The 57,671-nt window shown below is 64.9% G+C and carries 49 protein-coding genes, 2 tRNA genes and 2 pseudogenes (2 of these 53 only partly in view); 40 read left to right on the top strand and 13 right to left on the bottom strand.

Translation table 11 applies throughout. The annotated features are described in order from the left end of the window. On the top strand, nt 1–747 hold the 3' portion of the coding sequence (locus ACNEOT_RS21215) for an Fpg/Nei family DNA glycosylase (RefSeq protein ID WP_415976588.1). Its footprint begins 48 nt before the window's first position; 747 of the gene's 795 nt are visible here — the last part of the coding sequence; its start codon lies beyond the left edge, outside the window; the stop codon is at nt 745–747. Here ACNEOT_RS21215 and ACNEOT_RS21210 read toward each other — a convergent pair. Together ACNEOT_RS21210 and ACNEOT_RS21205 are read right to left on the bottom strand one after the other, a co-directional pair. Continuing rightward, nucleotides 744–1,522: pseudogene (locus ACNEOT_RS21210) on the bottom strand (DUF1542 domain-containing protein). The gene ACNEOT_RS21215 and the pseudogene ACNEOT_RS21210 sit on opposite strands and share 4 nt — an antisense overlap. Nucleotides 1,523–1,632: 110 nt before the next feature. Continuing rightward, nucleotides 1,633–1,706 (bottom strand) — tRNA-Gly (locus tag ACNEOT_RS21205). A gap of 214 nt (nt 1,707–1,920) precedes the next feature. Between ACNEOT_RS21205 and ACNEOT_RS21200 the strand changes: the two genes are divergently transcribed. From ACNEOT_RS21200 to clpX, 5 genes are all read left to right on the top strand, one after another. Continuing rightward, nucleotides 1,921–1,994, top strand: a tRNA-Pro gene (locus ACNEOT_RS21200). A gap of 104 nt (nt 1,995–2,098) precedes the next feature. Continuing rightward, entirely contained in the window at nt 2,099–3,478 is a 1,380-nt protein-coding gene (tig, locus tag ACNEOT_RS21195; RefSeq protein WP_415976587.1) for a trigger factor, read from the top strand. A gap of 83 nt (nt 3,479–3,561) precedes the next feature. Further along, entirely contained in the window at nt 3,562–4,212 is a 651-nt protein-coding gene (locus tag ACNEOT_RS21190; RefSeq protein WP_415976586.1) for an ATP-dependent Clp protease proteolytic subunit, read from the top strand. Nucleotides 4,213–4,259: 47 nt separating this feature from the next. Continuing rightward, nucleotides 4,260–4,901: an ATP-dependent Clp protease proteolytic subunit gene (locus ACNEOT_RS21185; RefSeq protein WP_008715342.1), complete on the top strand. Its 642-nt coding sequence runs from the start codon at nt 4,260–4,262 to the stop codon at nt 4,899–4,901. Nucleotides 4,902–5,196: 295 nt separating this feature from the next. After that, nucleotides 5,197–6,477 carry an ATP-dependent Clp protease ATP-binding subunit ClpX gene (gene clpX / locus ACNEOT_RS21180; protein WP_415976585.1) on the top strand — a complete coding sequence of 427 codons (1,281 nt, stop codon included), beginning with the start codon at nt 5,197–5,199 and terminating at the stop codon, nt 6,475–6,477. An 80-nt stretch (nt 6,478–6,557) separates the two neighbouring features. On the opposite strand, the gene fdhD is transcribed toward clpX, so the two are convergent. Both fdhD and malQ read right to left on the bottom strand, forming a co-directional pair. Beyond that, a complete protein-coding gene (gene fdhD, locus ACNEOT_RS21175; RefSeq protein WP_415976584.1) occupies nt 6,558–7,403 on the bottom strand; it encodes a formate dehydrogenase accessory sulfurtransferase FdhD in 846 nt (281 codons plus the stop codon). A gap of 34 nt (nt 7,404–7,437) precedes the next feature. After that, a complete protein-coding gene (gene malQ, locus ACNEOT_RS21170; RefSeq protein WP_415976583.1) occupies nt 7,438–9,609 on the bottom strand; it encodes a 4-alpha-glucanotransferase in 2,172 nt (723 codons plus the stop codon). An 84-nt stretch (nt 9,610–9,693) separates the two neighbouring features. Between malQ and ACNEOT_RS21165 the strand changes: the two genes are divergently transcribed. From ACNEOT_RS21165 to proB, 13 genes are all read left to right on the top strand, one after another. Next, nucleotides 9,694–10,773 carry an FUSC family protein gene (locus tag ACNEOT_RS21165; protein ID WP_415976582.1) on the top strand — a complete coding sequence of 360 codons (1,080 nt, stop codon included), beginning with the start codon at nt 9,694–9,696 and terminating at the stop codon, nt 10,771–10,773. Nucleotides 10,774–10,873: 100 nt separating this feature from the next. Next, nucleotides 10,874–11,305 carry an ATP-binding protein gene (locus ACNEOT_RS21160; protein WP_415976581.1) on the top strand — a complete coding sequence of 144 codons (432 nt, stop codon included), beginning with the start codon at nt 10,874–10,876 and terminating at the stop codon, nt 11,303–11,305. Beyond that, nucleotides 11,305–12,090 carry a SigB/SigF/SigG family RNA polymerase sigma factor gene (locus tag ACNEOT_RS21155; protein WP_415976580.1) on the top strand — a complete coding sequence of 262 codons (786 nt, stop codon included), beginning with the start codon at nt 11,305–11,307 and terminating at the stop codon, nt 12,088–12,090. The genes ACNEOT_RS21160 and ACNEOT_RS21155 overlap by 1 nt, the downstream gene beginning before the upstream one ends. Before the next feature lie 189 nt (nt 12,091–12,279). After that, nucleotides 12,280–14,268 (top strand): alpha/beta fold hydrolase, encoded by a 1,989-nt coding sequence (locus tag ACNEOT_RS21150; RefSeq protein WP_415976579.1) that lies wholly within the window; start codon nt 12,280–12,282, stop codon nt 14,266–14,268. A gap of 9 nt (nt 14,269–14,277) precedes the next feature. After that, nucleotides 14,278–16,947, top strand: coding sequence for a valine--tRNA ligase (locus tag ACNEOT_RS21145; protein ID WP_415976578.1), 2,670 nt, complete (start codon nt 14,278–14,280; stop codon nt 16,945–16,947). Further along, the gene (gene folC, locus ACNEOT_RS21140) at nt 16,948–18,378 is read left to right on the top strand and encodes a bifunctional tetrahydrofolate synthase/dihydrofolate synthase (protein WP_415976577.1); all 1,431 of its coding nucleotides are present in this window, start codon (nt 16,948–16,950) and stop codon (nt 18,376–18,378) included. Next, nucleotides 18,375–18,764, top strand: coding sequence for a DUF4233 domain-containing protein (locus tag ACNEOT_RS21135; protein WP_415976576.1), 390 nt, complete (start codon nt 18,375–18,377; stop codon nt 18,762–18,764). The genes folC and ACNEOT_RS21135 overlap by 4 nt, the downstream gene beginning before the upstream one ends. A gap of 69 nt (nt 18,765–18,833) precedes the next feature. Continuing rightward, on the top strand, nt 18,834–19,247 hold the full coding sequence (gene ndk, locus ACNEOT_RS21130; RefSeq protein WP_032394582.1) for a nucleoside-diphosphate kinase: 414 nt from the start codon (nt 18,834–18,836) through the stop codon (nt 19,245–19,247). A gap of 502 nt (nt 19,248–19,749) precedes the next feature. Beyond that, nucleotides 19,750–23,223 (top strand): translation initiation factor IF-2 N-terminal domain-containing protein, encoded by a 3,474-nt coding sequence (locus ACNEOT_RS21125; protein ID WP_415976575.1) that lies wholly within the window; start codon nt 19,750–19,752, stop codon nt 23,221–23,223. A 234-nt stretch (nt 23,224–23,457) separates the two neighbouring features. After that, the gene (gene rplU / locus ACNEOT_RS21120) at nt 23,458–23,769 is read left to right on the top strand and encodes a 50S ribosomal protein L21 (RefSeq protein WP_032394581.1); all 312 of its coding nucleotides are present in this window, start codon (nt 23,458–23,460) and stop codon (nt 23,767–23,769) included. A 59-nt stretch (nt 23,770–23,828) separates the two neighbouring features. Then, nucleotides 23,829–24,092: a 50S ribosomal protein L27 gene (gene rpmA / locus ACNEOT_RS21115; RefSeq protein WP_032379202.1), complete on the top strand. Its 264-nt coding sequence runs from the start codon at nt 23,829–23,831 to the stop codon at nt 24,090–24,092. 172 nt (nt 24,093–24,264) lie between these two features. Further along, the gene (obgE, locus tag ACNEOT_RS21110) at nt 24,265–25,716 is read left to right on the top strand and encodes a GTPase ObgE (protein WP_415976574.1); all 1,452 of its coding nucleotides are present in this window, start codon (nt 24,265–24,267) and stop codon (nt 25,714–25,716) included. A gap of 2 nt (nt 25,717–25,718) precedes the next feature. After that, entirely contained in the window at nt 25,719–26,858 is a 1,140-nt protein-coding gene (proB, locus tag ACNEOT_RS21105) for a glutamate 5-kinase (protein ID WP_415976573.1), read from the top strand. Here proB and ACNEOT_RS21100 read toward each other — a convergent pair. From ACNEOT_RS21100 to ACNEOT_RS21080, 5 genes and pseudogenes are all read right to left on the bottom strand, one after another. Continuing rightward, nucleotides 26,831–27,658 (bottom strand): Sir2 family NAD-dependent protein deacetylase, encoded by an 828-nt coding sequence (locus tag ACNEOT_RS21100; RefSeq protein ID WP_415976726.1) that lies wholly within the window; start codon nt 27,656–27,658, stop codon nt 26,831–26,833. The two genes, proB and ACNEOT_RS21100, sit on opposite strands and share 28 nt — an antisense overlap. A 142-nt stretch (nt 27,659–27,800) precedes the next feature. Further along, nucleotides 27,801–28,199 (bottom strand): ectoine synthase, encoded by a 399-nt coding sequence (locus ACNEOT_RS21095; RefSeq protein WP_415976572.1) that lies wholly within the window; start codon nt 28,197–28,199, stop codon nt 27,801–27,803. 40 nt (nt 28,200–28,239) lie between these two features. After that, nucleotides 28,240–29,517, bottom strand: a complete 1,278-nt coding sequence (ectB, locus tag ACNEOT_RS21090; RefSeq protein WP_415976725.1) for a diaminobutyrate--2-oxoglutarate transaminase — start codon at nt 29,515–29,517, stop codon at nt 28,240–28,242. Nucleotides 29,518–29,565: 48 nt separating this feature from the next. Beyond that, nucleotides 29,566–30,066 (bottom strand): annotated as a pseudogene (ectA, locus tag ACNEOT_RS21085) (diaminobutyrate acetyltransferase); the annotation flags it as partial. A gap of 176 nt (nt 30,067–30,242) precedes the next feature. Next, the gene (locus ACNEOT_RS21080; RefSeq protein ID WP_415976571.1) at nt 30,243–32,360 is read right to left on the bottom strand and encodes a RecQ family ATP-dependent DNA helicase; all 2,118 of its coding nucleotides are present in this window, start codon (nt 32,358–32,360) and stop codon (nt 30,243–30,245) included. 45 nt (nt 32,361–32,405) lie between these two features. On the opposite strand from ACNEOT_RS21080, the gene ACNEOT_RS21075 reads away from it, so the two are divergent. Beyond that, nucleotides 32,406–32,831: a fluoride efflux transporter FluC gene (locus tag ACNEOT_RS21075; protein WP_415976570.1), complete on the top strand. Its 426-nt coding sequence runs from the start codon at nt 32,406–32,408 to the stop codon at nt 32,829–32,831. After that, the gene (gene crcB / locus ACNEOT_RS21070) at nt 32,828–33,202 is read left to right on the top strand and encodes a fluoride efflux transporter CrcB (RefSeq protein ID WP_415976569.1); all 375 of its coding nucleotides are present in this window, start codon (nt 32,828–32,830) and stop codon (nt 33,200–33,202) included. The genes ACNEOT_RS21075 and crcB overlap by 4 nt, the downstream gene beginning before the upstream one ends. 17 nt (nt 33,203–33,219) lie before the next feature. On the opposite strand, the gene ACNEOT_RS21065 is transcribed toward crcB, so the two are convergent. From ACNEOT_RS21065 to ACNEOT_RS21055, 3 genes are read right to left on the bottom strand one after another with little or no spacing between them, the layout of a single operon-like run. Beyond that, nucleotides 33,220–33,624 (bottom strand): VOC family protein, encoded by a 405-nt coding sequence (locus tag ACNEOT_RS21065; protein ID WP_415976568.1) that lies wholly within the window; start codon nt 33,622–33,624, stop codon nt 33,220–33,222. A 9-nt stretch (nt 33,625–33,633) separates the two neighbouring features. Continuing rightward, on the bottom strand, nt 33,634–34,086 hold the full coding sequence (locus ACNEOT_RS21060; protein WP_415976567.1) for a helix-turn-helix transcriptional regulator: 453 nt from the start codon (nt 34,084–34,086) through the stop codon (nt 33,634–33,636). Further along, the gene (locus tag ACNEOT_RS21055; protein WP_415976724.1) at nt 34,083–34,910 is read right to left on the bottom strand and encodes a ribokinase; all 828 of its coding nucleotides are present in this window, start codon (nt 34,908–34,910) and stop codon (nt 34,083–34,085) included. The genes ACNEOT_RS21060 and ACNEOT_RS21055 overlap by 4 nt, the downstream gene beginning before the upstream one ends. A gap of 138 nt (nt 34,911–35,048) precedes the next feature. On the opposite strand from ACNEOT_RS21055, the gene ACNEOT_RS21050 reads away from it, so the two are divergent. The 9 genes from ACNEOT_RS21050 to ACNEOT_RS21010 all read left to right on the top strand — a co-directional run bounded on the left by ACNEOT_RS21050 (nt 35,049) and on the right by ACNEOT_RS21010 (nt 47,880). Continuing rightward, nucleotides 35,049–36,314 (top strand): aspartate aminotransferase family protein, encoded by a 1,266-nt coding sequence (locus ACNEOT_RS21050; protein WP_415976566.1) that lies wholly within the window; start codon nt 35,049–35,051, stop codon nt 36,312–36,314. Then, the gene (locus ACNEOT_RS21045) at nt 36,311–39,223 is read left to right on the top strand and encodes an FAD-binding and (Fe-S)-binding domain-containing protein (protein WP_415976565.1); all 2,913 of its coding nucleotides are present in this window, start codon (nt 36,311–36,313) and stop codon (nt 39,221–39,223) included. Before ACNEOT_RS21050 ends, ACNEOT_RS21045 begins: the two co-directional genes overlap by 4 nt. Then, entirely contained in the window at nt 39,220–40,695 is a 1,476-nt protein-coding gene (locus tag ACNEOT_RS21040) for an NAD-dependent succinate-semialdehyde dehydrogenase (protein WP_415976564.1), read from the top strand. The genes ACNEOT_RS21045 and ACNEOT_RS21040 overlap by 4 nt, the downstream gene beginning before the upstream one ends. Before the next feature lie 15 nt (nt 40,696–40,710). Next, nucleotides 40,711–41,424, top strand: a complete 714-nt coding sequence (locus ACNEOT_RS21035) for a GntR family transcriptional regulator (RefSeq protein WP_415976563.1) — start codon at nt 40,711–40,713, stop codon at nt 41,422–41,424. A gap of 223 nt (nt 41,425–41,647) precedes the next feature. After that, nucleotides 41,648–42,826 (top strand): M24 family metallopeptidase, encoded by a 1,179-nt coding sequence (locus tag ACNEOT_RS21030; protein WP_415976723.1) that lies wholly within the window; start codon nt 41,648–41,650, stop codon nt 42,824–42,826. A 155-nt stretch (nt 42,827–42,981) separates the two neighbouring features. After that, nucleotides 42,982–44,184, top strand: a complete 1,203-nt coding sequence (locus ACNEOT_RS21025; RefSeq protein ID WP_415976722.1) for a PLP-dependent aminotransferase family protein — start codon at nt 42,982–42,984, stop codon at nt 44,182–44,184. Continuing rightward, complete coding sequence (locus ACNEOT_RS21020; protein ID WP_415976562.1) at nt 44,181–45,377, top strand: M20 family metallopeptidase; 1,197 nt, start codon at nt 44,181–44,183, stop codon at nt 45,375–45,377. The genes ACNEOT_RS21025 and ACNEOT_RS21020 overlap by 4 nt, the downstream gene beginning before the upstream one ends. Before the next feature lie 175 nt (nt 45,378–45,552). Beyond that, on the top strand, nt 45,553–46,923 hold the full coding sequence (locus tag ACNEOT_RS21015; protein WP_415976721.1) for an MFS transporter: 1,371 nt from the start codon (nt 45,553–45,555) through the stop codon (nt 46,921–46,923). Next, nucleotides 46,924–47,880: a D-2-hydroxyacid dehydrogenase gene (locus ACNEOT_RS21010; RefSeq protein ID WP_415976561.1), complete on the top strand. Its 957-nt coding sequence runs from the start codon at nt 46,924–46,926 to the stop codon at nt 47,878–47,880. It begins immediately after the preceding gene. A 4-nt stretch (nt 47,881–47,884) separates the two neighbouring features. Here the strand turns inward: ACNEOT_RS21010 and ACNEOT_RS21005 are convergent, their stop codons facing one another. Next, the gene (locus ACNEOT_RS21005; protein ID WP_415976560.1) at nt 47,885–49,003 is read right to left on the bottom strand and encodes an NADH:flavin oxidoreductase/NADH oxidase; all 1,119 of its coding nucleotides are present in this window, start codon (nt 49,001–49,003) and stop codon (nt 47,885–47,887) included. A 115-nt stretch (nt 49,004–49,118) separates the two neighbouring features. On the opposite strand from ACNEOT_RS21005, the gene ACNEOT_RS21000 reads away from it, so the two are divergent. From ACNEOT_RS21000 to ACNEOT_RS20955, 10 genes are all read left to right on the top strand, one after another. Beyond that, the gene (locus tag ACNEOT_RS21000) at nt 49,119–50,396 is read left to right on the top strand and encodes a glutamate-5-semialdehyde dehydrogenase (RefSeq protein ID WP_415976559.1); all 1,278 of its coding nucleotides are present in this window, start codon (nt 49,119–49,121) and stop codon (nt 50,394–50,396) included. A 46-nt stretch (nt 50,397–50,442) separates the two neighbouring features. Beyond that, complete coding sequence (locus ACNEOT_RS20995; RefSeq protein WP_037193103.1) at nt 50,443–51,324, top strand: AAA family ATPase; 882 nt, start codon at nt 50,443–50,445, stop codon at nt 51,322–51,324. A gap of 1 nt (nt 51,325) precedes the next feature. Then, complete coding sequence (locus tag ACNEOT_RS20990) at nt 51,326–52,741, top strand: vWA domain-containing protein (RefSeq protein ID WP_415976558.1); 1,416 nt, start codon at nt 51,326–51,328, stop codon at nt 52,739–52,741. 107 nt (nt 52,742–52,848) lie between these two features. Further along, complete coding sequence (gene nadD / locus ACNEOT_RS20985; protein ID WP_415976720.1) at nt 52,849–53,562, top strand: nicotinate-nucleotide adenylyltransferase; 714 nt, start codon at nt 52,849–52,851, stop codon at nt 53,560–53,562. Then, on the top strand, nt 53,559–53,948 hold the full coding sequence (rsfS, locus tag ACNEOT_RS20980; protein WP_415976557.1) for a ribosome silencing factor: 390 nt from the start codon (nt 53,559–53,561) through the stop codon (nt 53,946–53,948). The genes nadD and rsfS overlap by 4 nt, the downstream gene beginning before the upstream one ends. Continuing rightward, nucleotides 53,945–54,598, top strand: coding sequence for a histidine phosphatase family protein (locus ACNEOT_RS20975; protein WP_415976556.1), 654 nt, complete (start codon nt 53,945–53,947; stop codon nt 54,596–54,598). Before rsfS ends, ACNEOT_RS20975 begins: the two co-directional genes overlap by 4 nt. Then, nucleotides 54,585–55,337, top strand: a complete 753-nt coding sequence (gene octT, locus ACNEOT_RS20970) for a diglucosylglycerate octanoyltransferase (RefSeq protein WP_415976555.1) — start codon at nt 54,585–54,587, stop codon at nt 55,335–55,337. Before ACNEOT_RS20975 ends, octT begins: the two co-directional genes overlap by 14 nt. Further along, entirely contained in the window at nt 55,334–56,182 is an 849-nt protein-coding gene (locus ACNEOT_RS20965; protein ID WP_415976554.1) for a DegV family protein, read from the top strand. Before octT ends, ACNEOT_RS20965 begins: the two co-directional genes overlap by 4 nt. Nucleotides 56,183–56,291: 109 nt before the next feature. Then, entirely contained in the window at nt 56,292–57,170 is an 879-nt protein-coding gene (locus ACNEOT_RS20960; protein WP_415976553.1) for a ComEA family DNA-binding protein, read from the top strand. After that, nucleotides 57,167–57,671 carry the start of a ComEC/Rec2 family competence protein gene (locus ACNEOT_RS20955; protein WP_415976552.1) on the top strand. 1,088 nt of this gene lie beyond the right edge of the window, so the window shows 505 of its 1,593 coding nt (coding positions 1–505); the start codon lies at nt 57,167–57,169; its stop codon lies off the right edge, out of view. Before ACNEOT_RS20960 ends, ACNEOT_RS20955 begins: the two co-directional genes overlap by 4 nt.

Genomic DNA, 57,671 nt, shown 5'->3' with positions numbered 1-57,671 from the left:
AGGTTCGGCGGGGCACCGGTCGAGGCGAGCAGCCCGCAGGGGCGGTTCACCTCCGGTGCCGCGCTGATCGACGGCCTCGTCCTGGAGAAGGCCGAGGCCTGGGGCAAGCATCTGCTGCACCGGTACGAGACCGACCTGATAGTGCACATCCACCTCGGTCTCTACGGAAAGTTCACCGAACAGTCTGTGCCGCTGAACGACCCGGTGGGTGCCGTGCGGTTGAGGCTGGTGGGGGAGAAGTACGGAACCGACCTGCGTGGCCCCACGGCGTGCGAGATCTACACCGAGGAGCAGGTGGACGCCCTGGTGGCGCGTCTCGGTCCGGACCCGCTACGCAAGGACGCCGACCCGGACGGGGCCTGGGCGCGAATCTCCAAGTCGCGCACGGCAATAGGCACCCTCCTGATGGATCAGAAGGTGCTCGCCGGTGTCGGAAACGTCTACCGAGCCGAGATTCTGTTTCGCCACGAGATCAACCCGATGCGACCGGGCAAAGACCTCGACCGATCCGAATGGGACGCACTCTGGTTCGACCTCGTCGAACTGATGAAAATCGGTGTTCGACGCGGCCGCATCATCACCATCCGGCCCGAGGACGACCACGGCGACACCTACGGTGCCCGGCGACCGCGTTCGTACGTCTACCGCAGGCAGGGCTATCCCTGCCGGGTGTGCGGGGCCGAAGTCCTGCATTCGGTGATGCAGGCGCGAAACCTGTTCTGGTGCCCGGTCTGTCAGGCGACCTAGAAGTCGAGTCCACCCATGTCCATGTCACCCATGCCGCCGTCGTCGATGCCGCCGTCGAAGGCACCGTATTCGATGTCGCCGCCACTGGAATCATCGCCGCTGTAGTCGTCTTCGGAGCCGACGTCGCCTGAGCCTTCTGCTCCCGTGTCGCCGCCCGCTGCGGTCTCTTCCGGAACTCCGGCCATGCCGGAGAACATCGCGGAGAACAGGAACATCGACCCCATTCCCCACGCCCCTGCGAGGAGGGCTGGACGCCACCACGGCTCGGAGTACCAACCCGCAGGTACCGGCCGGCCACCCGGCCACCGGGGTAGTAGTTCGGAGTGCGGTCGGACGGATCCGGTGACGCCTTGATCTCACGTCCCTCGAAGTCGACCTTGCGTTCCTCGGTGACGCGTCCCGCCTGGTGCTGGCCGTCGATGCCCGCGATCTCCGGCCCCGGGTCCATGCCCATGGCTACGCGAGCAGCGCGGATGTAATAGAGCCCTTCGAGCGCTGTCTGTTTGGCCAGCCGCGCCTGTTCCGGCGTGGTGGCCTGGTCGATCTGCGAGCCGGCGGCGATGTTGCGCTCGGATGCGTCGGCCAGGGCCTGCTTGGAGGCGGTGTCGGTACCGATCAGGTTGTAGACCTGACCGCCGAGGCGTTCGATCGACTGGCGAGCGTCTGCCTTGGCGTCCGCGAGGGCTGTGGCGGCCGCGGCGGCGGAGTTCTTCCTACTGCGCAACACCAGCAGAGCCACTGCCGCGACAACGATGACGATCAGAACGATTTCCATTCCGCAGCCTTCCATCGACCGTGCATCCTGCACGTCACTGGGCGAACAGGGCATGTTCCAGGGTACGCGGACACGAAAAAGCCCCGCACGTGAAGTGCGGGGCTTTTCGGTGGAGCCGATGACGAGAATCGAACTCGCGTAGCCTGTTTGGAAGACAGGGGCTCTACCATTGAGCTACATCGGCATGCAAACAACAGTCGTGGGATCGCCAGTTCCGTCGCCTGCGTTTCAAGACTGTACCCAACGCCGCCGCCGGATTCCAAACCGGCCTTTCGTGCCTGCTTTTCGTGAGCGATCGACACCCCACCGACAACCTCGTGGGTGGGGTATCGACAACCTCATAGGTGGGGCGCCCATGGGGGGCTACTATCGGTTGCTGTTCAATGGTGTCCGTACGACGGGGTGTGGCGCAGCTTGGTAGCGCATCCGCTTTGGGAGCGGAGGGTCGCAGGTTCAATTCCTGTCACCCCGACAAATGAGAGCCGCAGGCATGGCTCACCGTGCTCGTGGTCAGCGAGAGATGACAGCAAGCCAGAACCACCAGCAAGCAAGAACGACCTCTAAGGAGCATGTCCCGTGAAGAGCACCGTCGAGCAGCTGAGCCCGACGCGAGTCCGTATCAACGTTGAGGTGCCCTTCGAGGAGCTCAAGCCTGATTTCGACCGCGCGTACAAGGCTTTGGCTCAGCAGATCCGCCTCCCCGGATTCCGTCCCGGCAAGGCTCCGGCCAAGCTGCTCGAGGCGCGAGTCGGCCGGGGTGCCGTACTCGAGCAGGTCGTCAACGACGCTCTTCCGTCCCGCTACTCCGAGGCCGTGACCAACGAGAAGGTCAAGGTCATCGGCCAGCCCGAGATCGAGATCACCAAGATCGAAGACGGCACGGAACTCACGTTCACCGCCGAGGTCGACGTCCGTCCCGAGATCGACCTGCCCGACTACTCGACCATCAGTGTCGTCGTCGATCCGCTGGAGATCTCCGAAGAAGCAGTCGACGAGCAGCTGCAGTCGCTACGTCAGCGTTTCGGCACCCTGACCGGTGTCGATCGTCCGGTTCAGTCGGGCGACTTCGTCTCCATCGACCTCTCGGCCACCGTCGACGGCGAGAACGTGGAAGAAGCCACCGCGAGCGGGCTGTCCCACGAGGTCGGTTCCGGCCAGCTCATCGAGGGCCTGGACGACGCGATCATCGGCGTATCGGCGGACGAGTCGAAGGAGTTCACCTCGACGCTGGTCGCCGGCGAGCACGCAGGCAAGGAAGCCGTCGTCACCGTCAAGGTCGTCTCCGTCAAGGAGCGCGAGCTGCCCGAGGCCGACGACGAGTTCGCTCAGCTGGCCAGCGAGTTCGACACGTTCGACGAGCTGCTCGCCGACCTGAAGACGCGCGTCGAGCGAGTCGCGAAGGTCGAGCAGGCCGGTCAGATTCGCGACAAGGTGCTCGAGACGCTGCTCGAGACAATCGAGATCCCGGCCCCCGAGGCCGTCGTCAAGGCCGAGGTCGATTCCCAGGTGCACGAGGCCATCCACGGTCTCGATCACAACGAGGAAGCCCTCGCCGAGCTGCTCGAATCGCAGGGTTCGAGCCGCGAGGAGTTCGACAAGGACGTCAAGGAAGGTGCCGAGAAGTCGGTACGCACCCAGCTCCTTCTCGATGCGATCGCCGAGGCCGAGAACACTCAGGTCGGCCAGGAAGAGCTCACCGAACGGATCATCTTCCAGGCGCAGCGCTACGGCATGCCGCCCGAGCAGTTCATCCAGCAGGTGCAGCAGGCCAACCAGCTCGGTGCAGTGTTCGCCGATGTCAAGCGCGGTAAGGCGCTGGCCTCTGTGGTCGAGCGCGTCACCGTGACCGACACCACCGGTGCGAGTGTCGACACCGCAGAGCTGTTCGGCAGCCCTGCCGATGCTCCCGACGAGGTCGAAGCAGCGGATTCTTCCGAGGGCGAACAAGAGAAGTAACGCTCACAGCGAACGACGGCGGTTCCGGGACTCCGGGGCCGCCGTCTTTCGTTAGTGTCTGTGTCAGGAACCAACGATTTGTTATGGAAAAGGCAGGTACCGTGACTGTTCAGAATCCGGCGGCTTCGCACCAGCAGAGTCCCGTCATGACTTCGGCCGCAGCAGGGCTGAATCTCAGCGACTCCGTGTACGAGCGTCTGCTTCAAAACCGCATCATCTTCCTCGGTACCCAGGTCGACGACGACATCGCCAACAAGTTGTGCGCTCAGATCCTGCTGCTCTCGGCCGAGGATGCCACTCGCGACATCGCGCTGTACATCAACTCGCCCGGTGGCTCGGTCACCGCGGGTATGGCCATTTTCGACACGATGGAATTCGCCGAGTGCGACATCGCGACCTACGGAATGGGTCTGGCTGCCTCCATGGGTCAGTTCCTGCTCTCGGCCGGTGCCAAGGGCAAGCGCTACGCCCTGCCGCACGCGCGCATCATGATGCACCAGCCTTCGGCCGGAATCGGCGGCAGCGCCTCCGATATCGCCATCATGGCCGAGCAGTTCGCGCACACCAAGCGCGAGATGGCAGAGCTGATCGCCCTGCACACGGGTCAGACCGTCGAGCAGATCACCGAAGACTCCGATCGCGACCGCTGGTTCACGGCGCAGGCCGCCAAGGAATACGGGTTCGTGGATCACGTGGTCAGCCGTGCGCGACAGGCCGGCGGAATCGGCGAGTAGTTCGGCCGCTACCGGCGACCCTCGATCACTTACATCTTGGAGAAACGATGACAAACCTGTTCGACCCCAATCAGCTGCCGTCCTCCCGCTACATCCTGCCGTCCTTCGTCGAGCACTCCAGCTACGGCGTGAAGGAATCGAACCCGTACAACAAGCTGTTCGAGGAGCGCATCATCTTCCTCGGCGTCCAGGTGGACGACGCGTCCGCCAACGACGTCATGGCTCAGTTGCTGGTGCTCGAGGGACTCGATCCCGACCGGGACATCACGATGTACATCAACTCGCCCGGTGGCTCGTTCACGTCACTGATGGCGATCTACGACACGATGCAGTACGTCCGCGCCGATGTCGCGACCGTCTGCCTCGGTCAGGCCGCTTCGGCCGCAGCCGTTCTGCTCGCCGCCGGTACTCCCGGTAAGCGTGCAGCACTGCCCAACGCCCGCGTGCTGATTCATCAGCCCTCGAGCGGTGGTATTCAGGGCCAGGTGTCCGACCTCGAAATCCAGGCCGCCGAGATCGAGCGCATGCGTCGACTCATGGAGACCACCCTCGGCCGCCACACCGGCAAGGATCCCGACGTCATCCGCAAGGACACCGATCGCGACAAGATTCTCACCGCGGAGCAGGCCAAGGACTACGGAATCATCGACACCGTGTTCGAGTACCGCAAGCTCTCTGCTCAGAAGTAGCAGAGCGGGTACTGCAGGTCGAACCGCAACGGACGGGTAGAGATCGAACGCCGGGTGCGAGTGTGGAACTCCGCCCGGCGGTCGTGATTCGCCAGCCGAATGGTGCCTTCGATGAATTCGGGTGGCGAATCACCGGAAACAACCCGCCCATGTTCGGCGAACACGGGTACCGTCGCATCCAAGAACTCGGTCGACCGAAGTCGGATGTCGACAGACCGAGAATCAGCCCACGAAGGTTTCGGTCGTACCCGGCCGGCGTGGGTCGTACGCGGACAAGGAAGTAGGAACCTCGACAATGGCACGCATCGGTGACGGTGGCGATCTGCTGAAGTGCTCCTTCTGCGGTAAGAGCCAGAAGCAGGTCAAGAAGCTCATCGCTGGACCAGGGGTGTACATCTGCGATGAGTGCATCGACCTGTGCAACGAGATCATCGAAGAGGAACTGGCCGAAGCGAGCGAAGTCAAGCTCGACGACCTTCCCAAACCCTCCGAGATCAAGGACTTTCTCGAGAACTACGTGATCGGTCAGGACGCTGCCAAGCGCACGTTGGCCGTCGCGGTCTACAACCACTACAAGCGCATTCAGGCCGGCGACAAGGCGCGCGACGTCCGTGGCGAATCCGTCGAACTGGCGAAGTCGAACATCCTGATGCTCGGACCGACGGGTTGCGGAAAGACGTACCTCGCGCAGACTCTGGCCAAAATGCTCAACGTGCCCTTCGCCATCGCCGACGCCACCGCACTGACCGAGGCCGGCTACGTGGGCGAGGATGTCGAGAACATCCTGCTCAAGCTGATCCAGGCTGCGGACTACGACGTCAAGCGCGCCGAGACCGGCATCATTTACATCGACGAGGTCGACAAGATCGCCCGCAAGAGCGAGAATCCGTCCATCACTCGCGACGTGTCCGGTGAAGGTGTCCAGCAGGCGCTGCTGAAGATTCTGGAAGGGACCCAGGCCAGCGTGCCGCCGCAGGGTGGTCGCAAGCATCCGCACCAGGAGTTCATCCAGATCGACACCACGAACGTGCTGTTCATCGTGGCCGGAGCATTTGCCGGCCTCGAGAAGATCGTCTCCGATCGTGTCGGGAAGCGCGGGCTCGGCTTCGGAGCCGAAGTTCGTTCCAAGGCCGAGATCGACACCCAGGATCATTTCGCCGAGGTGATGCCCGAGGATCTGATCAAGTTCGGTCTGATCCCCGAGTTCATCGGCCGACTGCCGATGATCGCTTCGGTGACGAACCTGGACAAGGAATCGCTCGTGACGATTCTGTCCGAGCCCAAGAATGCGCTCGTCAAGCAGTACCGTCGCCTGTTCGACATGGACGGTGTCGAGCTCGAATTCACCACCGAGGCTCTGGACGCGATCGCCGATCAAGCGATTCTTCGCGGAACCGGTGCTCGTGGACTGCGTGCCATCATGGAAGAAGTTCTGCTCCCGGTGATGTACGACATCCCGAGCCGCGACGACGTCGAGAAGGTCGTGGTGACGGCCGAGACCGTGAACGACAACGTGTTGCCGACCATCGTGCCGCGCAAGCCCGAGCGTCCTGAGCGTCGCGACAAGTCCGCCTGACGAACTGTTCGGAACAGTGAGCCCCGATCATCGCAACGATGATCGGGGCTCACTTCTGTGTTCGCCTGCCGTCAGCCGAACTATCGGTCGACGCCGCCCTCTGAGATGTGGACGCGGTCGGCGTGGGAGTAGATGTTCATCGACCGACCGCGGAGGAAGCCGATGACCGTCAGACCGGATTCGGCCGCGAGGTCGACCGCCAGCGAGGACGGGGCCGAGACCGCTGCGAGAATCGGTATTCCCGACATCACCGCCTTCTGTGCCAACTCGAACGAGGCGCGGCCGCTGACCATCAGCACCATGCCCCGCAGGGGAATTCGATCGTTCGTCACCGCCCAGCCGACCACCTTGTCGACGGCGTTGTGGCGTCCGACATCCTCACGGAGAACGAGCATCTCGCCCTCTGCGGTGAACAGGGCGGCGGCATGCAGTCCGCCGGTTGCATCGAAGACCTTCTGCGCAGCCCGCAACGTGTCGGGTAGCCCGGCGAGAGTCTCGGACGTCACCCGCGCCGAATCCGCCGCCGGTGAATGCTTGGTGCGCAATCGAATTGCGTCCAACGATCCCTTGCCGCACACCCCGCACGAGGATGTCGTGTAGAAGTTTCGTTCGACTCCGGTCTCCGGTGGAGCAACGCCCTCGGCCAGGGTGATGTCGAGGACGTTGTAGGTGTTCGCGCCCTCGTCGTCGACTCCGTCGCAGTAACGCGCCGCGGAGATGTCCGCTCCTGAGGCAATCACGCCTTCGGTGAGCAGGAAGCCGTGGGCGAGCTCGACGTCGTGGCCGGGAGTTCTCATGGTGACGGCCAGCGCCGCTCCGTCGACCCGTAACTCGAGCGGCTCCTCGACCACGAGGGTGTCCGGACGTTCGACGCGGTGCTCGCCACGAAGCCGGACCACGGGCCTGCGGGTGGTGATGCGGCCCATCAGTGCCGGATGAATTCGGGGCGACGTCGGTGACTCATTCTTCGATTGTGGACCCTGCCGTTGCGCGCCCGTCGACTCGGTGGGTCATCGCGTGCACCAGCGAGACAATTCGGGGGTGATCCACGAGGTCCTCGACCAGGACTCGTCTGCCCTCGGCGTCGGCCAACGGGATCTTCCAATTCTCGTACTGTGTTTCGTCGGTTCCGGGCTGATTCTGGATGCGGTGTTCTCCGACAGCATCGACCAGAGCGACTCCGATCAGCAAGGACGGACTGCGCTGGACGAGGCGATGCAAGGCTTCCACCGTCTCGTGGTTGTCGGCGTCGGAGTCGAGCAACCCGCGTTCGCGCGCCAGATCGAGAACGGCCTCGCGTGAGCGAGCGTCGACCTCTTTCTCGGAGTCGATATCGCGTTCGAGCAGGCCGAGACGTGACCGCAGGTCGATGTGTTCGCCGTCGAGGTATCCGGCCGTGGGCGGCAGATCGTGCGTGGTCACCGACGTCAGACACAGCCTGCGGTAGTTCTCCGGCGGGATCGGGCCCGATTCGTCGGCTTCGAACCACAGGATCGAGGTACCGAAGATGCCGCGTTCGGTCAGGTACTCCTGCACCATCGGCTCGAAGACGCCGAGATCCTCACCGACCACCACCGCACCGGCGCGCTCGGCCTCGAGGGCGAGGATGCCGATCAGCGCCTCGTGGTCGTACTCGACATACGTACCGCCACCGGCATTCTCGGCCTCCTGGGGAATCCACCACAGCCGGAACAGGCCCAGGATGTGGTCGACTCGGATGCCCCCGGCATGACGCAGAATCGTGCGCAGCATGTCGCGGTACGGGATGTAGGCCATCTCCCGGAGACGATCTGGATCCCAGGGTGGCTGGTTCCAGTTCTGGCCCTGCTGGTTGAAGTTGTCCGGCGGCGCGCCCACTGTCACGCCCGAGGCGAGCACGTCACCGAGAGCCCAGGCGTCGGCTCCACCGCGCGCCACGCCCACGGCGAGGTCGTGCATGATGCCGATGTCCATTCCCGCGTCGAGCGCGGAACGCTGCGCGGCGGCCAATTGCTCGTCGCAGATCCACTGCAGCCACATGTGGAAGTCGACGCGCTCGGCGAGCTTGGTGCGCTGCTCCAGCACGAAGTCGGTACGCGGGTGCGCGGCTCTGTCGGTCCACACCGAATCCTCGCGTCCGAACTTCTCCGCCAGGGCGCTCCACACCGCGAAATCGCGGAGTCCGGAACCCTCACGTTCGACGAAAGCACGGAATGCGGACTCGCGAGCCGGGCTGCGTTCCACTTTGTACACACGTTCCAGGGCACGCAGTTTCGCCTTGAACGTCGAGTCTCGATCCAGCTTTCTGGTTCGCTTGTTGGCCTTGTCGAACCGCTTCGCAGCGTCGCGGACCTTGCCGAACTGTTCCCGCGACAGCAGCGCGGTCTCGCGGATGTTCTCCACTCGAATGTAGAGCGAATTGAAGAAGCGGCGGGTGGTCGGTAGATACGGCGATGCCTCCACCGGTGTGGTCGGTCGGTCGGCGTGCAACGGATTGACCAGGAGGTAGTCGAATCCGTGCTCGCGACCGGCGATGTCGGCCATGTCCGCGAGGTCACCGAGATCACCGATTCCCCACGATCGTTTCGATCGCACCGAGTACAACTGGGTCAGCAAACCTGTCCGCTGGCGATCTGCCAGTTCTGCGTTGGGGGACAACGATTTCGGGGTGACAACCACGACAGTGTCCGACGTTCGGACCGTGTTGTCCTCGCTGATCGTCGTCGCGGTCAGACTGTGCCAGCCGAGTGGAGCGCTGCCGGGGATCACGAACGTGGCGCGACCGATCAGGCGGCCGTCGACCTCACGGGGATCGACCCATACGTCCGCCTGGTCCACCGCGATGGTCTCGCCGTCTTCGGAGACCATCGTGACCTCGACCGGATTACCGTGTGGCACATGCACCCACACCACGGCGTCGGTGCCCTGCGTGGCCACCACCACCGGCGGTAGCAGTCGACGCCACGGCGCGTCGTCGATATCGGCCAGTGCTCGGTCGACGTCCTCGCTCGACTCGGTCTCGTAACCGCGGGCAGCGAGCACCTGCCGTAGGGTGTCGTCGCTCACTTCGTGTTCGGTGTCGTCCCAGCCTCGGTACGAGGTCGAAGTGCCGAGTCGTCGGGCGAGAGAGCGAAGTGCCTGCGAGTAGTCCACACCGATGATCGTGCCAGCATCGACGGCCCGCGTCACCCGGGCCGGGCAGTTTCGGGCCGGCAGGGGTGGGGTAGGCGAGCCCGGATGAGGTGGACACGACAGTCGGTTTCGCTCGGTCCGGCAGTGGACGCTCTCGTGGTGTCGGCGAAGATGGCAGGCGCGGCCGCGGTTGCGTGGATCCTGGCGACCGAGGTGCTCTCGATGACGCAACCGTTTCTCGCACCGTACGCGGCGGTGTTCCTGATAGACGTGACGATCAGTCGAAGCCTGCGATCGGCGGCGGAGCAGATCGCGTCGGTGAGTGTGGGAGTACTTGTCGCCGGACTCGTCGTGGTCGTCGTCGACGACGTGAGCGTCGCCCTCGGTATCTGTGTGTTCGTCGGAGCTCTCGTCGGCCGATGGTCGAAATTCGGTACGAGCGGAATCTGGATACCGGTGACCGCGCTGCTGATGATCACCTATGGTTCGGCATCCGATCCGATCGCGTTGCTGGACAGGATCATCGAGCTCACTATCGGCGCCGCGGTGGGCTTGGCGGTCAATGCACTCGCCGCTCCGCCGCTGTACTGGAGGACATCGCAACGCGCCGTCGAATCGGTGTCGTCGACGGCGGCGACACTGTTGCGTGACGTCGCGATCGGACTGGACCCCGAGCCGGACCGATCCAGCGCGGGCGATCGGTCATCGGACTGGCGTGCGCGCAGCAATGCGGTTCGCGCCGAGGTGCAGCACGCGCAGGCCGCGTTGACGTGGACCGAGGAGAGCACCCGCGCAAACCTGCGTCGGTCGGCCGCGTCCACCCGGGTCAGCCACCGGTGGTGGACCGCGACGGTCGGTGCGATCGACTCGAGCTGGAACCACTGCAGCGAATTGGTCGACGCCGCAGCGGTCGGGCTCGACCCGGTCCCTCCGTTTCGAGCGCTCGACGACGACGTCCGGGTTGCCGGTGCCGACTTCGTTCGCGCGCTGGCCGACATCGTCGAGTGCCGGGGCGATGGGGAACGATCCCAGGCGGACGTGGCCGACAGCGCAGCGGCCGCCGAAGACGCGTTGGACGCATTCGTCGATGCCGTGGAGACGTCCGAGCAAGGATCCACGGGGGCGACGATGAGCGCAGGCAGGCTCGTGGGGCCGGCAACGGCTGCGTTGCGAGCTCTCACCTGAAGCCGTCCTCCCTCCGGCTGCGACGGTTGAAACCTGGTGCGCTGGGTAGTCTGGGTCGGCGAACGGTAAAACGACTGCTCGGCGACGATGGGAAGTGCGGATGGTTGGGGTCAGCAAGATCGAAGAACTGGAGCGAGGTTCCGGTGCACCGGTCGAGCTGAGGGTGCGCGCCGAGGCCGACCAGCTACCAGTGGTTCGTGCCGTTGCCGAAACTCTCGCGGTGCTCAGCGACTTCACGCTCGACGACATCGCCGACGTCAAGTTGGTCGTCGACGAGGTGTGTTCGCAGTTGATCAAGGGTTCGATCGCCGACGCGGAATTGTCCTGCACGTTCTCCGTGAGCGACTCCGGAATCCGAATCTTCGTCACCTCCACGCTGGCTCCGACGTCCGTGCCGAAGAAGGACAGCTTCGGCTGGCACGTGCTGCAGACCCTCACCGACACCATCGAGCTGCGCGCCGATGATGCGCTCGAGGGTGCGACTGGTCGCACGGTCGCGATCGACGTGGTCAAGCGGAGGAACACGGTCTAGTGCCTGTGCCGCACGAACGAAGCACACGGCGAGAGTCCGACGATTACAGCGACGTTGTCGCCCTCATTCAGCAGATGCAAGCGCTCGACGAGAATTCACCGCAGCGACGAGTTCTGCGCGATCGAATCATCACTCGCTGCCTTCCGCTCGCCGAACACATCGCCCGGCGCTTCGGTGGCCGCGGTGAGGCCCATGAGGACCTGCTGCAGGTCTCCCGCCTCGGGTTGGTGAACGCCGTCGACAGGTTCGACATCGAACGCGGGTCGGATTTCGTCTCGTTCGCCGTCCCCACGATCATGGGCGAGGCACGACGCTACTTCCGCGACGCAGGCTGGTCGGTTCGAGTGCCACGGCGCATGAAGGAACTGAACTCGATGATCTCGCAGGCCGTTGGCTCGTTGTCGCAGAAGCTCGGTCGAGCTCCGACCGCCAGCGAGATCGCCGCCGAACTCGGGATCGACGTCAAGGAAGCCTCCCAGGCGCTGCTGGCGCGCAGTGCGTACCAGACCGTCTCGGTCGACTCCGTGGTCAGCGAGGATCGGCTGCCGCTGATGGACACCCTCGGTGCCGACGATCCGGAACTCGAGAAGATGGAGAGCTACCTCGCGGTGCGCCCAGCACTCGAGAAGCTGCCCGAACGCGAGCGTCGAATTGTCGTTCTCCGATTCTTCGGGTCCATGACTCAGACTCAGATCGCGGAGAAGGTGGGAATTTCGCAGATGCACGTTTCGCGAATCCTGGCTCGTACGCTCGCGCAGCTGCGTGCGGATCTCGGCGAGGACTGAGGGCAGGAGTGGAGCCTACGGAATGACTCCGAGGGCAGGAGTGGAGCCTGCGGAATGACTCCGAGGGCAGGAGTGGAGCCTGCGGAATGACTCCGAGGGCCGGAGTGGAGCCTGCGGAATGACTCTGTGGGCAATGGTGGGGCCTGCGGAATGATTCGGGTGGTCTGTCGGTGAAGCTAGGCTCGGTCGATGAGCATGTACGAGAACGTCGACGAATACATCGGAGCCCGTCGGGTCACGGGTCTGGCGGTAGCGCACGATTTCTCGCGTGCGGTGATCGTGATTGCCGCACTGGATGATTCGCGAACCGAGTATCGGACTTCGTTGTGGGAGATCGATGTCGACGGCAGTTCGCCTGCCCGACGCCTCACACACGGCGAGTGGGGTGAGAGCGATCCGGTGTTCACCGCCGCAGGCGATCTGTTGTTCTCGCGTCGATCCGACAAGGACGATCCCGCGCGGCTGTGGATTCTGCCCGCCGAAGGCGGCGAGGCACGAGTGCTCGAGACTCGCTCGGCCGGGCTGACGAACATCGGAACAGCCAGCGCCGGCACCGGATTCGTCGGAGTCTCACCGGTGTTCGGCTCGTCGAGCACCGACGAGGACGACGACGCTCTGCGCACCGAACGCACAGCGAACAAGGTGGATGCGATACTGCACACCGGGGTGCCGGTTCGGTTCTGGGACCACGATCTCGGTCCCGCGACACCACACCTGTTCGTCGGGTCGGTGGATTCACCGGGGCTGCGTGATATCACCCGCGACGCAGCGGGTGGCCTGCACGAGGCGTCGTTCGATGTCAGTGCCGACGGTTCGTTCGTCGTGTCCACCTGGGCGGTGCCCGGCTCTCTGGCGACCGTGAGGACCGTGCTGGTGCGCGTCGACACGACGACGGGGGAGCGCACCACCATCGTCGACGACGCCGATGCAGATCTGGGAGCGCCGGCAGTGTCGCCCGACGGAAAGTCCGTCGTGTTCGTCCGTGAATCACTCTCCACTCCGGAGAACGCACCTCGAATGACGTTGCAGCAGTACGATTTCGGCACTTCTTCGGTCTCCGATCTCGCGCCCGACTGGGATCGGTGGCCGATCGACCCCGTGTGGCTGCCGGATGGATCGGGGGTGCTGGTCACTGCGGACGACGACGGCTGCTCACCGATCTTCGTCGTCCGCGAGGGTGAGCCGCCGCGTCGACTGACGAACACGAACGACGCGTACACCCACGTTCACATGTCCTCGGACGGAACCAGGGTGGTGGCACTGGCCGCGTCGTACCTGGCCGCCCCGCATCCGGTCTCCGTCGACCTGGCCGACGGTACCGTCGTCGATCTCGACACCGCGATCGAACCGAGCCCCTTGCCGGGAACGCTGACCGAGGTCGACACCATCGTCGACGACGGTGCTCGGGTACGCGGCTGGCTGGCTCTGCCCGCCGACGCTTCGGAGGCTGCACCCGCACCGCTGCTGCTCTGGGTGCACGGCGGCCCGCTCAGCTCGTGGAACACGTGGTCGTGGCGGTGGAATCCGTGGCTGATGGTCGCGCAGGGGTACGCGGTACTGCTGCCGGATCCAGCCCTGTCCACCGGCTACGGCCAGGAGTTCGTGCAGCGCGGTTGGGGAGCGTGGGGCAAGGCCCCGTTCACCGATCTGATGGCGTTGACCGACGTCGCCGCCGAGCGAGCCGACATCGACGACACCCGCACCGCGGCGATGGGCGGATCCTTCGGCGGCTACATGGCCAACTGGATCGCCGGCCACACCGACCGGTTCGACGCCATCGTCACCCACGCGAGCCTGTGGGCAATGGATCAGTTCGGGCCCACCACCGATGCGCCGTACTACTGGGTGCGAGAGATGTCTCCGGAGATGGCCGTGGAGAACTCTCCGCACCTGTTCGTCGCGGACATCGCGACGCCGATGCTGGTCATCCACGGCGACAAGGACTATCGCGTGCCGATCGGCGAGGGCCTGAGGCTGTGGTACGAGTTGCTCAGCGAATCGGGCCTGCCCGCCGACGACGAGGGCAGGACCGACCATCGTTTCCTCTATTTCCCGGCGGAGAACCACTGGATTCTGAGTCCCCAGCACGCCAAGGTCTGGTACGAGGTGGTGCTCGCATTCCTGGCCGAGCACGTGCTGGGCGAGAGGGTGTCGATGCCGCGAATCCTCGGCCACTAGAATCGACCGGTGACCAGTTCAGCGCCAGAGACCCCCGACAACCCAGCAGACCGTTTGCCCAAGAACTGGGACCCGAGCGAGGTAGAGGCCGAGCTGTATCGGGGTTGGGTCGACGCCGGCTACTTCGAGGCCGACGCCACCAGCGGCAAGCCGCCCTACTCCATCGTGCTGCCCCCGCCCAACGTCACGGGCAGCCTGCACATGGGCCACGCCCTCGACCACACGTTGATGGACGCGCTGAGCCGTCGCAAGCGGATGCTCGGGTACGAGGTGCTGTGGTTGCCGGGCATGGACCATGCGGGCATCGCCACGCAATCCGTCGTGGAGAAGCAACTCGCCGCCGACGGAAAGACCAAGGAAGAGTTCGGCCGCGAGCTGTTCATCGACAAGGTCTGGGACTGGAAGCGCGAATCCGGCGGAACCATCGGTGGGCAGATGCGGCGCATCGGCGACGGTGTCGACTGGAGCCGAGAGCGATTCACCATGGACGACGGCTTGTCCGAGGCCGTGCAGACCATGTTCAAGCGGATGTTCGACGACGGCCTGATCTACCGCGCCGAGCGACTGGTGAACTGGTCGCCGGTGCTGCAGACCGCCATCTCCGACATCGAGGTCAAGTTCGAGGATGTCGAGGGCGAACTCGTGTCGCTGCGATACGGTTCGCTCGACGATTCCGAGCCGCACGTGATCGTTGCGACCACTCGGGTGGAAACGATGCTCGGCGACACCGCAGTTGCGGTTCACCCGGACGACGAGCGGTACAGAGCTCTCGTCGGCACCACTCTGGAGCACCCGTTCACCGGCCGGCAGATCCCGATCATCGCCGACGATTACGTCGACCCCGAATTCGGTACCGGCGCGGTGAAGATCACCCCGGCTCACGACCCCAACGACTTCGAGATGGGCGTGCGGCACTCGTTGCCGATGCCCTCGATCATGGACAAGGCCGGCCGAATCGCCGATACCGGAACTCAATTCGACGGTATGGACCGGTTCGAGGCACGAGTGAAGGTGCGTGAAGCGCTGGCCGAACAGGGCCGCGTCGTCGCCGAGAAGCGTCCCTACCTACACAGCGTGGGTCACTCCGAGCGCAGCGGTGAGCCGATCGAACCGCGTCTGTCGCTGCAGTGGTGGGTCAAGGTCGACACCCTCGCGAAGGCGGCCGGTGACGCAGTGCGCAACGGCGACACAGTGATTCACCCCAAGAGTCAAGAACCGCGCTGGTTCGCCTGGGTCGACAACATGCACGACTGGTGCATCTCGCGTCAGCTCTGGTGGGGTCACCGAATCCCGATCTGGTACGGACCCGAGGGGGAGACCGTCTGCCTCGGGCCGGGGGAGAGCGCGCCCGAGGGCTGGGAGCAGGATCCCGACGTCCTCGACACCTGGTTCTCGTCCGGGCTGTGGCCCTTCTCGACGATGGGGTGGCCCGACGCCACGGCCGATCTCGAGAAGTTCTATCCCACCGGCGTTCTCGTCACCGGGTACGACATCCTGTTCTTCTGGGTCGCCCGCATGATGATGTTCGGCACCTATGTCGGGGCCGACGACGCGATCACCGCAGGCAAGCAGGGGCCGCAGGTTCCGTTCCGAGACGTGTTCCTGCACGGCTTGATTCGCGACCAGTTCGGCAAGAAGATGTCGAAGTCTCGGGGCAACGGAATCGACCCGCTCGACTGGGTCGATCGGTTCGGAGCCGATGCGCTGCGCTTCACGCTCGCGCGGGGGGCGAACCCCGGCGTCGACATGTCCGTCGGCGAGGATCACGCGCAGTCGTCGCGCAACTTCGCCAACAAGTTGTTCAACGCCACCAAGTTCGCGCTGATGAACGGCGCGGCCCCGGCCGATCTGCCCGCGCGCGCCGAGTTGACCGACGCCGACCGCTGGATCCTGGACCGGCTCGAACAGGTTCGGGCAGAAGTGGATTCGGCGTTCGATCGCTACGAGTTCAGCAAGGCCTGCGAAGCGCTCTACCACTTCGCCTGGGACGAGGTCTGTGACTGGTACCTCGAGATCGCCAAGGTGCAGTTCGCCGACGACGCCATCGCGGCTACCACGCGCGGAGTTCTCGGAAACGTCCTCGACGCTCTGCTGCGCCTGCTGCATCCGGTGATTCCGTTCGTCACCGAGACGCTGTGGAAGGTGCTCACCGGCGGCGAGTCGCTGGTGATCGCGGCGTGGCCCACCCCCGCCGCCGAGCCACTCGATCCTGTTGCGGCGCAACGGATCGAGGATATGCAGCGGCTCATCACCGAGATTCGCCGGTTCCGCAGCGACCAGGGTCTCAAGCCCTCGCAGAAGGTTGCTGCTCGCATCGTCGGAGTATCCGAATCCGATCTGGACGGGCAGATCTCGGCGGTCACCTCGCTGGCTCGACTGACCGAGCCCGCCGAGGACTTCGCCGCCACGGCCTCGGTCGAGGTGCGCCTGAGCAAGGCCACCGTGGTCGTCGAACTCGATACCTCGGGCACCGTGGACCTCGTCGCCGAACGCGCTCGGCTGGTCAAGGATCTGGCCGCCGCCGAGAAGGAATTGGCGCAGACGACCGGCAAGCTCGGCAACGAGGCATTCCTTGCCAAGGCGCCGGATGCGGTGGTGGACAAGATCAGAACCCGCCAGACGATCGCAGGCGAAGAGATCGCACGCATCTCGGCGCGGCTCGAATCGATGGGAACCTAAGTGACCGAACCCGACGACGCCCTGCCGGTCGCGCCACCGAGTCCGGTCGATCTGGCCGAACTCGCGCTCGTGGAGGCCGAGCTCGACAAGCGTTGGCCCGAAACGAAGATCGAGCCGTCCACGGCTCGGATTTCGGCGCTGATGGACTTGCTCGGCTCGCCGCAGAAGGCATATCCGTCGATCCACGTCGCAGGCACCAACGGCAAGACCTCGGTGACCCGAATGATCGACGCATTGCTCACCGCATTCCATCGACGCACGGGCCGCACCACCAGCCCACACCTGCAGCTGGCTACCGAGCGGATCAGCATCGACGGCCGTCCGATTTCGCCACGTCTCTACGTCGACACCTACAACGAGATCGCACCCTTCGTGGACATGATCGACGCGCAGTCCGAGGCGGCAGGCGGTCCTCGAATGAGCAAGTTCGAGGTGGTGACCGCCATGGCGTTCGCGGCGTTCGCCGAGGCCCCGGTGGAGGTTGCCGTCATCGAGGTCGGACTCGGCGGCCGTTGGGACGCCACCAACGTCGTCGACGGTGAGGTTGCCGTCGTCACCCCGATAGGCCTCGATCACGTCGAGTTCCTCGGTGACGACCTCGCGGGAATCGCGAAGGAGAAGGCCGGAATCATCAAGAAGGCACCGGAATCGCTGGTGCCGCGCGACACCGTCGCAATCCTGGCGAAGCAGGAGCCCGAGGTGTCCGAGGTTCTGCTGCGGGCGGCTGTGCAGGCGGACGCTGCGGTGGCGCGGGCCGGATCGGAATTCACCGTGCTCGGCAGGCAGATCGCCGTGGGCGGCCAGCAGCTGGAGCTGCAGGGGCTCGGCGGGGTCTACACCGACGTCTTCCTCCCACTGCACGGCGAACATCAGGCGCACAATGCCTCGCTCGCACTCGCGGCAGTCGAGGCGTTCTTCGGTGCCGGGCCGGATCGCCAACTCGATCAGGACACCGTGCGCGCTGCCTTCGCAACGATCGTCAATCCGGGTCGGCTCGAGCGCGTACGCAACGCTCCTACCGTTTTTCTGGACGCCGCGCACAATCCGCACGGGGCAGCTGCCCTCGCAGCAGCCCTCACCGACGAGTTCGACTTCCGCAAACTCGTCGGAGTGGTGAGCGTCATGGCGGACAAGGACGTCGGAGCCATCCTCGACGCATTGGAACCGGTGTTCGACGACATCGTCGTCACCCACAACGGGTCGGCGCGCGCCATGGACGTCGATGCGCTGGCCGATATCGCGGTGGCCAAATTCGGCGACGAACGCGTCGTGGTGGCGTCGACCCTGCCCGACGCGTTGGAGACGGCGATCGGTTTGGCCGAGGAAGTCGCCGAGCCGGGGGAGGCTGTCTCCGGTGCCGGAGTGGTCGTCACCGGCTCCGTGGTGACAGTCGGCGCCGCTCGTACCCTGTTCGGAAAGGACCCCGCGTGAGCGAGGCAGAGTTCAGACCACCCACGACCGACCCGTGGAAGGGTTTCCGCGGCGTCGTGGCCGGGACGCTCGTGCTCGAGGCCATCGTGACATTGCTCGCGCTACCCGTGGTGGCGACCCTCGGCGGCGGTGCGACCTGGTTCTCGACGACCTACATCGTGGCGCTGGCCGTGGTGATGATTCTCGCTGCAGGCAAGCAGGGGGAACCGTGGGCGATGAAGCTCAATCTCGGTCTTCAGCTGTTCGTGCTGGCCGGGGCGGTGTTCCACCTCTCCATCGGTGCGGTCGGGTTGATCTTCATCGCGGTCTGGCTGTATCTGCTGTACCTGCGCCGGGACATCACCGAGCGGATTCGACGCGGGATGCTGCCGGGCCAGCGCGACTGAGGAGGGAACCCGTCGATTTCGGCGATGCGACGCGCGGCACCGTGCCTTGTTCCATTACTGTCGTCTTTCGTGACCGACCGCACCCTTGTACTGATCAAGCCCGACGGAGTTGCCCGACGTTACGTAGGAGAGATCCTCGGCCGCGTGGAGAAGAAGGGTCTGAGCATCGTCGCACTCGAGCTCAAGACCGTCTCCCGTGAATTGGCCTCGGCTCACTATGCGGAGCACGAGAGCAAGCCGTTCTTCCCCGAACTCCTCGAGTTCATCACTTCCGGTCCGGTGGTGGCCGCAGTTCTCGAAGGACCTCGCGCCATCGCGGCCTTCCGCCAGATCGCAGGCGGCACCGACCCGGTGGCCAAGGCGGTTCCCGGCACCATCCGTGGCGACCTCGCGCTCGACGGTCAGCAGAACCTGGTGCACGGATCGGATTCCGTGGAATCGGCCGAGCGCGAGATCGCACTCTGGTTCCCCGGCCTGGCCTGACTGCTCCACCCGAGAACGAAAGCAACGCGTCCGCGCAGCCACGCCGCATCCGCTCGGTACCCGATCGGAGCGGCGTGGCAAGTACGCATCACCGCGTGTGGGATACTCGACTACAGATCGACTCCATTGCGCCAACACGCACAGGTTTCATGCTCCACCGAAGTCACGGCTTCACCGAAGTTCGCACGACCGGTGTGGTGGATTCGATCGGATGACTTGTCGTCTATCCGCTGCCCGTCATCGCAGATGCTCGAACGAGAGACAGGCTCGTTCGCGTTCTTGCTTGATGATCAGGCGCTCGGATCGCCGGTACACCACCATCCAGCCAGGCACTGCACACGCTGTCGTCGACCACCGAGAACTACGAGGTGGTCATCGGCTCGGGTGCGGAGCGAGACCGAACAGCTGACGTCCAAACGACGTGAGTACACAAGGATTGCCCTCGCGTGGCCGCGTCACACCCGAATTCGGATGGACGCGCCCGGGGGCCCGAGGAGACTACGTGGCCGATCAAAGCCCGCCCGAAGATGTACAGAACGCAAACGCTGGAGGATCGGAGACCGACGACGCGGTGTCGTCGGCGCAACCCGACACCATCGAGTTGCCGACCCGACTGCGTGTTCACGCCCTGGCCAAGATTCTGGGTGTCACCAGCAAGCAGTTGCTGGTCACTCTCGGTGAACTCGGCATCGAAGCGCGCAGCGCGCAGTCGAGCCTGAGCCGTGACGTCGCGGAGTCCGTGCGCGATTCGGTCAACGCGCCCGCAGCGCTGACTATCGATCCGTCGGCTGCGGAGCAGTCGGAGCCCGTTGAGGTGCCGCCCGCCGAGGTGCCCGTGGCCGAGACCCCGTGGTCCGAGCCGCAGCTCTTCACCAGCGCGCCTGCTCCTGAGCTGGACGCTCCCCAGCCCGCGGCCGTGACCGACGAACCCGTGGCAACGACAGACCAGCCCACAGCGACGACGTTCACGACCCCGCTGTTTCTGCAGCCCGCCGCCGTCGATGCCGGCGCACCGGACACTGCGGAGTCACCGGCCGAGCCCCCGGCTCGCCGTCGCCGCAGTCGCAAGGCCGCGCCCAAGGACGAGGTGGCAAACACCGGCAGCGACGCCGACGCCGGTGAATCCACGTCCGTAACGTCGTCGAAAACCACCGAGGCCGAGCTCCCGGCATCGCCGGGCGGCCAGTTCGCGTTCTCGGATTCCGAAGAGTCGGCTGCCTCGGACAGCGCAGAGAACTCGGACAGTGCGGACAACCCGAGCGACGGTGACAGCGACGACGATCAGTCCCAGCCTCGACGCCGTCGTCGCGGACGCCGTGGCCGCGGCCGTGGCCGTGGCGAGCAGTCCTCGGACGAGTCGACCGACGACTCGGACGACGATTCCGAGGGCGACGACAACGCCGAGGCGACCGATTCCACCGATACCGAGACGTCCGACAACGCCGAGGCCGAGTCGGACGAATCCTCGGCAAACGACGAGCGGCAGTCGAGTTCGGGGCGACGTTCGCGTCGATCACGCACTCGCAACCGCACCTCCGACCGGCAGAACTCGGACTCGAACGAATCATCGGACGACACGGCCGCCGCGGATTCCTCGGCAGAGGACAGCGAAGACGACTCCGATTCCGGTGTCCAGGACAATTACGACGACTCGGACGGTGGTTCGGACGGAGACGGCTCGAGTCGTCGCCGCCGTCGCCGTCGACGCCGCAAGACCGGAGCCGAGGCAGCCGCCGAGGGGGCGTCGTCCGAGGACGATCCGCCCAACACGGTGGTGCACGAGCGGGAGCCGCGCAACAAGAGCCGTGCTCCGCGGGACGAGGTCCAGGGCATCTCCGGTTCGACGCGACTCGAAGCGAAGCGTCAACGTCGCCGCGACGGGCGTGACGCAGGTCGTCGTCGTCCGCCGATCCTGACCGAGTCCGAATTCTTGGCGCGTCGCGAGTCGGTCGACCGTGTGATGGTCGTGCGCGAGAAGGCGACGCCGGATCACCCGCTGACCACACAGGTCGCCGTCCTCGAAGACGGTGTGCTCGTCGAGCACTTCGTGACCAGCAGTGCCACCGCCTCGATGGTCGGCAACGTCTACCTGGGCCGCGTACAGAACGTGCTGCCCAGCATGGAAGCCGCGTTCATCGACATCGGCCGTGGCCGCAACGGTGTGCTGTACGCGGGTGAGGTCAACTGGGACGCAGCCGGACTGGGCGGAAGCGCGCGCAAGATCGAGCAGGCCCTCAAGCCGGGCGATCAGGTTCTGGTGCAGGTCAGCAAGGACCCGGTGGGTCACAAGGGTGCTCGCCTGACAACACAGCTGTCGTTGGCCGGACGATTCCTCGTCTACGTTCCCGGTGGCAGCTCCACCGGCATCAGCCGCAAGTTGCCCGACACCGAGCGCAAGCGTCTCAAGGAGATTCTCCGAGACATCGTGCCTCCCGAGGCGGGCGTCATCATTCGCACCGCGGCCGAGGGCGTCAGCGAAGAAGAACTCGCACGCGACGTCACTCGACTGCAGGCACAGTGGGCGAGCATCGAAGAGCGCTCGGCCAACGCCGAAACCGGCAAGGGCGTCCAGCCGCAGACGCTGTACGAAGAGCCCGACATGCTGGTCAAGGTCATCCGTGACCTGTTCAACGAGGACTTCTCCAAGCTGGTCATCGAGGGCGACAAGGCATGGGCGACGACGTCCAACTACGTCGAGACCGTGGCACCGGACATGATGGAGCGGCTGCACAGGTACGAGTCGGACGGCAGTTCCGTCGACGTCTTCGCTGCACACCGCATCGACGAGCAGTTGGCCAAGGCCCTCGATCGCAAGGTCTGGCTGCCCTCGGGCGGCACCCTGGTGATCGACCGCACCGAGGCAATGACCGTCGTCGACGTCAACACCGGCAAGTTCACCGGTTCGGGCGGCAACCTCGAAGAGACGGTCACCCGTAACAACATCGAGGCCGCGGAGGAAGTCGTCCGGCAGATGCGTCTGCGCGACATCGGCGGCATGATCGTCGTCGACTTCATCGACATGGTGCTCGAGTCCAACCGCGATCTTGTGCTGCGGCGTCTCACCGAGTCGCTGGGCCGTGACCGGACCCGTCACCAGGTTTCCGAGGTGACCTCGCTCGGACTGGTGCAGATGACGCGCAAGAAGCTCGGCACCGGTCTGGTCGAGGCGTTCTCCACCACGTGTGAGCACTGCCAGGGTCGCGGGATCATCGTGCATCCGTTCCCCATCGACGCCAAGCCGGACAACGACGGCGGCGGTAGGTCCAACCCGGCGCGCTCGGAGTCGAGCGCTCCGGGCAGCAGCAGGCGTCGACGCGGCAAGGACAACAAGGCCGACGGCAACGACAGGTCCGAAGGCAACGAGCGGAACGCATCGAACTCTCAGTCCGGTTCGTCGGACGGACACGACCATCCTGTGGTCGATCCGTCGATCAAGCGGGCGCATCCTGTGGCCCTGGCCATGGCTGCGCACCACGACGATGTGGTGGCCGACGTGAGCCCGGCCGACGTCGAAACTGCGCCTGCGGCCGCAACGGCCGACGGCGAACCCACGGTCACCGTGGTGTCAGCCGAAGACGTGGACGTTGCGGCATCCACGGTCGTCGACGCAGAGACGAACGTCACTGCAGCCGACGAGGTCACCGAGACTCCGGCAGACCGGCCCTCTGTGGACACGTCCGTTTCCTCGGAACCGGTGGCACCCAAGGCTCGGCGCGGTCGCCGGGTTGCCCGCAAGGCTGCCGCGCCTACCGGCACGAGTCCCGACGCAGGCATGGTCATCGTGGTTCCTGCCGTGGACAACTCGGCGGAGGCCGCATCGCCCGACCAGGCAGGGGCGGCTTCCGACGAGGTGGCGGCACCGCTCACCTCGGCGGCCGAGCAGTCCGTCGAGCCGGTCGAGGTACCTGCGGCACGGCCTCGAAGGCGGCGCGCAGCTGCGCGGCCTGCAGGTCCGCCGGTGGACATCGATGCCTAGCGATCGAGGCAGTTTGACCCTGGCCGTCTCTCTGCCGTAACCTTGATAAGTCGCTCCCGGTGACACCGTTCTGTTGTGCCGTAGTGGCCCGTCAGGAAACAACGGTTCTCGAGCGGGCCGAGATGAACATCATCGCGGCCGGCCGATAGGGAGCAAGCAAACACGTTTTACCAGACCAGTCGTGTTGCCATGCGCAACGCGAGCAAGTTCGAAGAAGCAAGGGGTAGCCCTCCGATGGCAACGTACGCGATCGTCAAGACCGGCGGAAAGCAGTACAAGGTCGCTGTTGGTGACCTCGTCAAGGTCGAGAAGATCGAGGGAGCGCCCGGCACTGCTGTCTCGCTTGCTCCGGTCCTCGTCGTAGACGGATCCGACCTGACCACAGATGCAGACAAGCTGGCGAAGATCTCGGTCGCCGGTGAGATCGTCGAGCACACCAAGGGCCCGAAGATCCGCATCCACAAGTTCAAGAACAAGACCGGATACCACAAGCGTCAGGGACACAGGCAGAAGCTCACTGTCCTCAAGGTCACCGGCATCAAGTAACCAGGTCTCACCGGACCTGCGTTCTCCCAAGCTGATTCACCCCGAGGAGGGTATGCAACATGGCACATAAGAAGGGTGCATCAAGCTCCCGTAACGGTCGCGACTCGAATGCTCAGCGCCTCGGCGTCAAGCGTTTCGGCGGCCAGACCGTAGGCGCAGGCGAGATCCTGGTTCGTCAGCGCGGCACGCACTTCCACCCCGGCGTCAACGTCGGCCGTGGCGGCGACGACACCCTGTTCGCACTCGCCCCCGGCGCAGTCGAATTCGGTGCCAAGCGCGGTCGCAAGACCGTCAATATCGTTCCGGTCGCTGTAGAGGCCTAGTCCTTCTGCAGCGCTCGCGCTGAGGACAGCCGGCATCGGGCAATCGCTCGATTCGACTGTCCACGGCGTACGTTCACAGCTCCCGATAGGGGCGGACCAGGGTCACGAGACCGGTCCGCCCCTATCGCTTTTTTCTCCCGCTTTTTCTTTCACGAAAGGATCGAAGACAGCTATGTCACGATTCATCGACCGCGTGGTGCTGCACGTCAGCGCCGGCAAAGGTGGCAACGGCTGCTCTTCGGTTCACCGCGAAAAGTTCAAGCCTCTCGGTGGCCCGGACGGTGGCAACGGAGGACAGGGTGGCGGCGTCATTTTCGTCGTCGACAGCAACGTCCACACGCTGCTCGACTTCCACTTCTCCAGCCATGCCAAGGCGGGCAACGGAACTCAGGGCATGGGTGGCAACCGGGAGGGTGCCAACGGTGAGGATCTGATTCTCAAGGTTCCCGACGGCACCGTCGTGCTCGACAAGAAGGGCAACGTACTCGCCGACATGATCGGCGAGGGAACACGTTTCGACGCCGCTCCAGGCGGACGCGGTGGCCTCGGTAACGCAGCGCTGGCATCGAAAGCGCGTCGTGCACCCGGTTTCGCCCTGCTCGGCGAAGAGGGCATCGAGCGCGAACTCGTCCTCGAACTCAAGTCCGTCGCCGATGTGGGCCTTGTCGGTTTTCCGTCGGCCGGTAAGTCGTCGCTGGTCTCGGTGCTGTCCGCAGCCAAGCCGAAGATCGCCGATTACCCCTTCACCACTCTGGTTCCGAACCTCGGAGTCGTCTCCAGCGGCGACACCACGTTCACCGTCGCCGACGTACCCGGGTTGATCCCCGGAGCGAGTCAGGGTCGAGGTCTCGGTCTCGACTTCCTGCGTCACCTCGAACGATGCGCAGTCCTTGCACACGTGGTCGACTGCGCCACATTGGATCCTGGACGCGATCCCATCTCCGACGTCGACGCCCTCGAATCCGAGTTGGCCGCATACAAGCCTGCTCTGTCCGGAGACGCCAGCCTCGGCGATCTCGCCGATCGGCCCCGCATCGTCGTGTTGAACAAGGCCGACATTCCAGAGGGCGCCGAGCTCGCCGAGATGGTCACCGCCGAGTTCGAGTCCCGCGGCTGGCCGGTTTTCACCATCTCGGCGGTGACGCGCGCCGGTCTCAAGCCGTTGACCTTTGCACTGGCGAAGCTCGTCGAGGACTATCGCACCGCGCATCCGGCCGCCGAGCCGAAGCGCCAGGTGCTGCGCCCGGTCGCCAAGAACGACGACAGCTTCAAGGTCGTCAAGGACCCGGATGTCCCGGACGGCTTCATCGTTCGCGGTACCCGACCGGAGCGGTGGGTGCGCCAGACGCAGTTCACCAACGACGAGGCCGTCGGTTATCTCGCGGACCGGCTCGCACGGCTCGGCGTCGAGGACGCGCTCATCAAGGCCGGCGCTCAGCCCGGTGCGTCGGTCACCATCGGTGAGGTGTCGTTCGACTGGGAGCCGCAGACTCCGGCCGGTGTCGAGATCACGATGACCGGCCGTGGCACCGATGCTCGTCTGGATCAAGTCGAACGCATCGGTGCATCCGAACGTAAGCATGCCCGCCAGGTACGTCGCGGGCTCGATACCGAACAGGAGTAGACGTGGTGTCGGTGCGTGAATCCGATTCGCCCGTAACGGCTCTCACCGATACCCGTCGTACGATCGCCGATGCCAAGCGCATCGTGGTCAAGATCGGTTCGTCGGCGCTCACCAGCCTCGACACCGGCCTGGATCTGAGTCGACTCGATCTGCTCGCGGACGCCATCGAGTCGCGAATGCGCAGCGGAACCGACGTAGTGGTCGTATCGTCCGGCGCGATCGGGGCGGGGATGGCTCCTCTCGGCCTGACCAAACGGCCCCGAGACCTCGCGACAAAGCAGGCTGCCGCGAGCGTCGGCCAGCTCGCATTGGTGCACGCGTGGAGTTCGTCGTTCCACCGGTACGGGCGAACGGTGGGGCAGGTGCTGTTGACCGCAGAGGACATCGCCCGTCGTACCAACCATCGCAACGCGCAGCGCACCCTCGATCGGCTTCGTTCGCTCGGTGCCGTTGCCATCGTCAACGAGAACGACACGGTCGCCACGGCGGAGATCCGGTTCGGCGACAACGATCGCCTGGCCGCTCTGGTGGCACACCTCGTCGGCGCGGACGCACTCTTCCTGCTCTCGGACGTGGACGGGTTGTACGACGGTGATCCCCGTAAGGGCAAGGCGACTCTGATCCCCGAGGTGACCAGCCCCGAGGATCTCGACGGTGTCGTCGCCGGGTCGGGGGGAGCGCTCGGTACCGGCGGAATGGCGTCCAAACTGTCCGCTGCCCGTCTCGCGGCCGATGCCGGTGTCCCGGTGTTGCTGGCCGCGGCATCCGACGCGGCACACGCGCTGACGACGTCCGAGGTCGGCACTGCGTTCGCTGCCCGCCCGACGCGACTGTCGGCTCGCAAGTTCTGGGTTCGTCACGCCGCCGATGCCGCGGGGGAACTGCACCTCGACGCCGGAGCCGTGCGAGCGGTGGTGGAGCGACGACGTTCGTTGTTGTCCGCTGGCATCACGTCGGTGACGGGGTCTTTCCACGGCGGCGACGTGGTCTCACTCGTCGACCACGACGGTGTGTTGGTGGCTCGCGGAGTCGTTGCATACGACTCGGTAGAGCTGGCCGGCATGCTCGGGCGGTCGACGGGGGAGCTGGCTGCAGAGCTACAGCGTCCGGTGGTTCACGCAGACGATCTGGTTCCTGCCTGATCTGCGGCGTCGGCAAGCGCGGTCGCTGTCTCCGAGCAACCCGCATGCACTGTGAGAGAAGCGAATTCATCGCCGCGCGTGGTTCCTCGATTGACGATCACAATGGGTTTTGCGGTCTTGAACGCGTGTCTGACGAAGCGCAGTCCGGACATCACGGTCAACGAGGATCCGAGTACCAGCAGCGCGTCGCTTCGGTCGACGAGGTCGTACGCCTCGGCGACGCGCGGCTTCGGAACGCTCTCGCCGAAATAGACGATGTCGGGTTTCAGTATGCCCGAACATGATTCACAGTCGACCATCATGAAATGTGCGGTCGAGGAAATGATCGCGTCCGCGTCGGGGGCGATCTCCACGCCCTCGGCCGGCGCAACCGATTCGAGAAAGCCGGGATTGGCCCGATCGAGCCGTCGGGCCAGCTCGAAGCGTGAGATCAATCGTTCGCAGTTCAGACAGCGAACGCGGGCGTAGACGCCGTGTAGGTCGATGACGTTTCGGCTACCCGCCTTGGTGTGCAGCATGTCGACGTTCTGGGTGATGATCCCGGTGAGTACGCCTGCCCGTTCGAGTCGGGCGAGTGCTCGGTGTCCGTTGTTGGGCACGGCGGCGTCCATGTGTCGCCACCCGACGTGGTTACGCGCCCAGTAGTGCCGACGGAATTCGGCGTCACCGATGAACTGTTGGAACGTCATCGGGTTGCGCGGCGGAGATTGCGGACCTCGATAGTCGGGGATCCCCGAGCCGGTTGACATGCCCGCACCGCTGACGACGGTGATCGTCGCGCCGTCGAGCAGCGAGGTCAAGTGCTCGTACGTTTCGGCCGGGACGGTGGGTGCATTCACTTCGTCCAGAATAGCGACCGATCGTGGAGCGAGCACCGTACCGACGCACAACGGCCCGCACGGACGCCGAAGCGTCGGTACGGGCCGGGTGGGAAAGCCGGTGTTACGCAGGTACCTCGATGAGGGGGTACACACCGTTCTCGTCGTGCGTCTCGTTGCCGACGACGGGAGGGTTGAACACGCAGAGCATGCGCATCTGGGTGCGAGGCTCGACCGTATGACGTTCGTGGCCGTTGAGCAGGTACATCGAGCCCGGGCCGAGTTCGTAGGTTTCGCCGGTCTCGCGGTCCGTCAGTGTTCCCTCGCCTTCGATGAGCCAGACGGCCTCGACGTGGTTGGCGTAGTGGAAGTTGTTGACCGTGCCGGCCTGGATCGTGGTCTCGTGAAACGAGAAGCCGACCTTGTCGCCGCCGAGAATGATCCTCTTGCTGCGCCAGTTGCCGTCTTCGCTCGAGATGTCGCGGTCGGTTCCGGTGATCTCCTGCGTGGTGCGAACGATCATACAATGTCCTCCTTCGATATCTGTGCGTGCGAACGGAACTCTAGGAGAGCACCTTCGCCACAGCACTTTCGATGATGTCCAGGCCGCAGTCGAGTTCGTCGATCGTGGTGGTCAACGGGGGAAGCAGTTTGACGACCTCGTCCTTCGGGCCCGCGGTCTCGACGAGCAAGCGCTCGTCGTAGCACAGCTGAGAAACCTTGCCGGCCAACTCGGCATCGTCGAAGACCAGAGCCTGAACCATGCCGCGTCCCCGGGTGGAGATGCCGTCGAACTTGGCGCACAGCTTGATGAACCGATCCTGGATGTGCTCGCCCTTGGCGAGGGTTTCCTTCTCGAACTTGTCGTCGGACCAGTAGTGATCGATGGCAGCCTTCGCCGTGACGAACGAGGGGTTGAATCCGCGGAAGGTGCCGTTGTGCTCGCCCGGAGCCCAGACGTCGAGCTCGGGCTTGAAGAGCGTCAGCGCCAGGGGCATGCCGTAGCCGCCGATGGACTTGGACAGCGTGACGATGTCCGGGGTGATGCCGGCCTCCTCGAACGAGAAGAACTGGCCGGTGCGTCCGCAGCCCATCTGGACGTCGTCGACGATCAGCAGGATCTCGCGGCGTGAGCACAGCTCGGCGAGTGCGCGCAGCCACTCGGGGCGCGCGACGTTGATGCCGCCCTCACCCTGAATGGTTTCCACGATCACGGCAGCCGGACGGTTGAATCCGCTGCCGGAGTCGTCGAGCACGCGCTCGAACCACTGAAAGTCCTCGGTGACGCCGCCGAAGTAGTTGTCGTAAGGCATCGGAGTGGTGTGTACCAACGGGATTCCGGCGCCAGCTCGCTTCATCGAGTTGCCGGTGACCGACAACGCGCCGAGGGTCATTCCGTGGAATGCGTTGGTGAAGTTGATGATCGCTTCGCGGCCGGTGACCTTGCGGGCAAGCTTGAGTGCCGCTTCCACCGTGTTGGTACCGGTCGGGCCGGGGAACTGAACCTTGTAGTCCAGGCCGCGGGGATCGAGGATGTTCTTCTTGAACGACTCGAGGAACTCGCGCTTGGCCACTGTCGACATGTCCAGTCCGTGAGTGATGCCGTCGCTGGTGATGTAGTCGACCAACGCACTCTTGATCATGTCGTTGTTGTGGCCGTAGTTGAGAGCGCCTGCGCCACCGAAGAAATCGAGGTAGTCGTTGCCGTTCTCGTCCGTGATCACCGAGTCCTTCGCAGTGGAGAACACGGCCGGCCACTGGCGGCTGTAGCTACGCACGCCGGACTCGACGGTCTCGAACACATCGGGCTTCTCTGTTGTCACAGTGTTCTTTTCGGTCATGTTCTGCTTGTTCCTTTCGTAATTCCGCGACGCGTCGGGGCCTACGGTGTAGAGCTCCTCGGCTTCGTGGCTATCAGGGAAATCGTTGGGCGCGAACAAATCCGACTTGACGATGTCGGTGCCTCGCTTGCGTGCGAGGCTCGTGAAGGTTGCGATGGACGCTTCGTTGTCCGGGCTGATCGTCGTTTCCAGATGCGTGATGCCCTGTGGCTCGAGGCGGTCGAGCAGCTCCATCAGCATGCGACCGGCAAGTCCCTTGCCACGCTGGTCCGCATCCACGGCGACCTGCCACACGAACAGTGTGTGCGGGGCGTCCTGGCGGATGTACCCGGTGACGAAACCGACTGCGCGGCCGTCGATGTCGGATACGACTGTGGTAGCCGCGAAGTCACGGCACCACAACACGTACGAGTAGCTGGAATTGAGATCCAGAACTCGCGAATCTCTTGCGATCTCCCAGAGCCGGACTCCGTCGGAGATCTGTGGCTTACGAAACTTCACTGCGTCCGGCGCAGTGAGCGGGGTACCTCTCAGCAATACAGGCTTCATAGGAAATACAAACGTAACAAGGTCGCCATGGCATATCGAGTGAGCGCGGAGATCGACGTCCGAATCGGACGCGCTTCCCCAGGTTAACCGTCGATTGTGATGGTGCTCACACAAACGTGACCCGGCTGGCTGTACCCAGTGCTACGAAATTCAAACCAACCCGCTCCGGCCGGCTGCTACTTCGGTGTTGCAAGAGCGAACGGGAGCACCGCCTGTGCACCTGCCGACTTCAATGCGGCCGTTGCACACGTGAACGTCCACCCGGTGTCGGTGAGCAGATCGATCAGGAGAATCGGCCCTGTCACGGACGATACGTCCGGAACGTCCCACGAGTCCACCAGTCCGGCGACTCGGAACGCAGAATTGGCGGCCGAGACCGGTGGATGACCGGCCCTGACCTGCATAATCCCGAGATCGCTCAACTTTCCGACGGTTGCCAATCGTTCGGCGATCGACCGCACCAACAACGGATGGGTGGGGGAGTCGAGGGCCAGAACGGCCGTGGGCCGCTCCTTCCAATCCCAATTGGCGAGGACGGTGATGCATGCCTTCTCAAGCGAATCGGTGGCCGGCGCGTCGGGCGCGTCGAGTAGAGCGCGCAGACGGCTGCCCCAACCGAGGTCGGTGAGTCGGCCCAGGACGCGGCCGGGCTCGTGTGGGTCCGCGATCTTGCCCGAGAGCGATACTCCCAGCTTCTTCATGCCGCTGGGCCACTGCTTTCTCGGCTGCAGGTCGATACCCGGCCGATCCAGCCGCGCCTTCGCCGAGTCGACCGAGGCGGCGTCCACCGAAGCCGACAGGTACTCGCCCGTGCAGTTGTCGCACCGTCCGCAGCGATCGGACTCGCTACCGGGTGCGCTCAGGTCAGGATCGTCGAGTTGCCGCCGCAGGAACTCCATCCGGCAGCCGTCGGTGCGCTGGTAGTCGATCATCGCCTGCTGTTCGCGGTCCCTGGCCTGTTCGAGCCGCTCGTAGCGGCCCGCGTCGTAGCTCCACTGCTCCCCGGTCGCCATCCAACCGCCACGAACACGCCTGACCGCGCCGTCGACGTCGAGAACCTTCAGCACCATCTCCAGCCTGCTTCGATTGAGTTCGACGAGAGGCTCGAGTGCCTGCGTCGATTGAGCCTTGTCGGTGTTCAAGGCGTCGATGACCTGCCGCACCAGATGCTCGCGTGGGAACGCCACGGAGGCGAAGTAGCTCCAGATCTGCCGATCCTCGTGACCGGGAAGCAACACCACGTCGGCTCGCTCGGTCGCGCGTCCGGCACGGCCGACCTGCTGGTAGTACGAAATGGGAGACGACGGTGCCCCCATGTGTACGACGAATCCGAGATCCGGCTTGTCGAACCCCATGCCCAGCGCGGACGTCGCGACCAGAGCCTTGACTCGGTTCGCCAACAGGTCACCCTCGAGCGATTCGCGCTCGGTCGGGTCCGTTTGACCGGTGTACGACGCCACCACATGGCCCTGATCGGTGAGCATCGCGGCAAGGTCCTTGGCGGCAGACACCGTCAAGGTGTAGATGATTCCGGAACCGGGCAGCGTCTTCAGATGATCGCCGAGCCACGCCGCCCGTTCGGTGGCGTTGTCGATCTTCACCACTGCCATGCGCAGCGAGTCGCGGGCGAGCCCGCCGCGCAGGACGAGCGTGTCGCCGCCGCCGACACCGAGCTGCGCCGCAACGTCGTCCACAACCCGGTCGTTGGCCGTCGCCGTGGTCGCCAGCACAGGGATACCGTCACGAAGCTCTGCGATCAGAGTACGAATGCGTCGATAGTCGGGCCGGAAATCGTGGCCCCAATCGGAGACGCAGTGTGCTTCGTCGACGACGACGAGGCCGGCATCCCCGGCCAGGGATGGCAGCACCTGATCGCGGAAATCGGGATTGTTCAGTCGCTCCGGACTGACCAGCAACACATCGAGCTCACCCGACGCGACCTGCTGATGAATGTCGTCCCACTCGGTCATGTTTCCGGAGTTGATGGTGGCCGCCCGGACGCCTGCCCGTTCGGCGGACGCCACCTGGTTGCGCATCAGCGCCAACAGTGGCGAGACGATCACCGTCGGACCCAGCCCCTGCGCGCGCAACAACTTGGCGGCGATGAAATAGACGGCCGACTTGCCCCAGCCGGTCCGCTGCACCACCAGCGCCCGCCGCCGGTGCACGACGAGGGCTTCGATGGCCGTCCACTGGTCTTCCCGCAGCACCGCGTCGGGGCCGGCCAGTTCACGCAACAGCCTCTCGGCGTCGTCGCGCAAGTTGCCCACGGTCGCGTGCGTTGCTGTCGTCATACTGTCCATCGTGCAGCATCGGTACGACAGAGAACGGAGCCGCCGATGAGCAGCCCGAACAACGACCCGGCACCACACCGGCAATTCACGGCACTGGCAACGGTGTTCGTCGGTGGTGTGGCAGGCACGGCAGCTCGCTACGCGATCGAGGCGCAGCTGCCGCATTCGGCGTCGCAGTGGCCCACAGCAACTTTCGGAATCAACATTCTCGGCGCATTCGTGCTCGGCCTTCTGCTCGAGTCGCTGCTTCGCGGTGGGCCCGATACAGGAGTTCGGCGCAGGCTGCGGTTGCTGGGAGGTACCGGATTCTGCGGCGCGTTCACCACCTACAGCACATTCGCCTTCGAGACCGTCGAGGGGTTCCGAGGCGGGTTCACCGGACTGGCGATCGCCTACGCAGTGGTCAGCGTGGTTGTCGGAATAATCGCCGCCTGGGCTGGAATTGTGCTCGGCGGCAGGGTGATTCGATGATCGCGCTATGGGTGGCCTCGGCCGGCGGGTTGGGCGCAGTCGTCCGGTTCTTCGTCGATGCAGAAGTGAAGGCCCGTCTCGCGGCGCGGACGAAATTCCCGTGGGCGACGGTCGGCATCAACGTCTCCGGATCGTTTCTGCTGGGTGTGATCGCCGGATGGGTGATGTTTCGGGCCGGATCGACCGACGTCCAAGCCGTCATCGGCACCGGATTCTTGGGCGGCTACACCACGTTCAGCACCGCGAGTGTGGAGACTGTGCGGCTGCTTCAGCAGGGGCGTCGGCAAGACGCTGTCGTCAACGCGACAGTCACCTTGCTTGCGTCCGTGCTCGCATGCGGCGCAGGACTGGCGCTCGCGTCCTCGATATGACGACGCGAGCGCTCTGCTCATGCCTGACTGACGCGCACCATGTTGCCGGCCGGATCACGGAAAGCCGCGTCGCGTGCGCCCCACGGCTGACTGGTCGGTTCCTGCAGGATCTCGGCAGTCCCTGCCGCCCGGATCTTCTCGAAGGCCGCGTCGAGGTCATCGGCACGGAACAGCAGGCCCGGTAGTTCGCCCTTGGCGAGCAATGCTGCGATCTGATCGCCGAGTTCTTTCGAACGTCCCGCGTGCGGCTGGGACAGCACGATCTCGATCTCGGGTTGATCGTTGGGAGACAGGGTGATCCAGCGGTAGCCGTCGTTGGCGACCTCGCTCTTCACCTCGAGTCCCAGGGCGTCCCGGTAGAAGGCGAGCGAGGCATCGGGATCGTCGGTGTAGACGTGAACGTGGCTCAGTGAAAGTGTCATGGAGAAAGGCTAGGACGCTCCGGCTGCCGATGCTTCTCCGATTCTGCTCGGTTCTGCGACAGTGCTGCGCACAGGCCGACCCATGACCATGGCGGTGCAGCTCGGTACTGCCTGGCCGGCGCGGTGATCGCGGGCCCGGTACGCACTGGGTGTTTCACCGACGATCTCGGTGAACCGAGAACTGAACGATCCGAGGCTGGTACACCCCACGGCGAAGCACGCCTCGGTGACACTGACATCTCCGCGGCGCAGCAAGGCTTTTGCGCGCTCGATCCGTCGAGTCATCAAGTGGGCGTACGGTGTTTCGCCGTACGCCTCGCGGAAACGACGACTGAAGTGCGCGGTGGACATCAAAGCAGTTCGGGCCAGGGTCGGGACGTCGAGCGGCTCGGAGAATTCGCGATCCATACGGTCGCGTGCGCGGCGGAGAAGTCGGAGCTCCTCGAGGTCAGGTGTTTTCATCTCCCAGCCGCGTCTCGGAGTGCCTCTATCTCGTCGCGTGTACCCGAGGATGCGCTTGCGCCCGGCCGGGTGGCGGCGAAAGAACCTGCAACACAGGCCCACTCGACAGCGCGGCGCGGTCCGTCGAACCAGCATGCGGCCAGGGCTCCGGCAAATGCGTCGCCGGCTCCGGTGGTGTCGACGGCGTCGACGCGCGGCGCGGCGACCTCGAACGACTCGGAGCCGCTGTAGCCAGCGCCCTTGGCACCCAGTGTGGTGATCACGTGCTCGACGCGGCCGGCTCCGAGTCCGATGCGCGCTTCCTCCGCTTCGTTGACCACCAGGACGTCGGTGTTCTCGATCAGGATGTCGGGCAACTCTTGTACCGGTGACGGATTGAGCATGGTGACGACGTCGCGAGCGCGGGCGTATTCGAATGCCGCGATCACCGTATCGAGTGGGATTTCCAACTGGCACAGAAGAATATCGGCATCGGCTATGACGGCACGGTCGTCGTCGGTGAGTTCGCGGACGCCGGAGTTGGCACCGGGGACGACGACGATGCTGTTCTCCGCGTGGTCGTCGACGGTGATGGCCGCTATGCCACTCGAGCCTGCTGACGTGCGCAGGGCGCGGTCGTTCACGCCTGCACCGGTGAGCGTGAGTCGGAGTGTTCCACCGAATTCGTCGTCTCCGACGGCTCCGATGAATGTCACCCGCGCACCCGCCTTGGCGGCAGCGACGGCCTGGTTGGCACCTTTGCCACCCGGGGTGGTGTGAAACGACGTTCCCAGCACCGTTTCGCCGGGTTCGGGCAAGGACGGGGTTCGAGTGATCAGGTCCATGTTGACGCTGCCGAGCACGACGATGTGGGGGTTCGAGGCGGACACGAACGAACTGTATCGCCACGCGGTGAACGGTGGCTCCGGTCTGCTAATTGCAGATTGTTGACAATCCGTTTTGGTTGGGTGACGATGGCTGCTATGACAGCGTCGACTCGCACCCATCTCAGCCCGGCACTCAAGCAGGCGACCCCGATCGTCGTCGATCACGGAAAGGGCAGCTGGATCATCGGTACGGACGGTCGCAAGTACCTCGACTTCACCACCGGTATCGGAGTCACGAGTACCGGGCACTGCCATCCTCGCGTGGTCGAGGCCGCTCGCGAGCAGGTGGGCAAGATCATCCACGCGCAGTACACGACCGTCATGCACCAACCACTGCTGGCCTTGACCGACAAGCTCGGCGAGGTACTGCCTGCCGGGCTCGACAGCGTGTTCTACGCCAATTCCGGCTCCGAGGCCGTCGAGGCGTCGATTCGGTTGGCGCGCATGGCAACCGGACGGCCGAATATCATCGCCTTCCACGGCGGTTTCCACGGGCGCACGGTCGCGGCGGCGTCGTTGACCACGGCGGGAACCAAGTTTCGCTCAGGATTTTCGCCGATCATGGGTGGTGTGCACATCGCGCCGTTCCCGTACGCCTTCCGGTACGGCTGGGACATGGACACCGCAGTCGCGTTCGCGCTCAAGGAGCTCGACTACCTGTTGATGACGATGTCCAGTCCCGCCGACACCGCAGCGTTCATCATCGAACCCGTACTAGGCGACGGTGGCTATCTGCCCACGCCCCCGGAATTTCTCGAGGGACTCCGCGAACGCGCGGACACCCACGGAATCGTTCTCATTGTCGACGAGGTGCAGGCAGGTGTCGGACGCACCGGAAAGTTCTGGGGGCACCAGCATTCCTCGATCACGCCCGACATCGTCATCACCGCAAAGGGCTTGGCCAGCGGGTTCCCCATCTCGGCGATCGCGGCATCGACCGAGTTGATGGGCAAGGCGTGGCCCGGATCGCAGGGCGGAACGTACGGCGGCAATGCAGTTGCCGCTGCTGCGGGTGTCGCGACACTCGACGTCGTGCGTGAGGAGGGTCTGGTCGCCAACGCTGCCGCGCAGGGGCAGGTTCTGCTCGACGGCCTGCTCGCGCTGAAGGCGGAGCACCCTGCCATCGGCGACGCTCGGGGGCTCGGCTTGATGCAGGCACTCGAATTCGTCGACAGCGCAGGTAATCCCGACGCTGGTGCCGCTCTGCGCGTGCAGCAGGCCGCGATCGACGAGGGGCTGTTGCTCCTCACCTGTGGCGCGCTCGGCAACGTCGTTCGGATCATCCCGGCATTGATCGTCAGCGACGACGAAATGCGGCTGGGCCTCGAGGCTCTGTCGCGCACGCTGAAGAACGTGCTGTGACCTCTGCTCCCGTTCGGTCACCGGCTCCCGTACTCGTGCAGCGAGTGCGGGAATTGGGGATCGAGATCGACGACTCCTCCCGGCGTCTCGCCGAGTACTCCTACGACGCCTCGAACTACCGAATCCCGCCTGCGGCCGTCGTTTTCCCACGCAGTGCCGAGGAAGTCGCTGCCGTGGTGACGGTGTGCGCGGGCGCGGGAGTTCCGATCATCGGGCGCGGCGGCGGAACATCCATGGCAGGCAACGCAATCGGCCGCGGAGTCGTCCTCGACTTCTCTCGTCACATGAACCGCGTGATCTCGGTCGACACCGACTCCCGAACCGCCGTGGTGGAACCGGGAATCGTGATCTCCGAGTTACAGCGTGAGCTGGTGGCGCGCACGGCAGGGGCGTTCACGTTCGCCCCCGACCCGTCCAGCAAGACACGCGCGACCGTCGGCGGGGCAGTCGGCAACGATGCGTGCGGTAACCACTCGGTTCGCTACGGTCGAACAGCGGACCACACGGTGGCGATGGATGTGGTGACCGCCGAGGGTCACCTACTCCGGGTCACTCGTAGCGGGGTGGCGGCAGTGCATTCCGAGGATGCGGCGGCAGTCGATGCGGCCGAACGTATTTCGCGAGAGCTGCACGCATTGGCGGCCGACAACCTGGCTCTCTTCAGAGTCGAGCTGGGTCGTATTCCGCGCCAGGTCTCGGGATTTCACCTGTCGCACCTGCTGCCCGAGAACGGGTTCGACGTCGCCCGTGCACTTGTCGGTAGCGAGGGCACGTGCGCGGTGATCGTCTCGGTCACCGTCACTGTCGTGCCGGTTCCTCCGGCTGCGCTGTTGCTCTGCCTCGGATACGAGGACGTGGTGGCTGCGGCAGCCGACGTGATGGCCATTCTCGAGTTCTCGCCCGCCGCGGTGGAGGGTATCGACGACAACATCGCGCAGACGATGGAGTTTCGTCGTGGACCGGACTCCGTGCGCGGTTTGCCTGCGGGAAACGCCTGGCTGTACGTCGACCTCGACGGAGCCGACACCGCCGAGGTGGAGGACAAGGCCGCTCGCTTGCTCGAGGCGCTCGGGCGTCTCGGTCGCGTGAAGGAGGGCCGTATCGTCACCGACCCGGCCGATCGAACGGCGCTGTGGCGAGTACGTGAGGACGGTGCAGGTCTGGCCACCCGCCTGGCGAGCGGAGTCGAGTCCTGGGGAGGCTGGGAGGACGCGGCCGTCGCACCCGAGAACCTGTCCGCCTATCTGGCCGACTTGAATGTGCTTCTGACAGAACATGGTCTGACCGGGGTGATGTACGGGCACTTCGGTGCAGGATGCATGCACGTGCGCATCACGTTCGATCAACGCACCGAGGCCGGGCGACGGGTGATGTACGACTTCCTGCGCGCCGCCGCGCGGGTGGTCGTCGAGCACGGCGGCAGTCTGTCGGGTGAGCACGGTGACGGCAGGGCTCGCTCGGAACTGCTGCCGGTGATGTACTCGCCCCGCATGCTCGACGCGTTCGCGCGCTTCAAGCAAATCTGGGACCCCCGCGGAATTCTCAATCCGGGGTCGATCACCGATCCGGAACCGATGATGGACAACCTCATGCTGCAGGGTATTCCGCAGCGCGAGTGGAAGACGACCTTCGATCTCCATCAGATCGGAACGCGTGCCGATCTGGATCCGTTCGTGCACGCAACTCAGTCGTGTGTCGGCGTCGGTAAGTGTCGCACGACTTCTGGAGGCGTCATGTGTCCCAGCTTCCGCGCGACGGGCGACGAGAAGGATTCGACGCGGGGCCGCGCCCGGGTATTGCAGGAGATGGTGCGCAGTTCTCCGACGGTCGCGGACGGGTGGGCCTCGAAGGACGTGGCCGAATCGCTCGACCTGTGTCTGTCGTGCAAGGCCTGCTCGTCCGACTGCCCGGTGGGGGTGGACATGGCGACGTACAAGTCGGAGTTCCTCGATCATCACTACGCGCGGCGACTGCGCCCGCTCTCGCACTATTCGCTGGGGTGGCTGCCCCTCTGGCTGAAGGTGACGCAGCGAACGGCACCGTTGCTCAACCGTTTGCTGACCCCGCGCATCGCGGCCTTGGCGGCGCGACTCGGCGGGCTGACCACCGAGCGTCCGTTACCGCGATTCGCATCGGCGAAGGAACTGGGGCGAGAACTTCGCATCGGCGGAGGCCGCGACGCGGATGTGGTGCTGATCGTCGACACGTTCACCCAGGGCTTCCGACCCGAGGTCGCAGGCGCAGCGCAGCGGGTGCTCGAGGATTCCGGACGCAGCACCGAATGCAGAACCGACGTCTGCTGCGCACTGACCTGGATTTCTACGGGCCAGCTGAAGACTGCGCGCAAGCACCTGACGAAAACCGTTGCCGCACTCGATGATGGGACCGACCGGCCGATCGTCGTGACCGAACCCAGCTGTGCTGCGGCGTTCCGCAAGGATATGCCCGAGCTGGTTCCCACGGCCGCCGCGAGAAGGGTCGCGGCACGGGTGCAGAGCTTCGCGGGAGCGGTGATCGATCAGGCCTCCGCCGGGTGGGTGCCGTCGGCACCGGTTCCGGAATCGGTGACAGTGCAGACTCACTGCCACGAGTACGCCGTGTTCGGCAACGCCACGCAACGCACCGCCCTGGCCTCCGTCGGCATCGAATCGGTGCGCGAGGCCACCGGATGTTGCGGCGTGGCAGGCAATTTCGGCTTCGAGTCTCGTCACTACGAGCTCAGTATGAAGGTCGCCGAGCAGGCTTTGGCACCGGCGGTACGTGCCGCCGAGCCCGACACCCCGATTCTGACCGACGGATTCTCCTGCCACATGCAGGTGCGTCAACTCACCGGTGACCTGACGAGCGATGCGTCCGTGCACCTGGCGCAGATACTCGATCCACGTTCGACGAAAGGACCGCGGCCATGAGCGCCAGTTCGACCACCAGCCTCACTCGTCCGACCATCACAGCTCCCACCGACCTGTTCATCGCAGGCACGTGGACCCCGGCAACGTCCGATGCCCGATTCGACGTGATCGATCCCGCCAGCGGCGAGGTCATCGCACGGGTCGCCGACGGAGGCATCGCCGATGCCGAGAACGCCATGGCGGCAGCGGTCGGTGCCGCCGCCGAGTGGGCCGCGACGCCGCCTCGTGCACGCAGCGAAATCCTCCGTACCGCATACGAATCGATCATGGCGCGGTCGGAAGAGCTCGCCGCGATCATCACGGCCGAAATGGGCAAGCCATTGGCCGATGCCCGCGGTGAGGTGGCCTACGGTGCCGAGTTCTTCCGCTGGTTCTCGGAAGAGGCGGTACGCATCTCGGGCGATCACACCCTCACCGGAGACGGCAAGAACCGCATCGTGGTGACGCGAGCACCGGTGGGACCGTGCATTCTCGTCACACCGTGGAACTTCCCGCTGGCCATGGGAACTCGCAAGATCGGCCCCGCATTGGCGGCAGGCTGCACCGTCGTGTTCAAGCCGGCCGAACAGACACCGCTGACCGCGCTGGCTCTGGCCGAAATTCTGCACGACGCAGGAGTTCCGAGGGGAGTGGTCAACGTGGTGACCACCACCGACGCGTCGGGTGTCGTGGGTTCGTGGATGAGCAGTGGCGCAGCCCGCAAGATCAGCTTCACCGGATCGACTGCGGTGGGCAAGATCCTGCTCGAGCAAGCTGCGTCGACGGTGATGCGCACCTCGATGGAGCTCGGCGGCAACGCGCCCTTCATCGTCATGGACGACGCGGATCTCGGTCGCGCAGTGGACGGCGCGATGGTGGCCAAGATGCGCAACATGGGCGAGGCCTGCACCGCCGCCAACCGATTCTTCGTACACCGAAGTGTCACAGCGCAGTTCGCGGACAAGCTTGCCGAACGCATGGGTGCGCTGACGGTGGGGGCCGGTAATGCGCACGGTACCGAGGTCGGGCCGCTGATCGACGACGCGGGCCGATCGAAGGTACAGACTCTCGTCGACGACGCACTCGGACGTGGTGCGCGTGCGATCGTCGGGGGAGTGGCACCTGATGGACCCGGCTATTTCTACCCGCCGACCGTCCTGACGGATGTCGACTCGACTTCGGATCTGATGTCGCAGGAAATCTTCGGCCCGGTGGCCGCGATCGTCCCGTTCGACACCGAGGACGAGGTGATCGCCCTCGCCAACGACACCGAATGGGGCCTCGTCGGATATGTCTTCACGCAGGACATCGACCGGGCTCTGCGGATGGGGGAGCGGCTCGAGGTGGGCATGGTCGGTCTCAACACGGGGCTGGTCTCCAACCCTGCGGCCCCGTTCGGCGGCGTCAAGCAATCAGGGCTCGGCCGCGAGGGCGGAAAAGTGGGAATCGACGAGTTCCTGGAGTACAAATACTTCGCAATTCCCCGAGGCTGAGAGAGGCTTTCGATCATGGCCAGTTCGAGACGACTCACGCCCATCGACGCACGCAACACGTCGATGGTCATCGCCGACCAGATTCGCGACCGCATCATCGACGGGTCCTACGCACCCGGGGAACAGATCAACGAGGCCAACGTCGCCGCCGAACTGGAGATTTCGCGGGGACCGGTACGGGAGGCACTCCAGCGCCTCAATCAGGAGGGTTTGCTCGTCAGCTACCGCAATCGTGGCGTGTTCGTCGTCGAGCTCAGCAGTGACGACGTCACCGAGATCTACGAATCCCGGGCCGCGATCGAGGTGGGCGCCGCATGGACGCTGGTGCACGGCGATCGTGCGAACTTGGTGTCGGCCGCCGATGAGCTCTCGGCCATCGTGATGCAGATGCAGCCGTTCATCGATCGGGCGGATTGGCGCGGTCTTGCCGAACGGGACCTCGCGTTTCACACTGCACTCGTCGCGGCGACGCGCAACAGCCGGATGTCGCGGATGTATGCCACGCTCGCTGCGGAGGCCCGGATCTGCATGGCCAACCTGGAAACCGCCTACTACCGCCCCGAAGCGCTGGTGGAAGAGCACCAGCTGATCGTCGACCTCCTGCTCGGTTCGGACTGGGACGCACTGGAAAAGGGCGTCCACGAACACATGGACACCGCCATCCACGACCTCACCCGGGCGATGGTGGAAGAACACGCCGAGCACTCGGCATTGGCGACTCCGGGATAGATCTTCCCGTTGCAACACAGCCTTTACATCCGAAGTCTTGCGGACCTCCCGCTGCGGCGCATAGCCTGATTGTCAACAATCTACTAAATCAACTTCTTTGGAGGGGGTGCCCGTGAACGACTCACTCGACGCCGCCTACGTCACCGCACTCGGACCCGACGCGACCGCAGGACGGGCCGCTCCCGGCCTGGCCCGGTACCCCGACGTCCCGAACAGCACGCCGATCACGTTCACCGACGAGGAATACGAGGACCGGCTCGCGGCCGTCCGCGAGCGGATGGCGGAGCAGAATCTCACGGCGCTCATCGTCACCGATCCCGCGAACCTCTACTACCTGCTCGGCTACAACGCGCTCTCGTTCTACACGCCACAGATGCTGTACGTGCCGCTCGAAGGCGAGATGTACTTCTTCGCCCGCGAGATGGATGCCAACGGTGCGTTTCGCACGTCGTGGCTGCCGCAGGATCGGACCTTCGGCTACCCCGAAACATTCGTGCAGCGCAAGGACACTCACCCGTTCGTCTGGGTCGCCGCGAAGCTGCGTGAACTGGGACTCGTCAACAACTTCGAGCACGGACAAGTGGGCCTGGAGATGGACTCCTACTACTTCAGTCCCAAGGCGTTCGAAGCGCTGGTGAAGTCGCTGCCAGAATATCGCTTCACCGATTCCTACGAGCTGATCAACTGGGTACGGGTGGTCAAGTCGCCCGCGGAGATCGCACTGATGCGGGGTGCGGCACAAGTCTGTGAATCGGCCATGTCCGCTGCCTACCAGTCCATCTCGGTCGGAGAACGGCAGTGCGACGCGGCGGCGGCCATCATGAACGCGCAGGTGCGCGGTACTGCAGACTTCGGCGGCGATCATCCCGCCATCGTGCCGATGCTGCCCACCGGGGCCGGAGCGGACACTCCGCATCTGACGTGGTCTCACCAGCCCTTCGTGCGGGGCGAGACCACCGTCGTCGAACTTGCCGGGGTGTTTCGGCGCTACCACATCCCGATGGCACGCACGATCGTGCTCGGAAAGCCCAGTCCGCGTTTGGATTACCTCGCCAAGTCCACCGGAGAAGCGTTGAACGACGTACTCGCAACCGTGCGGGCCGGCGTCACCGCCACCGACCTGGCACAGGTGTGGAACACGAGCCTGGCCAAGCACGGACTGCACAAACCGTCGCGCATCGGCTACTCGATCGGCATCGCCTACGCACCCGACTGGGGTGAGCGCACCGTGAGTCTGCGCACCGACGACGACACCGTTCTCGCCGAGAACATGACGTTCCACATCATCGGCGGAATGTGGATGGACGACTACGGATACGAGGTGTCCGAGGCCGTTCGCGTCACCGAGAGCGGCCTCGAGACCTTCACCGCATACCCCCGAGAACTACTGACGAAGGAGTGAGCATGACCACCACAGAAGGTCGTTCCGCAGGCTTCACTCCTGCCACCCAAGGTCGTTCCGCAGGCTCCACTCCTGCCACCCAAGGTCGTTCCGCAGGCTCCACTCCTGCCACCCAAGGTCGTTCCGCAGGCTCCACTCCTGCCATCCCCTGGGCCATGCGAACCGACAAGCTGGTGGGATCGGTGATCGATTCGTCGACATCGCTCCTCGCGGCCCAGAAACACGACATCGTTCGCTTCGCGATGGGATCGCCTGCAGCCGAGACGGTTCCGGCCGCAGCGTTCACCGAGATCGCCGGCACCGTGCTCACTGCGGACGCGTTCGACTACGGTGCCACCGAGGGCGATCCCGGCTTGCTCGACGCGTTGCTCGCCTATCTGGAGTCGGTGGGGGAGCCCACGACCGAGGATCGGGTGGTCATCACCTCCGGCGGAATGCAGGGCCTCGACATCGCGTGCAAGCTGTTCGTCGATCCCGGCGACCTGGTGATCGTCGAAAGTCCCACGTACACCAACGGAACGGCCACCGTGCTCAGCTACGGAGGCGACATTCTCGAGGCCCCCATGGACAGCAACGGACTCATCGTCGAGGCATTGCCCGAGCTCGTCGAGCGTGCGGGGCGGCTGCCGAAGATGATCTACGTGATCCCCAACTTCCAGAACCCGTCCGGGGTAACCCTCTCGCTGGAGCGTCGAGAGTTGCTGATCGAGCTGGCGCACCGGTGGGGCTCGGTGATACTCGACGACGATCCGTACGGTCTGCTCCGCTTCTCGGGTGACCCCATTCCCAGCTTCGGTACGCTCAGCCCCAACGACCCGCTGATCTTCTCCGTGCGCACGTTCTCCAAGATGATCGCCCCCGGTCTTCGAGTGGGGTGGGTCGACGCCGCCCCCGAGGCGCGACAATTGATCGTCAATGCCAAACAGGCCATGGACACCTGTACCAATCTGCCTGCTCAGCGGATGGTGGCCGAGTACATCCGGCGCGGGTTGCTCGGCGATCATCTTCGGTCGCTGGCCGCGGTGTACTTGCCCCGAAAAGTCGCTATGCAGAACAGCATCGACAAATACTTCGGCGATTCCATGTCCACCACGGACCCGGAGGGCGGCTTCTTCCTCTGGGCGACGTTGCGTGGCAACGATGTCGACTTCTCGACCCAGGACCTGTTCGAGACGGCGTTGGCCGAAGGGGTTGCATACATTCCGGGACCGGCCCTGTCGGTGGGCGGAAAGTTCCACGACTCGCTGCGGCTGTGTTTCGCCTCGTCGACGCCCGAGCGTATCGACGAAGGAATCAGAAGGCTCGCGGCGGCGGTGGAGAAATCCAAGCACTTGCTCGCTTCCGACCCGACCCGATGACGGTCTCCAACAGCGAACGGGCTCTTCTCGATTCGATCGACGAGTACGAGATCGTCTCCCTGACTGCGTCTTTGATCGAAGCAGGCGGTGAGAATCCGGGCGACACCGAGGAAGGGACGGCAAAGGTTCTCGCTGAGTACTGTCGCGCACTGGGATTCGACGTACGGACCGTCGAGGTGGCTCCGGGTCGGCCCAACGTGATCGTGTCCATCGGATCCGGCGAGCGGTCAGGAATTCTGTTCGTAGGCCACTCCGACGTGGTTCCCGCGGGGACCGGCTGGACTGCCGATCCGTTCTCGCCCGTGGTTCGGGACGGCCGCATCATCGGCAGAGGGGCCTGCGACATGAAGGGCGGCCTCGCCGCCGTCGTGGCCGCAATGACCGCGGTGCACCGGGCCGGTCTTGCGGACGAGTACCCGATGACGTTGGCGTGTCTGGTCGACGAGGAGGACACCGGTCTGGGCATCCGAGCGTTCGTGGCCGAACCGGCGCAACGGAGCTTCAGCCATTGCGTCGTGGCCGAGCCGACGGATCTGGTGACCATCTTCGGATGCCGCGGCGCAGCCAATCTGGAGATCGACGTACGGGGCCGCTCCGCTCATGCGGGACAGCCGCGCAACGGAGTCAACGCAATTTCGGCAGCGGCACGCATCATCGAGATCATCGAGAACTCGCAGACCGACTTGGACGACAATCCTGACCCCGACCTGGGCCCGGCCACGTGGAACGTGGGAACCATATCCGGAGGGACCGGCACCTCGATGGTTGCCGATCGGTGCGTACTCACGGTCGATCGACGCCTTCTGCCCGGTGAGGACGCCACCACCGTCATCGAGCGACTGCGTGCGAAGATCGAGGCTGCCGACGTCCTCGATGCCGCAATCGACGTCCGCATCGACGTGGCGATGGAAATGCCGGGGTTCCTGACCAGTGTCGACGATGAGTTGGTCACCACTGCAAGGCAATCGGTCCGCGACATCGGATCTGCTGGTTCGACTGACATCTGGACGGCATCGTGCGATGGTGGTTTCGTGGCACAGCAGATGGGTATCCGCACCGTCGTGCTCGGTCCCGGGGAGATCGAAAAACAGGCGCATCGGCCCGACGAATCCGTTGCCGTGCAGCAATTGTTCGACAGCGCAAGGGCGTACGCATTGATAGCCACCAGAATCGCTGCGCCACCTGGTCTTTAGCTTTCGAGAAGGGGGTTGGCCGAAACGCACGTTCCGCTCGGTCGTAGAGTGGTCCGCTGCGAAGTACCACACCGACGCTCCATGTTCTTCACAAAAAGCGAGAGGTATTTCGACCGTGAACGAAAAATCGGGGTCGGCATCGTCGCCGACCGGATATCCACCGAGTACAGATACCCTGAGCCCGAACGAGACCAAAGTTCTGCACCGCGCCATCGGCGGATCCGCGCTGGGTAACGCGGTGGAGTGGTTCGACTACGCGGTGTACGGCTACCTGGCCGTGTACATCGCCGCCAACTTCTTCCCGTCCGAGGACGGGGGAGCGAGCCTGCTGTCCACATTCGCGGTGCTGGCTGCGTCGTTCATCATTCGGCCCATCGGCGGAATCGTGCTCGGCCCACTCGGCGATCGCATCGGCCGCCAGAAAGTACTCGTTCTGACCGTGTCGATGATGTCGGTGGCAACTGCCCTGATCGGCGTGCTCCCGACCTTCGACACCATCGGCATTGCCGCGCCCCTGCTGCTGCTCGCCTGCCGATTGGTGCAGGGCTTCTCCACCGGAGGTGAGTACGGCGGTGCTGCGGTGTTCATGGCCGAATATGCGCCCGACAAGCGTCGCGGGTTCTTCGGATCGTTCCTCGAATTCGGTACTCTCGCCGGCACGGTGGGCGGCGCAACCCTGTGTACCCTGCTCAACGTCGGCCTCGGCGACGAGACCATGGAGGCGTGGGGTTGGCGCATACCGTTCCTCGTGACGCTGCCGTTGGGCATCGTCGCCCTGTGGCTGCGGACCCGGCTCGAAGATTCGCCGGTGTTCGCCGAGGCGAAGAACGACGGTGAAACGGTCGAGGAAGGTTCGGGCGGAGCCATCGCTTCGCTCAAGACCACCATGACGTACTGGCAGCGAATCCTGATTCTGATGGGGTTCGTGCTGCTGCTCAACATCGCCTACTACACGGTGTTGACGTTCCTGCCGTCGTACCTCAGTGACACCCTGGGGCACAGCACGACTCAGTCCAACTTCACCCTCGTGGTGATCATGATCATCATGATGGCGATCATCAACCCCATCGGTGCTCTCTCCGACCGTGTTGGCCGAAAGCCGTTGCTGCTGGCGGCCTGCGTCGGGTACTTCGTGTTCAGCGTGCCGTTGTTCCTGCTGATCATCAACACCGGGCTCGTCGGTCAAACCATCGGTCTGCTCGGCCTCGGAGTGCTGCTGGTCATCATGTGTTCGTGCGTGTCGTCGACGCTGCCCGCACTGTTCCCCACTCAGGTTCGTTACGGAGCCTTCGCCATCGGGTACAACGTGTCGACCTCGCTCTTCGGTGGCACGGCTCCGCTGATCCTCACATTCCTGATCGACCGCACGGGCTCGAACCTGATTCCGGGCTGGTACATGATGATCGCGGCTGCCATTGCCTTCGTGCCGATTCTGTTGATGCCCGAAACCGCGGGCCGCTCACTACGCGGAACTCAGTGCCCCGGCGACAACGACGACGAGGTCGCGGCCTCCGGCGTGGAACTCGTCGGCTACAAGAAGAAGTAAGTGGCACCGGTTCTCGTCGTTCTGCACGCCGGCGACCTCCCCGACGGACTCGACTCCGTCGCGGAGGTCGCCGACATCCGGTACGCCACTGCCGACACCCTCGCCGATGCGGTCGACGGTGCCGATGCGCTGCTGCTGTGGGATTTCTTCTCTCCGGCAGTTCGATCGGCATGGCCGCACTGTGCATCGCTGAAGTGGATCCACATCGCCGCCGCGGGCGTCGACTCGTTGATGTTCGACGAGCTGGTCGAGTCCGATGTGATCGTGACCAATTCGCGAGGAATTTTCGATCGACCCATCGCCGAGTTCGTGCTGGCGCAGATTCTCGCGTTCGCCAAGGACTCGGAACGCTCACGCGCACTGCAACATTCGAGGCTCTGGCAGCATCGCGAGACCGAACGTATCGACAATGCGCACGCGATGATCGTGGGCACCGGCGCGATCGGCCGTGCCATCGCGCAGTTACTGACGGCGGTGGGAATGTCGGTCTCGGGCGTGGGTCGGACGGCGCGAGAAGGCGACCGTGACTTCGGCACGGTATATGCAAGCGACCGATTGTCCACCGCCGCAGCGGATGCCGACTATCTGATTCTGGTTGCGCCACTGACCGAGCAGACGCGCGGAATGGTCGACGGTTCGGTACTCGCGGCGATGAAGCCCGGGTCGCGAGTGGTGAATGTGGGCCGTGGTGAGTTGCTCGACACCGACGCGTTGCTCGAGCATCTCGAGTCCGGTCACATCGGGGGTGCTGCGCTGGACGTGTTCGAGACCGAGCCGCTCTCGGCCGACCATCCGTTGTGGACGGCCGAGAACGTTATCGTGACTCCACACATGAGCGGCGATGCCTCCGGGTGGAAGCAGCGGCTCGCACAGTTGTTCGTGGACAACGCTTTCCGCTACTTACGGGGCGAACCGTTGCTCAACGTCGTGGACAAGAAGCTCGGGTTCGTGGTGTGAAGCCTCAGTAGGCCCTCTCGTACTGCGGTGCCACGGCCGGAAGCATCTCGACGCCGAGTTCGCGGGCAGCGCGCCGTGGCCAGTACGGGTCACGCAGTAGTTCGCGCGCCAGCAGCACGGCCGTCGCCTCACCGAGCGAGACGATGTCCTCCGCCTGCTTGGGTTCGGTGATCATGCCGACTGCGGCGGCGGGCATCGTGGTCTCGTTCTGGATGCGTCGTGCGAACGGAACCTGGTAGCCAGGGCCGACCGGGATGTTGGCCCTGGCGTTGCCTCCGGTGGAGGTGTCGACCAGATCCACCCCGTGCTCGGTGAGGATCTGCGACAGCGCGACGGTTTGATCCGACGTCCAACTCGGGGCCTCCAATTGTGCTGCGCCCTCACTGTTCTCGGGCTCGTCCAGCCAGTCCGTGGCGGACAGGCGAACGAACACCGGAAGCTCGGCCGGCCACACCTCGCGCACTGCGTCGACGACCTCGATCAGTAGACGTGTGCGCGCTGCGAAATCGCCGCCGTACGAGTCGGTACGAGTGTTACTGGCAGGCGACAGGAACTGGTGCAGGAGGTATCCGTGCGCGCCGTGTATCTCGGCCACCCGAAATCCCGCTTTCAGGGCGCGCTGGGCGGCCGTGCGGAAGTCGTCGACGATTTTCGCGATGTCCTCCGCTGTTGCTTCCCGCGGAGTGGCGTAGTCGCCGAATGCAATCGCGCTCGGGCCCACGGTCTCCCAGCTTCGAGAATCCTCGGAAGGCAAGGACTTGCCACCCGACCAGGGTGCAGCCGTCGACGCCTTGCGGCCGGCGTGTGCCAGCTGAATGCCCGGGACGGTACCGAAGGAGGAGATCTCGGCGACGATCTTCGCCAGTGCGTCGGCCTGGGTGTCGTTCCAGATCCCGAGGTCCGACGGGCTGATGCGGCCCTCGGGGCTGACGGCGGTGGCCTCGGTGATGATCAGACCGGCACCGCCGATCGCACGGCTCACCAGGTGCGTGCGATGCCAGTCTCCCGCGACGCCGACGTGTTCACCGGACTCGTCGGCCGAGTACTGGCACATCGGTGCCATCCACACCCGGTTCGGGAAGGTGACGTCGCGCAGGGTCAAAGGCTCGAACAGTGCACTCACAGGTGGTTCCTCCGGTCATTTGTGAATCGACGATGGTGAAGTCGATCATCTCGACGTTGTGCTGCAACGACGCGGCGATGCAGCTTCATTCCCGGCCCCTATTACTGTGTAGTTCATGACTGCTTCCGTCTCGGCCGAATCGGCGACCACGACTGCCGACGAGCGCGAGAACGTGCACGCTGCAGCGCGCCGTGCGCGGACCGCCTCGCGCGCGCTCGCACTGCTGACGACCGCGCAGAAGGATTCGTTGCTGCACGCGGCGGCCGACGCCGTCGTCGCTGCGGCGGATTCGGTGCTCGCGGCGAACGCGTCCGACATCGAGATCGCTCGAGCCGCCGGAACCGACGAGGGTCTGATCGACCGGTTGCGGCTCACCGGGTCGCGCATCGACGGCATCGCGGCGGGACTGCGACAGGTGGCCGGGCTTCCCGACCCGATCGGCGAGATCGTCCGCGGCTCGACGCTTCCCAACGGGCTCGAGATCAGGCAGCTGCGAGTTCCACTCGGAGTGGTGGGCATGGTCTACGAGGCTCGGCCCAACGTCACCGTCGACGCGTTCGGGCTTGCCTTCAAGTCCGGCAACGCGGTGTTGTTGCGCGGGTCTTCGTCGGCCGCCCAGTCCAACGCCGCGCTGGTCGATGCCCTCCAGGGAGCCTTGCGCGATCACGGTCTGCCCGAGAGCTCAGTGCAGTTGCTCGGGAGCGCGGACCGCGCCACGGTCACGCACCTCATTCAGGCGCGCGGTCTGGTGGACGTGGTGATTCCGCGTGGTGGAGCGGGGTTGATCGCTGCTGTGGTGCGCGATGCCACCGTCCCGACCATCGAGACCGGCGTCGGAAACTGCCACGTCTACGTGCACGCGTCCGCCGATCACGAGACGGCCGAGAAGATCGTGCTCAACGCCAAGACCCGCAGGGTCAGCGTGTGCAACGCCGCCGAAACCGTGTTGGTCGACGCGGCAATCGCCGAGACCATGGTGCCGAGGTTGCTGCAGGCGTTCCAGATGCACAGCGTCACGGTGCACGGAGACCTGGCCGGCCTCGTGCCTGCGCACGACGAGGACTGGTCGCAGGAGTACCTCTCGCTCGATATCGCGCTGAAGGTCGTCGGCGGTATCGACGAGGCGATCGAGCACATAGATCGGTACGGCTCCGGCCACACGGAGGCCATCGTCGCAACCGATCTCGGTGCCGCACGAGAGTTCACCCAGCGGGTCGACGCGGCCGCGGTGATGGTCAATGCCTCCACCGCGTTCACCGACGGTGAGCAGTTCGGCTTCGGAGCCGAGATCGGCATCTCGACTCAGAAGTTGCATGCCCGTGGGCCCATGGGACTGCCCGAATTGACCTCCACCAAATGGACGGTGTGGGGCGACGGGCACGTCCGAGACTGACCACCCCTCGCAGTACCCGCCACACCCGATCATCAGGAGCTGTGACATGGATCGTGCCCTACCGACGACACCCCCGCTGTTCGCCAGCGTGGACGACGTCCAGAGGCGTTTGGCCGAGACGGGTTACCTGGCCGACAAGGCCACGGCCACCTCGGTGTTCCTGGCCGATCGCCTCGGCAAGCCGCTGCTGATCGAAGGACCGGCGGGCGTCGGCAAGACCGAGCTGGCCCGCGCCGTCGCGCAGACGACCGGTGCCGAGCTGGTGCGGTTGCAGTGTTACGAGGGCGTCGACGAGGCCCGCGCGCTGTACGAGTGGAACCACGCCAAACAGATCCTGCGCATCCAGTCGGGAACCGCGGCCGATTGGGACTCGACCAAGTTGGACGTCTTCTCCGAAGAGTTCCTGCTGGCGCGGCCACTCCTGCAGGCGATTCGGCGTACCGATCCCACGGTTCTGCTGATCGACGAGACCGACAAGGCCGACGTCGAGATCGAAGGACTGTTGCTCGAGGTGCTGAGCGACTTCGCCATCACCATTCCCGAGCTCGGCACGATCGTTGCCGAGCGCACGCCGTTCGTGGTGCTCACCTCCAATGCCACTCGTGAACTGTCCGAGGCCCTCAAGCGCCGCTGTCTGTTCCTGCACCTCGACTTCCCCGACGCCGACCTCGAGCGCCGGATTCTCGCCAGCCGGGTTCCCGAGCTGCCCGAGGCCATCGCGGAACAGATGATCAAGACCGTGCGGGTACTGCGGGCAATGCAGCTCAAGAAGCTGCCGTCGGTGGCCGAGACCATCGACTGGGGACGCACTCTGCTGGCGCTCGGCATGGACACCCTCGACGACGATGCGGTCCGCTCCACGCTCGGCGTGGTGCTCAAGCATCAATCGGACCAGGTCCGGGCGGCTGCCGAACTCCGGCTCAACTGACATGCTGGCCCCGCACGGACTTCCCGGTCACCTCGTCGGCTTCGTCGAGGCGCTGCGTCGACGCGGAATTTCGGTGGGGCCGTCGGAGACCGTGGATGCCGGACGCGTGATGTCGGTGCTGGATCTGTTGGACCGAGAAGCCGTCCGCGAGGGGCTGGCCTGCGCGCTGCTGAGGCGACCGACCCATCGCGGTGTGTTCGACGCGTTGTTCGACCTGTGGTTTCCTGTTGCGTCGGGCACCAGGGACTCGGGGCAGATCGATACCGCGCTGCCTCGCACCGACGCCGGCGACGTCGACATCGACGCGCTCCGGGAGCTGTTGGTGGATCTGCTCTCGGACGATTCGGCCGAGGCCGCGGAGCTGACCCGGATGCTGGCCGCGCAGATGGTCGAGGAACTCGGTCAGTACAAGTCCTCGAACGGGCCCTCGTTCTCGGCGTATCAGGCCCTGCGCGACGTCGCACCCGATACGTTGCTGCGCAAGATCCTCGACGGATTGCTCGGCCGGAGCGACGATGCACCCGATCGCCCCACCGACGACTACGAGTCCGAGGTGGCCAAACGCACTGCAGCGCAACGCATCGCCGACCTACGCAAGATGGTCGAGAGCGAGACGAGACGCCGGTCGGCCGAGAAGCTTGGCCGTGAGCGGGTGGCGAGCTACGGCGTGCCCAAGCTCGCGGAGGAAGTCGATTTTCTGCGGGCTTCCGACACGGAGATGGCGGCGCTGCGACGCAACGTCACACCGCTGGCTCGGCTGTTGGCCTCGCGACTTGCGGTGCGGCGCAGCCGAAGCAGGCACGGCTCCATCGATCTGCGCCGTACGCTGCGCAAGTCGATGTCCACCGGAGGGATCCCGATCGATCTGGTCGAGCGCAAGCCGCGTCGAGCCCGCCCCGAATTGGTTGTGCTGTGCGATGTCTCGGGCTCGGTGGCAGGTTTCAGCAACTTCACCCTGTTGTTGGTGCACGCGTTGCGCGAGCAGTTCTCGCGAGTGCGGATCTTCGCGTTCATCGATTCCACCGACGAGGTGACGCGATTCTTCGACTCCGGTTCCGACCTCGGCGCTGCGATGAGCCGCATCATCCGGGAGTCCGATCTGGTGACGTACGACGGGCACTCGGACTACGGCCATGCCCTGACGACATTCGACGAGAAATACGCGCACGCGGTCACCAGTCGTAGCTCGGTGCTGATACTCGGCGATGCCCGCACCAATTACCGGGAACCGAAGCTGCCCGCACTGGCACACATCGTCTCGGTGGCCAAATACGCCTATTGGCTCAATCCCGAACCGAAATCGCAGTGGGGATCCGGCGATTCGGCCGCCAAGGTGTACGCCGACGTGATCGCCATGCACGAATGTCGATCGGCTCAGCAGCTGGCCACCGTGGTCTCACGACTGTTGCCGGTGTGAGGCGTGTGACGCCCGGAGGTACCTCGGACGTAGAATCGGCAGTTGTGCAGCGCGAATCCGACCCAGGCGACGACACAGGTAGGCCGTCCGTTCGCCGTTTGGGCGTCATGGGCGGCACCTTCGACCCGATTCATCACGGGCACCTCGTCGCTGCCAGCGAAGTGGCGAACAAGTTCGGTCTGGACGAGGTCATCTTCGTTCCCACCGGCAACCCATGGCAGAAGGAAGGCAAATCGGTCAGCCCGGCCGAGGACCGGTACCTGATGACCGTCATCGCGACGGCGTCCAATCCGCGTTTCTCGGTCAGCCGGGTGGACGTCGATCGGGAGAAGTCGACCTACACCGTCGACACCCTGCGCGATCTGCGGACGCAGCATCCCAATGCGGAGCTGTACTTCATCACCGGCGCGGACGCGCTCGAGTCGATCCTCACGTGGCAGAACTGGGAGGAGTTGTTCGAGCTCGCCAAGTTCGTCGGTGTGTCGCGTCCGGGGTTCGAGCTCGGCGTCGAACATCTGGCCAATCACCTTCGGTCGCTGCCCGCGGACACTCTCACATTGATGGAAATCCCGGCACTCGCGATATCGTCGACGGACTGTCGACTTCGAGCCGGTGAGAATCGGCCCGTCTGGTATCTCGTACCGGACGGCGTCGTGCAATACATCTCGAAGAGAAATCTCTACAGACCACGAGGCGCTCAGCGTCTCGACGGATCCGTCACCATGTCGGAGCCGGCGCCACAGAAGAAGCAACAGGCAGGGTCGGTCACCAGCGCAATGACCGCGAACCCGAGCCATACGAGTGGGAGTACACCGAAGTGACTGCAACAGCCGAAGCCACCGAGATGGCGCGAATCGCCGCACTCGCAGCAGACGACAAACTGGCCGGCGACGTGGTGATTCTCGACGTCTCCGATCAGCTCTACATCACCGATTGCTTCGTGATCGCCTCCGCACCCAACGAACGTCAGGTCAACGCGATCGTGGAGAACATCGAGGATCAGCTCCGTGAGGCCGGACACAAGCCGGTCCGTCGCGAGGGCACAAGAGAGGGCCGCTGGGCGCTGCTGGACTACTCCGACATCGTCGTGCACGTCCAGCACAACGAGGAGCGCAACTTCTACGCCCTCGAGCGGCTGTGGAAGGACTGCCCGACCATCGAGGTTCCCGGTCTCGGTCAGCATCCGGCTCCGGAATCGGAGCAATGATTCGACGGCTCATCCTGCTTCGGCACGGTCAAACGGAGTACAACGCCACCGACCGCATGCAGGGTCAGCTCGACACCGATCTTTCCGAGCTCGGACGGAGTCAGGCGAAGTCGGCGGCCGCCGAGCTGGCGACGCGTGAGCCGATCAGGATCGTCTCCTCCGATCTGCGTCGAGCTCTCGACACCGCCGAGGCACTCGGCGAGGCCGCGGGAGTGTCGGTATCGACCGACCAGCGTCTACGCGAGACCCATCTGGGTCAGTGGCAGGGACTGACCCACACCGAAGTCGACGACATCGCGCCCGGTGCTCGCCCCACCTGGCGGGCCGACGCCACCATTGCCCCACCGGGTGGCGAGAGTCGTATCGACGTCGCCCGACGCAGCGTGCCACTGGTCCGTGAGCTGCTGGCCGGTGTCACCGAATGGGGTCTCGACGGCAGCGAGCGACCGCTCGTTCTCGTTGCGCACGGTGGACTGATCGCAGCACTCTCAGCGGCGCTGCTGGACCTACCGGTCGATCGCTGGCCGGTGCTCGGTGGTCTCGCCAACACCAGCTGGGTGCAACTCGGTGCGCACGGACCGGGCGAGAACCCGTCCTGGCGACTGGACGTGTGGAACGCCTCGGCGCGAGTGGCCAGTGACGTCCTCTGACGAGACGACGGCGCGGCCCGCGCTGCTCGTGCTCGCGGACTCGCTGAGCTACTACGGACCGGAGGGCGGACTGCCCGTCGACGACCCGCGCTTGTGGCCCAATCTCGTTGCGGCGGAACTGGGTTGGACGGTGGAACTGGTCGCGCGCATCGGTTGGACCAGTCGTGATGCGTGGTGGGCACTGACCCAGGATCCGCGAGTGTGGGCCGCTATTCCTCACGCCGGTGCCGTCGTACTGGGAATCGGCGGCATGGATTCACTCCCGTCACCGTTGCCGACTGCGCTCCGGGAGCAGATCAGATACATCAGACCGCCTGCACTTCGCCGGGTCGTTCGCGCGGGGTACCAAGCGGTGCAACCTGTGCTGTCGCATCTGGGTTGGCCGGTGGCACTGCCGCCGCGGCTCAGCGTCGAATACCTCGAGCAGACCCGCGCAGCGTTGGCCTACGTGCGGCCCGAACTTCCTGTGATCGGTACCTACCCGTCGGTGCACCGCTGCGACGCCTACGGCCAGGTGCATTCGGGTCGCGAACCCGCTGTGCGTGCGCTGCGCGCGTGGAGCTCGAACAACAACGTCCCCATGGTCGACCTCGCCGACGCGGTGCGCCCGAACATCGAGTCCGAGAACGCGAACCCCGACGGTATCCACTGGGGGTGGGATGCCCACGTCGCGGTGGCCGCGTCGATGCTGGAAGTGCTGCGACCCGTCACCGCCGGGTCGGTCACCCGAACGCCATGACCGTCGCCGTCGTCACCGACTCCTCGTCCTGTCTGCCGGTCGCACTCGCCGAAAAGCGAGGCATCGCACTGGTGCCACTGCATGTGCTCGTCGACGAAATCGACCATCGCGAGGGCGTCGACGAGATTCCCGAACACTCCACCTCGGGAAAGCCGGTGACCACCGCAGGGGCCTCGCCGGGTGAGTTGACCGAGGTCTATGCCGCGGCTCTCGAACACAGTCGGGGTGCAGGTGTGGTTGCCCTCCATATCTCCCGCGGACTGTCCAGCACGTGGGAAGCTGCACGCCAGGCCGCAGCTCACGTGGGCTCCGCCGTTCGAGTCGTCGATTCCGCCTCGGCCGGAATGGGACTGGGCTTCGCGGCACTGGCTGCGGCCGCCACCGCCGGCAGGGGAGCAGACCTGGACGAGGTCTACCGTGACGCCGTCGCGGCATCGACGTCGACGAGGTGTTTCATCGTCGTCGATCGACTCGACCACTTGCGACGCGGAGGCCGCATCGGCACTGCGGCAGCATTGCTCGGTACCGCGCTTGCCATGAAGCCGGTACTGCACATCAGTGACGGCAAACTGGTGCTGCGGGAAAAGACGCGGACATCGTCCAAGGCGCTGAACAAGCTGGTCGACGCGGCTGTCGCAGCCGCAACCGAGGTAGGTGACGAATCGGGGGTTGCGCTCGCGGTGCATCACATGCAGTGCGCGGAGCGCGCCGAGGACGTGGCCGCAATGCTGACCTCCCGCATCCCGCAGTCGACCAGCATCGATGTCTATCCCTTCGGTGCTGTACTCGGTGCCCATGTCGGCCCCGGCGCTGTCGGTGTCGTCGTGGCTCCGGCACGCCGATAGCGGCGTCGATCACCCGGTTCGTCCACAGTCATCGAGTTGTGCACAGGGCAATTCTCGGCCTGCACTTTCCGTGACCGAACGCCGATCCCTGGCGCTAGCGTCCTGATGCATGGGCGGTAGCGAGGATCGGGCGCACACGGTAGCGCGATTGAACTCCGTGCGCAGACAACATGTTTCGGTGCGCGATCGCGTCGACGCCGACGAAACGGCCCTGGATGCCGAATCCTCGGAACCCGATTGGCTGCTGCCGCAGGCGCAGCGAGCCGGTACCCCGTGGTCGTCCCTGCTGCCGCAGCGGTGGCGAACCGCCCGAGTGGATCCCGGGAAGCCGGGGGCACTGGCGCTGGCGGTAGCAGGAATATTCGTCGTACTCGTCGCGGCATTCGCGGTGTTCCGTGATGCGCCGACCCCGGCTCCTGCTCCGCCGCTCGCCGTGGTCGCGACCGACACAGCGGATACCCCCGGAACGGTGGGAACCGGGGACGCGGTCGATCCTGTGCCGAGCGCCGAGGCCGAACTGGTCGTGAGTGTCGTCGGCCTGGTGAGGAAACCCGGATTGGTACGGCTGCAACCGGGTTCGCGGGTGGCCGACGCGTTGGCCGCAGCGGGCGGCGCAGTCGAGGGCGCCGATCTGCTGGCACTGAACATGGCCGCGCGAGTCGCCGACGCTGATCAGATCGTCGTCGGAGTGGTGCCACCGGAGGGAGCCCCTCCGGTCAGCGGCACGACATCCGAGAGCGGTACTGCGGCAGCCGGAGGTGCACCGGCCGGTCCAGAAGGTGCAGCACCGGGCGGGACGGTGGACCTCAACGCCGCGACCGTCGCAGAACTGGACGCGTTGCCAGGGGTGGGGCCGGTGACCGCGACATCGATCGTGAGTTGGCGAGATCTCAACGGCCGCTTCGTCACTGTGGACCAGCTCGCCGAAGTGGACGGCATCGGGCCCGGCAGGCTGGCTAAGATCCGCGATCTGGTGCACATCGGATGACCACCGATGCCGCGTCGCCCACTACGGCGGGAGCAGAGGAATTCCTGCCGTTCGACGTGCGCCTCGTGCCCGCCGCCGCGGTGTGCTGGTCGATCACCGCGATCGGAATTCTCGGTGGCCCTGGTGCCGCACTGGTCGCCACCGCCGCGGCCGTCGCCGTCGTGCTGCTCGTGGCGATGGCGTTGTGCGGAGTGACTGTTCGACGCCCCTTGCCGGGCTCGAGTACGGCCGGTGCAGCGGCGGTGATCGTGCTCGCCCTGTGCTTCGGCGGAGCGATCTGGCTTCAGATGCGCGCGTTGGCCGAACATCCCGTGGCCTCGGCCGCAGAAAATCGAGCGTGGATAACGGCGTCGGTGCAGCTCGAGGAGGACCCGCGTCGATTGTCGGCACCCGGATCTCCGACGGTGATGCTGAAGGCCGAGTTGACCCGTGTCGACGTGGGCGGTGAAGCACTGTACGTCGGCGGACGGGTGTCGATCATCGCACCGGAGTCGAGTTGGT

The sequence above is a fragment of the Rhodococcus sp. 077-4 genome, assembly GCF_047782425.1.
Taxonomy (GTDB): domain Bacteria; phylum Actinomycetota; class Actinomycetes; order Mycobacteriales; family Mycobacteriaceae; genus Rhodococcoides.
Note: the sequence above shows the minus strand (reverse complement) of the source record. Positions and strands in the feature narration are given on the sequence as shown.

Coding starts and splice junctions, on each gene's coding strand:
- ACNEOT_RS21190 (WP_415976586.1), top strand. CDS start 3,562: ATGGAAAAGGCAGGTACCGTGACTGTTCAGAATCCGGCGGCTTCGCAC.
- ACNEOT_RS21185 (WP_008715342.1), top strand. CDS start 4,260: ATGACAAACCTGTTCGACCCCAATCAGCTGCCGTCCTCCCGCTACATC.
- clpX (WP_415976585.1), top strand. CDS start 5,197: ATGGCACGCATCGGTGACGGTGGCGATCTGCTGAAGTGCTCCTTCTGC.
- fdhD (WP_415976584.1), bottom strand. CDS start 7,403: ATGGGCCGCATCACCACCCGCAGGCCCGTGGTCCGGCTTCGTGGCGAG.
- ACNEOT_RS21165 (WP_415976582.1), top strand. CDS start 9,694: ATGAGGTGGACACGACAGTCGGTTTCGCTCGGTCCGGCAGTGGACGCT.
- ACNEOT_RS21160 (WP_415976581.1), top strand. CDS start 10,874: ATGGTTGGGGTCAGCAAGATCGAAGAACTGGAGCGAGGTTCCGGTGCA.
- ACNEOT_RS21150 (WP_415976579.1), top strand. CDS start 12,280: ATGAGCATGTACGAGAACGTCGACGAATACATCGGAGCCCGTCGGGTC.
- rplU (WP_032394581.1), top strand. CDS start 23,458: ATGGCAACGTACGCGATCGTCAAGACCGGCGGAAAGCAGTACAAGGTC.
- rpmA (WP_032379202.1), top strand. CDS start 23,829: ATGGCACATAAGAAGGGTGCATCAAGCTCCCGTAACGGTCGCGACTCG.
- obgE (WP_415976574.1), top strand. CDS start 24,265: ATGTCACGATTCATCGACCGCGTGGTGCTGCACGTCAGCGCCGGCAAA.
- ACNEOT_RS21095 (WP_415976572.1), bottom strand. CDS start 28,199: ATGATCGTTCGCACCACGCAGGAGATCACCGGAACCGACCGCGACATC.
- ectB (WP_415976725.1), bottom strand. CDS start 29,517: ATGACCGAAAAGAACACTGTGACAACAGAGAAGCCCGATGTGTTCGAG.
- ACNEOT_RS21080 (WP_415976571.1), bottom strand. CDS start 32,360: ATGACGACAGCAACGCACGCGACCGTGGGCAACTTGCGCGACGACGCC.
- ACNEOT_RS21075 (WP_415976570.1), top strand. CDS start 32,406: ATGAGCAGCCCGAACAACGACCCGGCACCACACCGGCAATTCACGGCA.
- crcB (WP_415976569.1), top strand. CDS start 32,828: ATGATCGCGCTATGGGTGGCCTCGGCCGGCGGGTTGGGCGCAGTCGTC.
- ACNEOT_RS21065 (WP_415976568.1), bottom strand. CDS start 33,624: ATGACACTTTCACTGAGCCACGTTCACGTCTACACCGACGATCCCGAT.
- ACNEOT_RS21060 (WP_415976567.1), bottom strand. CDS start 34,086: ATGAAAACACCTGACCTCGAGGAGCTCCGACTTCTCCGCCGCGCACGC.
- ACNEOT_RS21055 (WP_415976724.1), bottom strand. CDS start 34,910: ATGGACCTGATCACTCGAACCCCGTCCTTGCCCGAACCCGGCGAAACG.
- ACNEOT_RS21050 (WP_415976566.1), top strand. CDS start 35,049: ATGACAGCGTCGACTCGCACCCATCTCAGCCCGGCACTCAAGCAGGCG.
- ACNEOT_RS21040 (WP_415976564.1), top strand. CDS start 39,220: ATGAGCGCCAGTTCGACCACCAGCCTCACTCGTCCGACCATCACAGCT.
- ACNEOT_RS21035 (WP_415976563.1), top strand. CDS start 40,711: ATGGCCAGTTCGAGACGACTCACGCCCATCGACGCACGCAACACGTCG.
- ACNEOT_RS21025 (WP_415976722.1), top strand. CDS start 42,982: ATGCGAACCGACAAGCTGGTGGGATCGGTGATCGATTCGTCGACATCG.
- ACNEOT_RS21020 (WP_415976562.1), top strand. CDS start 44,181: ATGACGGTCTCCAACAGCGAACGGGCTCTTCTCGATTCGATCGACGAG.
- ACNEOT_RS21000 (WP_415976559.1), top strand. CDS start 49,119: ATGACTGCTTCCGTCTCGGCCGAATCGGCGACCACGACTGCCGACGAG.
- ACNEOT_RS20995 (WP_037193103.1), top strand. CDS start 50,443: ATGGATCGTGCCCTACCGACGACACCCCCGCTGTTCGCCAGCGTGGAC.
- ACNEOT_RS20990 (WP_415976558.1), top strand. CDS start 51,326: ATGCTGGCCCCGCACGGACTTCCCGGTCACCTCGTCGGCTTCGTCGAG.
- nadD (WP_415976720.1), top strand. CDS start 52,849: ATGGGCGGCACCTTCGACCCGATTCATCACGGGCACCTCGTCGCTGCC.
- ACNEOT_RS20975 (WP_415976556.1), top strand. CDS start 53,945: ATGATTCGACGGCTCATCCTGCTTCGGCACGGTCAAACGGAGTACAAC.
- ACNEOT_RS20965 (WP_415976554.1), top strand. CDS start 55,334: ATGACCGTCGCCGTCGTCACCGACTCCTCGTCCTGTCTGCCGGTCGCA.
- ACNEOT_RS20960 (WP_415976553.1), top strand. CDS start 56,292: ATGGGCGGTAGCGAGGATCGGGCGCACACGGTAGCGCGATTGAACTCC.